Source organism: Streptomyces sp. NPDC088923, assembly GCF_044749745.1.
In the GTDB taxonomy this organism is placed as follows: domain Bacteria; phylum Actinomycetota; class Actinomycetes; order Streptomycetales; family Streptomycetaceae; genus Streptomyces.
Genome location: NZ_JBIVIO010000006.1, coordinates 290,865 through 347,134 on the forward strand (window position 1 = coordinate 290,865; position 56,270 = coordinate 347,134).

Here is a 56,270-nt window from a genome sequence, read left to right on the forward strand (position 1 = left end):
CGGGGGGGGGGCCCAACCCCGGGGGGGCGCGCGGCCCGGTTGGGTCACCGTGGGGCCGCCCGGGGGGGGGGGGGGGGGGGTAAAGCGGGGCGGGGGGGGGGGGGGGGGGGGGCCATTCCCCGCCCCCCCCGCCCCCGCCCGTACCCGTCCCGAACTGGTCATACATCACACCCGCGCCCGGCAGATGATCACACCCATCGGGTTAACATATGAGCGCCGCCTAGCTCGAAAGATGGATCTGTGACTGTCAACGAGGACTCGTTCACCAACTGGAAGACCCGCGAGGAGATCGCGGAATCGATGATTCCCGTCATCGGCAGGCTTCAGCGGCAACGGGACGTCACCGTGCTGCTGCACAGCCGCTCGCTGGTGAACAAGTCGGTGGTCGGGATTCTCAAGACCCACCGCTTCGCCCGGCAGATCGCGGGCGAGGAGTTGTCGGTCACCGAGACGATGCCGTTCCTCCAGGCGCTCACGACGCTCGACCTCGGCCCCTCGCAGATCGACATCGGCATGCTCGCCGCGACGTACAAGAGCGACGACCGGGGCCTGAGCGTCGCCGAGTTCACCGCGCGGGCCGTCGAGGGCGCGACCGGCGAGCGGAAGATCGAGCGCGGCGCCCCGCGCGACGTCGTCCTCTACGGCTTCGGGCGGATCGGGCGGCTCCTCGCCCGGCTGCTCATCGAGAAGGCCGGCTCGGGCAACGGCCTGCGCCTGCGCGCCGTCGTGGTCCGCAAGGCCGCCGGTCAGGACCTGGTCAAACGCGCCTCGCTGCTGCGCCGCGACTCCGTGCACGGCCAGTTCCAGGGCACGATCATCGTGGACGAGGAGAACGACACCCTCGTCGCGAACGGCAACGCGATCCGGTTCATCTACTCCGACGACCCGGCGACCGTGGACTACACCGCGTACGGCATCAACGACGCGATCCTCGTGGACAACACGGGCCGCTGGCGCGACCGCGCGGGCCTCTCGCAGCACCTGCGCCCGGGTGTCGCGAAGGTCGTCCTCACCGCGCCGGGCAAGGGCGACGTGCCGAACATCGTGCACGGCGTGAACCACGAGTCGATCAAGCCGGACGAGCGGATCATCTCCTGCGCCTCCTGCACGACGAACGCCATCGTGCCGCCGCTCAAGGCGATGGCCGACGAGTTCGGCGTCGAGCGCGGCCACGTCGAGACGGTGCACTCCTTCACCAACGACCAGAACCTGCTGGACAATTACCACAAGTCCGACCGTCGCGGCAGGTCCGCGCCGCTCAACATGGTCCTCACCGAGACGGGTGCCGCCTCCGCCGTCGCGAAGGCCCTGCCCGACCTCAGGGCGAAGATCAGCGGCAGCTCGATCCGGGTCCCCGTCCCCGACGTCTCGATCGCGATCCTCAACCTCCGGCTGAGCCGCGAGACGAGCCGCGAGGAGGTCCTCACCCACCTGCGCGAGGTCTCCCTCACCTCGCCGCTGCGCCGCCAGATCGACTTCACCACGTCGGCCGACGCCGTCTCCAGCGACTTCGTCGGCTCGCGCCACGCCTCGATCGTCGACGCCGGGGCGACCAAGGTCGACGGCGACAACGCGATCCTCTACCTCTGGTACGACAACGAGTTCGGCTACTCGTGCCAGGTCGTACGCGTCGTCCAGCACGTCTCGGGTGTCGAGTACCCGACCTTCCCGGCACCGCTCGGCTGAGCCCGAGCGCCACGGCGCGCGGCGCCAGGGCTCCGGGGGCCGCCGGCGGGTCTACCACCGGCGGCCCCGCGCCGTGTGCGGCCACGGGGCCCGGCGCCGGGCGTACGGGCCGGGACCCGCTCCGCTCAGCGGGCGTCCTCCAGAAGCGAGGTCAGGACGGCGGCGGGCAGGGCGCCCGCGAGCGGGGGCCGCCCCTCGACGACGAAGGCGGGCACCCCACCCACGCCGAGCCGCGCGGCGCGCTCCTCGTCCGCGCGGACGTCCTGCGCGTACGCGCCACCGGCGAGCACCCCGGCGGCGGGCCCGGCGTCGAGGCCGGCCTCCTCCGCGAGCGCGAGAAGCGTCGCGTGGTCGCCGACCGAGGCGCCCTCGGCGGTGTACGCGCGCATCAGGCGTTCCTGGAACGGCTCGGCGAGCCCGACGGAGGCGGCGTGGTGGACGAGGCGGTGCGCGTCGAAGGTGTTGCAGGGCCGAGCGCGGTCGAGGTGGTACACGAGTCCCTCGGCCTCGGCCTGCGCGGTGACCCCGGCGAGCAGCCGCTCGGCCTCATGGGGCGGGATGCCCTGACGGCGCAGCATGCGCTCGGGGATGGTCTCGTCCGTGAGGCGGAGGGCGGCGGGGTCGAGTTCGAAGCTCCGCCAGCGCACCCGCACCCGCTCCTTGGCGTCGAAGGCGCCGAGCGCGCGCTCGAAGCGGCGCTTCCCGATGTAGCACCAGGGACAGACGACGTCCGTCCAGATGTCGACAGTGATCTCGTTCACGCGGAGGACGGTAGAGCCGCAGGCTGTCCCCGGGTAAGCACAGACCCAGGGGTAAGCCCCACCCCTCGGCGTAGGTGTCCTGACGGAAGGACGGAGACACCGAGGGGGTGTGACACACCTCACCGAGGGCCGCGTCTCAGCCCGTCGGCGTCCCCGCGTCGTGGCGCCGCCGCGCCGTCACGATGTCCGGCGTGCGCGCGGCGATCCGGTCCAGGAGGCTCTGCACGGGGTGGGCGAGTTCCGCGCCGAGCGGGGTGAGGGTGTAGCTGACCCTGGGCGGCACGGCCGGCTCCACCTCGCGGTGGACGAGGCCGTCCCTGACGAGGAGGCGCAGGTTCTGCGAGAGCATCTTCTCGCTGATGCCCCCGATGCGGTCGCGCAGCTCGTGGAAGCGCAACGGTCCCGCACGCAGCGAGGTGAGGACGAGCACGCCCCAGCGGCTCGTCACGTGGTCGAGGACCGTACGCCCCGGGCAGTCGCCGCGAAAGACGTCAGCGTCTCCCCCGCCGGGAAGCGGCCCCCCGCCGGAGGACGGGAGCGCGCCGGAGGACGGGAGCGCGCCGGAGGACGGGAGCGCGCCCGGCCGCGGGGCCGGGACCGCGTTCACCGGTCCGCTGCGAGATCGAGGGCCGGGCCCTGCGTCGGCTCGCCGCCCGGTCGCGCGGCGGGGCCGGTCGCCGCGGCGGACTCCCAGTGCCGGACCAGCGGCAGCGAGACCGCGCGCCACCACGGCTCGGCGGGCAGTTCACCCGCGGGCTCGAAGGGCTGGCCCGGGCGCGGGAAGGCGACGCGGGAGCCGGAGGCGTCGCCGAGGTCCTTCGTCCACTCGGCGGGCTCGGCCCACGGGTGCGGGGCGAGATTGAAGGTGCCCCAGTGGATCGGCAGGAGGACTCCGCCGCCGAGGTCCTCGTGGGCGCGCAGCGCCTCGGCGGGGGTCATGTGGATGTCGGGCCAGTGCTCGCTGTAGGCGCCGAGCTGGATCATCGTCACGTCGAAGGGACCGTGCTCGCGGCCGATCTCGGCGAAGCCGGGGAAGTAGCCGGTGTCCCCGCTGTGGAAGACGCGGTGCTCGGACCCCGCGACGACCCAGGAGGCCCACAGCGTGTGCTGCGTGTTGCGCAGCCCGCGGCCGCAGAAGTGCCGGGCGGGCGTCGCGGTCAGCCGTACCCCCGCCAGTTCCGTCGACTCGTGCCAGTCCAGCTCCCGTACGAGCGCGTCGGGCACGCCCCAGCGCTCCAGGTGGGCGCCGATGCCGAGCGGGACGACGAAGGTGGTGCCGCTCGCCGCGAGCGTGCGGATCGAGGGCAGGTCGAGGTGGTCGTAGTGGTCGTGCGAGATGACCACCGCGTCGACACGGTCGAGCGCGGTGAGCGGGAACGGGGCGGGGTGCAGGCGCTTGGGCCCGGCGAAGGAGAAGGGGGAGCAGCGCTCGCCCCACACCGGGTCGAAGAGGATACGGGCGCCGTCGATCTCGGTGAGCACCGAGGAGTGCCCGGTCCAGGTGACGCGCAGGCCGCCGCGCGAAGGCCGCGCGAGGTCGGCCAGCGTCGTGGGGTGCACGGGGAGGACGCCTGCGGGGGCGCGCCGGGCGCGTTCCTCGGAGCGGAGGTACGTGCGCAGCAGTTCCTTGCGGTCCGGCGTGGGGGCGCCCCCCGCCGTCTCGCCCGCGGGGCCCTCCGGGTTGGTGAAGACGCCCTTGGCCGGGTCGAAGTGCGGGGAGCGGCGGATGCGGGCCATGCGGGCGCCGCGAGGGTCGGCCCCGAAAGCAGGCGGAGTGGGGAGGCGGCGGGTGGGGGGCACGGGTGTCTCCTCGGGTACGGAAGTTCCGGGGCGGTACGTGTCAATACTCGGCCGGTCCGCCTGCTCGGCGCTCGCCGGGGTGGGCCTTGCGGGGGCTCCGCCCCCGGACCCCCGCTCCTCAAACGCCGGAGGGGCCGGTTTTGGTTCCGGCGGAGGGGCTGGTTCTGGTTCCCTCTACAGCGGCAGCAGGTCCGGGCGCTTCGCGTGGGCGTGATCGCCCGAGGACTCGCCGCGCAGGCGGCGGCCGATCCAGGGGACGAGGTACTCGCGCGCCCAGGCGATGTCGTCGCGGCGCTCCTCGAAGGTGCCGCGCGGGCGCAGCGGGGGCCAGGGCTGCTCGGGGTCGGCGGGGACGTCGAGGCCGAGGAGCTGGGCGGCGCGCAGGGCGACGCGGGTGTGGCCCTCGGGGCCGAGGTGGAGGCGGTCGTTGTCCCAGGCGCGGCGGTCGCGGACCGAGCGCAGGGCCCACAGGTCCAGGACGAGGCAGCCGTGGCGGTCGGCGACGGCGCGTACGTGCGCGTTGTACGTGGCGATCTTGCCGCGCAGGTGGCGCAGGACCGGCGTGTCGCGCGTGTCGAAGCCGGTCGCGATCATGACGGTGCCCGCCGCGCCGGAGAGCGTGGCGACCGCCTTCTCGAAGCGCTCGGCGAGGGCGTCCGGGTCGGTGCCGGGGCGCAGTACGTCGTTGCCGCCCGCGACGAGGGAGACGAGGTCGGGGGCGAGTGCCGCGGCGCGGGGGACCTGGTCCTCGGCGATCTGGTGGAGGAGCTTGCCGCGCACGGCGAGGTTGGCGTAGCGGAAGGCGGAGCGCTCGGGGAGGCGGTCGGCGAGCTGGACGGCGAGGCGGTCGGCCCAGCCGGTGAGGAGCCCGTCGGGCCCGGGGTCGCCGACGCCCTCCGTGAAGCTGTCGCCCACGGCCACGTAGGACGTCACGGTGCCCCCGGCGGGGAGGGCCTTGCTGCTGGGGATGATCCTCGCTTCTCGTGCCACCTCGGCATCCTTCACCTTTACGCCAGACTTACGCCACCGTAGGGAGGGGGTGACGCGGAGTGAGAAAGGCCACCGGTCAAGAAAGCCCCAACCCCGGAATAAACGAGACCCCTTGGCGGTCGTGTCCCGAAACGGCCGTGGCGGCCCGCCCCTTGCGGGGAACGGGCCGCCACGGTTCTCGGAGGTACGGCGCTCAGGCGTTGACGCCGTGCTGCGCGAGGAAGGTGATCGGGTTGACGTCGCTCCCGTACGCGGGGCCCGTGCGGACCTCGAAGTGCAGGTGCGGCCCGGTCACGTTGCCGGTCGCGCCGGAGAGGGCGATCTGCTGGCCCTCGGTGACGCTCTGCCCGGCCGAGACCTTGAAGGCCGAGAGGTGGGCGTACTGGCTGTAGTGGCCGTCCGCGTGCTTGATGACGATCTGGTTGCCGTAGGCGCCGCCCCAGCCCGCGGTGACGACCGTGCCGGCCGCGACGGACTTGACCGGGGTGCCGGTGTTGACCGGGAAGTCGGCGCCGGTGTGGCCGTGCGACCACAGGCTGCCGTTGCGGCCGTAGCCGCTGCCCTTGACGCCGTCGACGGGCGCGGTCCAGCCGGTGCCCGTGGCGGCCTTCTTGGCGGCGGGGGCCGGGGTCGCGGCCTTCTTCACGACGAGCTTCGAACCGGGCTTGATGATGCCGGGGTTGGCGCCGATGGTGCCCTTGTTCTGCTCGTAGAGCTTCTTCCAGCCGCCGGAGACCTTCTCCTTCTTGGCGATCTTGATGAGCGTGTCACCGGCCTTGACGGTGTACGTCGAGTCCTTCGCGGGGCTCGCGGCGTGGGCGCCGCCGATGGCGGTGAGCGGGAGCGCCACGACGGCGGCACCGGTGGTGCCGAGCAGCGCGAGGCGACGGGTGAACGAGCGGCGGTTGGCCGTGGCGGACATGCGGATTCCTTCTCCGTCGCCTGCGGGGTGAGCTGTCGGGTTCGGGCTGGAGCTGCCCGGCCACCGGCGCGGTGCGCGCGGCGACTTCACCCCGAGCCGTCCCGGAGGGACCGGGCACGGCGTGGTGCGTGTGGGTCCCCCGCTCCTGCCGGTACGGGTGTGAGTGAGCGTGAGAGTCCGGGGCGGCGGCAGGATTCGGCGTTCCGGCCGGACTGCTGGTGACCGTAAAGGCATCTCGACACGCCGGACAAGCAGCCTTTTTGCGTCAGGAATCACATTTCGTGATCCATTCCGAAGATTTCCGTCACTCTCCGTGGAAACCGCTCGATACGGGCAGAACCGGACGTACGTCGTGTGCAGCGAAAACGGTCCGCCCGGCCCCGGGCCTGCCTCCGGCACCGTCCGTCACCGCTATGACGCTGCTCACCTCGGGGTTCTCCCGTGCTCCGGTACCTTGCCCGGCCTCGCGGTCCGTGCCAGTCTCGGCCTCGCGCCACCGTCGGCGAGCCGCGCCGGCGGTCCACCGGAAGGAGTCCCGTGACGCAGCCGCCCCCGGGGATCGCGCCCGAGCCCGTCGTCGTCGCTTCGGCAGGGCCGGAAGAGCCCGCGCTGAGCGCGGTCCGCAACTTCCGCGACGTGGGCGGACTGCCCACGCGCGACGGCCGCCGTACCCGTACCGGCGTGCTCTTCCGCAGCGGCCACCTCGCGCACGCCACCGAGGCCGACGCCGCCTACCTCGCCGCGCTCGGCCTCCACTCCGTCTTCGACTTCCGCAACGCCGCCGACCGGGCCCTCGAAGGCCCCGACGTCGACCTGCCCGGCGTGCGCAATGTGCACCTGCCGCTCAACGACCCGGCGGACGGCGCGGAGTTCTGGCGGATCGTGCGGGACGGGGAGGTGGAGCAGCTGCGGGCCGCGCTCGGCGAGGGGCGCGCCGAGGCCCGTATGGAGGCCAGTTACCGGCAGCTGATCAAGGAGCGCACCGCCGAGCACGGGCGGCTGCTGCGGGCGATCGCCGAGGACAGCGTGCCCGCGTTGCTGCACTGCGCGGCGGGCAAGGACCGGGCGGGCACCTCCATCGCGCTCGTGCTGCTCGCCGTGGGCGTGGAGGAGGAGGCGATCGAGGAGGACTACCTCAAGTCGAACGCGCGCCACCGCCGCTACCGCGTCTCGCGCGGTAAGGACGCGACCCCGCCCACGGCCCCCGAGATCGCCGAACTCCTCGACCCGCTCTTCGCCGCGCGGGCGAGCTACCTGCGGGCCGCGCTGGAGACGATCGACACGCACTGGGGTGGCCGGGAGCGGTACTTCGGGGAGGTCCTGGGGATGGACGGGGCGCTGCGCGAGCGGTTGAGGGACCGGCTCGTGGAGTGACCCCCCTGCGGGGGCGCCGCCCCCACACCCCCGCTCCCAATCGCCGGAGGGGCTGACATGGTGCGGGTGGAGGGGCTGATTTCCGCTACTGGTTCTTCGCTCCCAGCACGAAGAGCAGGTAGAGGAAGGCGGCGACGCCGTGCGCGGCGACGACGTAGACGAAGACACGGACCCACAACCCGGTCGGGATCTTGTCCTCGACGAAGCGGCGGATGGTCCCGTTCTCCTCCGGCGCGACCCGCCCGCCGCTCTCCCCCGGTGCGACCTGCCCGCCGTCCTTCTCCGGCCTGATCCCGCTGTCGTGCTCGGGCATTACGCGCCTCCTGGGTGGACGTCGCCGAGGCAGAGCGCGCCGAGCGGGCTCTGCAAGAGCGTGTGGACGAAGAGCAGCACCGCGCCGTCCGGGTCCGCGGCGGCGATGCGGTGCGGGGTGAGCGAGTCGAAGTGGGCGCTGTCGCCGGGAGCGAGCAGGTGCGCGCTGTCACCGAGGCGCAGTCGCAGGCGCCCGGTCAGGACGTGCAGCCACTCCTCCCCCGGGTGCACGCGCACGATGTCGCCCTGGCTGCCGTACGGGACCCGTACGCGCAGGGCCTGCATCGCGCGCCCCGGGCCGCCGGCCTGCCAGTACGTCCAGCCGCCCGCCTCGGTGGGTTCCATCGCGCCGGCGCGGACGACCGAGCCCGGTCCGGCGGGGGTCTCGCCGAGGAGTTCGGAGACCGTCGTACCGTAGGTACGGGCCAGGGCGAGGAGCATCGGCAGGCTCGGCTGCCTGCGGCCCGTCTCCAGCCTGGAGAGGTGGGCCGGGGAGAGGCTCGCGGCCTTCGCGGCGGCCTCCAGCGTGAGGCCCGCGCGGCGGCGCAGTTCCCGCAGGTGCGGGGCGACGGCGACGGCAAGTTCTTCGGGAGGGCCGCCTTCGGGCGGGCCGCTCCCGGGCTCGGTGCTCATGCCCTCAATTCAGCCACCGCCGTGCCTCTCGGGCAAATTTATTGCCCGAGAGGCAAAATCGCGGCGGGCTCAGCGGTGGGCGACCGCCTGCTTCACGATGTTCTTCGCGAAGTCGCCCATGAGGCCGCCGTTGTGCGCGTCGTCCATGACCGCCGTGAAGGCGTCGACGAAGCGGTCGGCGTCCTTCTCGTCGATGACGAGCGGCGGGATGAGCTTGATGACCTCGAGGTGGTCCCCGGAGACCTGGGTGAGGATGCGGTGCTTCTGGAGCAGCGGCACCACCACCATCTGCGCGAACAGGCCCTTGCGCGCGGCCTGGAGCATCGCCCAGCGGCTGCGCAGCTTGAGCGAGTCGGGGCGGCCGAACTCGATGCCGATCATGAGGCCGCGCCCGCGGACGTCGGCGAGCATCTCGTACTTCGGGATCAGGTCCGTCAGCCGCTGCTTGAGGTAGCCGCCCGTGCGGCGCGCGTTCGCGACGATGTTCTCGTCCTCCATGACGTGCAGCACCGCGAGCCCCGCGGCCATCGCCTGCGCGTTGGCGCCGAAGCTCGCCGAGTGGACGAGGACGCGGTCCATCGAGGAGTAGACCTTCTTGAAGATCCACTCCTTGCCGAGCGTCGCGCTCACCGGCACGTAGCCGCCCGAGAGCGACTTCGCGACGCACACGAGGTCCGGCTCGACGCCCTCCTCGTGCTGGTAGGCGTAGAAGTCCCCGGTGCGCCCGAGCCCCGTCTGCACCTCGTCGGCGATGAGCAGCGCCTTGTGCTTGCGCAGCAGGTCCTGTGCGGCCTTGAGGTAGCCGGGCGGCGTCTCGGTGACGCCCTTGCCCTGGATCGGCTCGACGATGAGCCCGGCCACGTCGCCCTTGCGCAGCTCCCGCTCCAGCGCGGAGAGGTCCCCGACGGGGAGCGCGGTGTCGGGGAGCAGCGGCGCGAAGCCGTCGCGGAAGCCCTTCTCGCCGTTCACCGAGAGGGAGCCCGTGGTGAGGCCGTGGAAGGCGTGGTCGTAGTAGAGGACCCGCTTCCGCCCGGTCGCGAAGCGCGCGAACTTGAGCGCCGTCTCCACGGCCTCGGTGCCGCTGTTGCCGAAGAAGACCCGGTCCAGGTGCGGGCTGTGGGAGAGCAGCTTCTCGGCGAGCAGTCCGGGCAGCGGCTGGCAGTCGAAGCGCGTGAGGTCGGCGAGCTGGGCGTCGAGCACGTCGTGGAGCGCCTGGCGGACGACCGGGTGGTGGCGGCCGAGCCCCATGACGCCGAAGCCCGCGAGCATGTCGAGGTAGTCCTGCCCCTGGTCGTCCCAGAAGTGGGCGCCCTCGCCGCGCTCGTAGTACTTGTCGAAGCCGATCGTGTGGAGCATGCGCGGCAGTTGGTGGTTGAGGTGCTTGGTGTGCAGCTCGTAGCGCTCGCGGCCGCGCGCGGCGAGCAGTGCGTTGAGATCGAAACCCTTGCCCTGCGTGCCCTCGCCCCCGGGAGCCGCTGCGTCCGTCGTGCCGGTGGTCATCCTTGCGTCTTCTCCTTACGGGCCAGGTGGGCCCCGATGCTCCCGGCGATCTCCACCGGGGTGAGGCCGAGGTCGGCGAGCAGTTCCCCTCGCTTGGCGTGCGGCAGGAACTGCTCGGGGATGCCGAAGTGGCGTACGGGAACGTCGACCTCGGCGTCGGCGAGGGCCACAGAGACGGCGGCGCCGACCCCGGAGGTACGGCTGTTGTCCTCGACGACCGCGACCACCCGGTGCCGCGCGGCGAGCGGGGCGAGGGCGGGGTCGACGGGCTTGACCCAGCGCGGGTCCACGACGGTCGAGCGGATGCCGCGCTCGCGCAGGAGGGCGGCGGCGGCGAGGCACACGGGCGCCATGACACCGACCGAGACGAAGAGGACGTCGGCCTCCTCCTCTTCCCCGGCGTCCTCCGCGAGCACGTCGAGCCCGCCCTCGCGGCGCAGCGCGGGCAGGTCCGCGCCCACCGTCTCCTTGGGGAAGCGCACGAGGGTCGGCGCGTCGTCCACGGCGACCGCCTCGCGCAACTGGGCGCGCAGCTCGCTCGCGTCGCGCGGCGCCGCGATGCGCAGCCCCGGCACCACCTGGAGCACCGACATGTCCCACATGCCGTTGTGCGAGGCGCCGTCGGTCCCGGTGACCCCGGCCCGGTCCAGGACGAAGGTGACCCCGCACCTGTGCAGGGCGACGTCCATGAGGAGCTGGTCGAAGGCGCGGTTGAGGAAGGTCGCGTACACGGCGACGACGGGGTGCAGTCCGCCGGTCGCGAGCCCGGCGGCCGAGACGGCCGCGTGCTGCTCCGCGATCCCGACGTCCCAGATCCGCTCGGGGAAGCGCGCGGCGAAGGGCGTGAGGCCGACGGGGTCGAGCATCGCGGCGGTGAGCGCGACGACGTCGTGCCGCTCCTCGGCGATTCGTACCAGCTCCTCGCCGAAGACCGCCGTCCAGGAGGGCCCGGCGGCGGGCGTGAGCGCCTCGGCGGTGAGCGGGTCGATCGCGCCCACGGTGTGGAAGCGGTCCGCCTCGTTGGCGAGGGCGGGCTCGTAGCCGCGGCCCTTCTCGGTGATGACGTGCACGATGACGGGGCCGCCGAAGCGCTTGGCGGTCGCGAACGCCGACTCCAGGGCCGCGATGTCGTGGCCGTCGACGGGGCCGACGTATTTGAGGCCGAGGTCCTCGAAGAGGCCCTGCGGGGCGAAGGCGTCCTTGAAGCCCTTCTTCGCGCCGTGCAGCGACTCGTAGAGCGGCTTGCCGACGACGGGGGTGCGGTCGAGCACCTCCTTGCCCCAGGCGAGGACCTTCTCGTAGCCGTCGGTGGTGCGCAGCGCGGCGAGGTGGTGGGCGAGGCCGCCGATGGTCGGGGCGTAGGAGCGCTCGTTGTCGTTGACGACGAGGACGAGGGGGCGGTCCTTGGCGGCGGCGATGTTGTTGAGCGCCTCCCAGGCCATGCCCCCGGTGAGCGCCCCGTCCCCGGTGACGGCCACGACGTGGGTGTCCTCGCCGCGCAGGTCGCGCGCCTTGGCGAGGCCGTCGGCCCAGCCGAGCACGGTCGAGGCGTGGCTGTTCTCGATGACGTCGTGCGGGGACTCGGCGCGCGAGGGATAGCCGGAGAGGCCGCCCTTGGAGCGCAGCTTGGAGAAGTCCTGCCGCCCGGTGAGGAGCTTGTGCACGTACGCCTGGTGCCCGGTGTCCCACAGGACGCGGTCGTGCGGCGAGTCGAAGACCCGGTGCAGGGCGATGGTCAGCTCGACGACCCCGAGGTTGGGGCCGAGGTGGCCGCCGGTCCTGGCGACCGCCTGGATCAGGAACTCCCGGATCTCCGCGGCCAGTTCGGGCAGCCGGTCGCTGCCAAGGGCCTTGAGGTCGCGCGGCCCCCGGATGCTTTCGAGCAATGTCACGTTCGGGCCCTCTCTCTTCGGACGTCCGGCCCGGTCGGGTCGGCGGGATACGTGAGCGGGGCCACGCCGCGCATCGGAGCGGCAGGCACGGGGCCCCGGCCTCGCAGGGGTGCGAGGCCGGGGCCGCGTGGGGGCCGGTCGGGACGGGCGCGGCCCGTCACGGTCAGGAGCGGTTGCCCGCGATCGTCTCGCGGGCGGCGCGCAGCGAGGCCTGGAGGGAGCCCATGGTGGCCATGACGGCGGTCGGTTCGTAACCGCAGTGCGCCATGCAGTTGTCGCAGCGCTCGTCCTTGCCGCGCCCGTACTTGTCCCAGTCGGTCTCCTCGATGAGCTGCCGGTACGTGGGCACGTAGCCGTCGCTCATGAGGTAGCAGGGGCGCTGCCAGCCGAAGAGGGAGTAGTTGGGGATCGCCCAGGCGGTGCAGTCGAAGTCCTGCTTGCCTTCCAGGAAGTCGAGGAAGAGCGGCGAGTGGTTGAGGCGCCACCGCTGCCTGTTGCCGCCGGCGAACGCCTTCTTGAACAGCTCGCGGGTCTGCGTCACGCCGAGGAAGTGCTCCTGGTCGGGGGCCTTCTCGTAGGCGTAGGCGGGCGAGATCATCATCTCGTCGACCTGGAGTTCGTCATTGAGGAAGTCGAGCACCTCGATGACGGTCTGCGGGGTGTCGGTGTTGAAGAAGGTCGAGTTGGTGGTGACCCGGAAGCCGCGGCGCTTGGCCTCCTTGATCGCCGCGACCGCCTCGTCGAAGACGCCTTCCTTGGCGACCGACTCGTCGTGCCGCTCCTTGAGGCCGTCGATGTGCACGGCGAAGGCGAAGTAGGGCGAAGGGGTGAACTTCTCGATCTTCTTGCGGAGCAGCATGGCGTTGGTGCAGAGGAAGACGTACTTCCGCTTGGCCACCAACTGGCGCACGATCTCGTCGATCTGCGGGTGCATGAGGGGCTCACCACCCGCGATGGAGACCATCGGGGCGCCGGACTCCAGGACAGCGCCGACGGCCTGGGCGACCGGCATGCGCTGCTTGAGGACTCCCGCAGGGTGCTGGATCTTGCCGCAGCCCTCGCACTTCAGGTTGCACGCGAAGAGCGGTTCAAGCTCGACGATGAGCGGGAACTTCTCCCGCTTGCGGAGCTTCTGTTCCATCAGATACGTCCCGATCCTGATGGTCTGGCGAAGCGGCATGGCCATCTGGCTCACCTCCTGGGGAGCAGAAAAGTACGGTGCCATTCAGAGAAAGCAGGCAGGACGGCACGGAGTACGCGGAAGGCAGATATTCCCCCGCTGACCGTGCCGATACGGACGAGTTCGTGTTCCGGTGCGTCCACCACCACCCGGACGGCGGCCACCGGACGGGTGGCGGTGGTGGACTGCGCGCGGGCCGTGCGCAGGGTCGCGGCGGACTCCATGTCCACCGCGACGGCGCCCGTCTCGCGCAGCGTCGCCCGCTCGGGGCCGCGCACCACGTGGTCCGATCCGGCGAGCACCCCGGTGTGCACGGTGCGGCCGGGGATCGTACGGGCGAGCGCGGCGGCGAGCGCGGCGGTGGCGGAACACGAGGTCGAGCCGGCCGCGTCCTCGGTGCGTTCGGCGACCACGAGGTCGCCGGGATGCATCCCGGGGACGAGCCCGGCGCAGAACCCGGTGGCGAGGACGGCGGTCGTGGGGGGTACGGCCCGCAGCGCACGCGCGAGGGCGCGCTCGGCGGCCTTCGGCCCCATGCCCGTGCGCAGCACGGACACCGCGCCGCCGGCCTGCCGCAGGGTGCGGCCCCCGCCGCTGCGCAGCGCGAAGTGCTCGATGCCGAGCGCGCAGGCGACGAGCAGCGGTGCTGAGCCGGGATCGGTCCCGGTTCCGGGGGCCTGTTCCATCAGTTCTCCCCCGGCCCGGTGCCGTTGAGATAACGGCCGAGCGCCGTCACGGGGAACACCTGCCGGTACAGGTGGTAGTTGATGGTGAAGTCCCAGGGGAAGCCGGTCCCGGTGAACCAGGGTTCGTCCCAGGTCCCGTCCTCGGTCTGGGTCTCGACGAGGTACGCGATACCGCGGCGCACCTGTTCCGAGTCCCGCTCACCGGCCGCGAGCAGCGCGAGCAGCGCCCAGGCGGTCTGCGAGGCGGTGGAGTGGCCGCGGCCGTGCCAGGCGCTGTCCCGGTACGAGCGCAGGTCCTCGCCCCAGCCGCCGTCCTCGTTCTGCACCTGGCCGAGCCAGGTGACGGAGCGGCGGATCGCCGGGTGCGAGGCGGGGAGGCCGGCCGCGACGAGCGCGGGGACGACGGCCCCGGTCCCGTACACGTAGTTGACGCCCCAGCGGCCGAACCAGGAGCCGTTCGCCTCCTGGTTCTTCAGCAGCCACTCGATGCCGCGCCGGGTGCGGGGGTGGTGGGCGAGGCCCTCCTCGGCGAGCATCTCGACGACGTGCGCGGTGACGTCGGCCGAGGGCGGGTCGATGACCTCGCCGAAGTCGCTGAACGGCAGCCGGTTGGGGAACGGGCTGGTGTTGTCGGCGTCGAAGGCGCCCCAGGCCCCGTTCTTCGACTGCATCCCCGCGTTCCAGTCGACGGCGCGGCGTACGGCCTTGTCGACCCGCGTCGCGTCGGGGTGGGCGACGCGGCGCAGCGCGAGGACCACCTCGGCGGTGTCGTCGATGTCGGGGTAGTTGTCGTTGTGGAACTCGAAGGCCCAGCCCCCGGGCGGCAGGTCGGGGCGGCGCACGACCCAGTCGCCCGGGCGCACGATCTGCTCGGCGAGCATCCAGTCGGCGGCCTTGATCATCTGCGGGTGGTCGGCCGGGACGCCCGCGTCGGCGAGCGCGACGGTGGCCAGGCAGGTGTCCCAGACCGGGGACTGGCACGCCTCGATCATGCGGGCGCCGTCCTCGCGCCGGACCGCGAAGCGGTCGAGCGATTCGAGCCCGGCGCGCAGCACGGGGTGGTCGAGGTCGTAGCCGAGCAGGTGCAGGGCGATGATCGAGTACACGGCGGGGGGCTGGATGCCGCCCCAGCAGCCGTCGTTCTCCTGGCGCTCGACGATCCAGGTGGCGGCGGCGCGCATCGCGGCCTCGCGCACGCGGCGCGGGGCGACCTTGCGGTAGCCGTGGAGCATCTTGTCGAGCTTGTGGAAGACGTTGTCCCAGCTGGCCACCGGCGGTGCCGGCTGGGCCGGGTTGGGGTCGGCCGGGTCGGTGTGCAGCTCTTCGAGCGCGAAGGGCGCGGGCCGCACCGGACGCTGGGCGCACACGACGGTGAGCGGCACGATCGTCTGGCGGGCCCAGCAGCCGAAGTCGTAGATGTTGAGCGGGGCCCACTTGGGGAAGAACATCAGCTCCGGAGGCATCTCCGGCAGGTCCTCCCACTTCCACCAGCCGAAGAGGGCGAGCCAGATCCGCGTGAAGACCCGGGCGCGGGCGACCCCGCCCTGGGCGCGGACGAAGGCGGACGCCTTGCGCATGTGCGGCGCCTCGGGGCTGTCCCCGGCGAGGCGCAGCGCGACGTACCCCTCGATGGTGGCCGACAGGTCCCCGGGCCCGCCGTAGAAGGTGTTCCAGGTGCCGTCCTCCTGCTGCTCCCCCCGGATGAAGAGCGCGGCGGCCTGGGTCGTTGCCTCGTCCCTGATGCCGAGGAACTGCCGCAGCAGGAGGTCCTCGGCGTCCATGGTGACGTTGGTGGCGAGGTCGCCCTTCCACCAGCCCTCGTCGCTCTGCCGGTCGAGGAGGAAATCCACGGCTCGCCGGGTGGCGCGGGCGGTGGCCTCGTGGGCTTCACTCGCCTCGGGGCTGAGGTGCAAAGGAGCACTGGCCGTGGTAGCCGGGGGCGTCGCCGCCCCGGTGCTTCCATCGGTCGTCGCTGTCATGGCTTCCCCTTCGTGCAGTCTCGATCATCTGCTGTGGGTCCGCCGTCGGCCGGGGCCGCGGCCCGCCCGGTGTCCGCCGGCAGGGGGCGGGGACGTCGGGCGGGCCGCACCGGTCGGCGACTGCGCGTCATCGCTGGCATGTCCGTCTGATGGTGATCATCTCTTTCGTACGACGACGAAGTCCGCGAGCGCCACGAAGGACGCCCGCACGTGTGGGGGCATCGGGACGCTGTCGAGGGCCCCGATGGCGATGTCGAACTGCCGGCGTGCCTCCCGCGAGGTCCACTCGCGGCCCCCGGCCTCCTCGATGAGGGCGGCGCGGGCGGCGAACTCCTCCTCGGAGAACTCCTCCTGCGGCACGGAGTCGGGGCCGGTGGCGGCGGCGTCGGCGGCGAGGAGCTGGGCGAGCTTGTCGGAGGCCGCCCCGCCCGCCGCGAGCGCGGCGACGACGGGCAGCGACTTCTTGCGCTGGCGCAGGTCGCTCCAGGTCTGCTTGCCGGTGGACTCGGGATCGCCCCAGATGCCGAGGAGGTCGTCCACGGCCTGGAAGGCGAGCCCGAGGTGGTAGCCGTAGCGCTCCAGGGTGTCGGCGGTGGCCTCGTCGGCTCCGCCGAGCACGGCGCCGATGGAGGCGGCGCAGGCGAGCAGGGCCCCGGTCTTGTTGCCCTCCATCTCCAGGCACTCCTCGACCGTGACCCGGTCGCGGTGCTCGTAGGAGATGTCCTGGGCCTGACCGTCGATCAGGGCGCGCGTGGCGCGCGTGAGGCGACGGGTGGCGCGGCCGGCCTCGGGGGTGCCGAGTTCGAGGAGGATCTCGTTGGCGAGGGCGAAGAGCGCGTCGCCGACGAGGATCGCCTGCGCGGGGCCGTGGACCTTCCAGACGGTGTCGCGGTGGCGGCGCTGCTCGTCGCCGTCCATGAGGTCGTCGTGCAGCAGGGAGAAGTTGTGCACGAGTTCCACGGCGACGGCGCCGGGCACGCCGGTCTCGGCGTTCGCCCCGGTGACCTCGGCGGAGATGAGCGCGAGGGCGGGGCGCACGGCCTTGCCCCCGTCGCCCGCCACGGGCCTGCCCTCGGCGTCGGTCCAGCCGAAGTGGTAGGCGGACACCGAGTCCATGGGCGGCGCGAGCCGGTCCACGGCGGACCGCAGCACCGGCGTGACGAGGGCACGGCTGCGCTCGACGAGCGCGGTCACGTCCGGGGCGTCGGCGGCGGCTTCGGCCGAGGGCACAGTCGGCACGTTCTTCTCTCCTCTGTTCGCGGTGCTGGTCTTGGGGGTGCTGAGCGGCACCCGGTCGGCCCGGGCCTCGGTGCTCATGCCGCCTCCTGGAAGTGGAAGAGGTGCGCGCCGGTGCGGCCGAGGTTCGCGAGCGCGGCGCGGGCCGCGTCGCTGCCGCTGCGCACGGCGCCCTCCATCGTGGCGGGCCACCCGGTGTCGGTCCACGCCCCGGCGAGGTAGAGCCCTGGGGCGCGGGTGGTGTTTCCGGGCCGCAGCCGCCTGCCGCCGGGGGCCGGGTCAAAGGTCGCCGTGCGTTCCCTGGTGACGAAGAAGTCGCGGATTCCGGCGCCGCGCGCGGCGGGCAGGAGTCGCTCCAGTTCGGGCAGGTAGCGCGCGCGCAGGGTGCTGACGGGCGCGTCGATCTCCTCGCCGACGGCGGACTGCGAGACCGCCAGGTACTGGCCCGGCCCGGTGAGCCCGGAGGGCGCGGTGCGGTCGAAGACCCATTGCACCGGGCTGCCGAGCGCGGCGAAGAAGGGCCGGCGCAGCACCTTGCGGTCGTAGACGACGTGGACGTTGAGGATGGGTGAGGTGCCGAGCGCGGTGAGGCGCTCGGGGTGGTCGAGTGCCCCCGCCGGCAGCAGTGGGTGGGCCTCCTGCTGGGCCACCGCGAGCACGACGGTGTCCGCGTCGAGCACGCCGTCCTCGGTGCGTACCCGCCAGCCGCCTCCCGCGGCCTCGACGGCGCTCACCCGGGCGCGCAGCCGGGTGGTGACACCTGCTTTGTCGAGGGCGCGGCGGGCGAGGGTGTCGTGGAGTTCGCCGAGCGGCACGTGGGCCCAGCCGATGTCGGCGGCCCCGGGCTCGGTGAGCAGCCCGGTCTTGAAGACCTTGGCGGCGAGGGCCAGTGAGGAGTCGTCGGCGCGGGCGTTGAGTGTCGCGACGCCGACGAGGTCCCACAGGGCCGCGACGGTACGGGGGCTCTGCCCTTGTTCGCGCAGCCAGCTGCCGAAGTCGCGCCGGTCGAGCGCGGGGTCGGCGGGGTCGAGCCGGCGCAGCGCGAGGGCGGCGCGTGCCACGGACGCGCGTTCGCGCAGGCTCAGGTGGGGGTACGTGGCGAGGCCGCCGGCGAGGTGCAGGGGCACCGGGGCCTGGGTGCGCCGCAGCCGGCCCAGGCGCCAGGTGTCGGCGTCGAGCACGGGTACGTCGAGCCGGTCCTGCACGGGGGCGAGGTGGGCGGCGTCGATGCGGTGCAGGAACTGCTGGTAGGCGGTGCAGCAGCGCAGGTAGACGTGCTGGCCGTTGTCGACGGTGAGGTCGCCGCGCCGGAAGGAGAAGGCGAGGCCGCCGAGACGGGGTCTGCCCTCCAGAAGGCTTACGCGCACGCCCGCGTCGGCGAGGCCGAGCGCGGCGGTCACTCCGGCGAGTCCGCCGCCGATGACGACGGCATGTCCCGCGCCGCCGGTGGGGGTGGTGGCTGAATCGGCCTGTTCGGTCATGCGTCCTCCCTGCCCGCCTCCGGGGTGGTGGCGTGCGCAGTGAGGGACGCGGACCTCAGCCCGGAGGTTGCCCGGTCGTGACCGGATACGGGCGCTTTCGCGCGGCCCTGCCGCGGGGCCCTGCGTGTCATGGTTGTTCCCCGGCTCTCTGACGGGCCGCCGCCTTGGCATCGACCCCGGCGAGGCCGCGCACGGCGACGTACGCCTTCTCTCCGGCCGAGAGCGCCACCCGGCCGCGCAGGACGGCGTCGGGGTCCTGCTCGATGCGGTCCAGGAGGCGGTGGTAGATCCCCGCCATGGCCGAGACGCAGGCGCCGCCGCGCCGGTCGAGCATGGGAAGCAGCTGGTAGCCCTCGTCGAAGAGCGCGCGGGCGCGGCGCACCTCGAAGTGGACGAGGCCCGGGAAGTCCGCGCCCTCGGGCAGCGTCGCCGAGCCGAAGCCCGCGGAGCAACCGAATTTGTCGAGGTCCTCGGCGGGCAGGTAGGTGCGGCCGTTCGCGGCGTCCTCGCGGACGTCGCGCAGGATGTTCGTGAGCTGGAGGGCGAGGCCGAGCGTGTTGGCGTACTCGGGGGCGCGTACGCGGTCGCGCGCGCCGGGCCGTACGCCGAAGATGCCGAGCGAGAGCCGTCCGATCGCCCCGGCGACGCAGCGGCAGTAGTCGGCGAGTTCCTCCCAGGTGCGGTAAGCGCGGCCCTGTACGTCCATCAGGACGCCGTCGATCAGCTCGTCCAGGGCGCCGAGCGGCACCGGGAAGCGCCGCGCGGTGTCCGCGAGGGCGACGGCGACCGGGTCGGTGTCGTCCTCGGCGACGTCCTTGGCCCGTACCCGCTCCAGGAGTTCGCGGCACTCGTTCAGCCGGCGCGTCTTCTCCTCCGGCGCCAGGGTGCCGTCGCCGATGTCGTCCACGCGGCGTGAGAAGGCGTAGACGGCCGACATGGCGCGGCGCTTGTCGCCGGGCAGCAGGCGGATGCCGTAGGCGAAGTTCTTCGCCTCGGCCCCCGTGACGGTCTCGCAGTAGCCGTAGGCGGCGCTCACGGCCGCGGGCAGTACGCCCTGCTCCTTCATCGTCGGACTCACCCCTCTCCTCGCAGTACTGCTCCCATCTCGCGCAGCAGCCGGGCCTTGGTGGGCTTCGGCGTGGTGGCGAGTACGTCGTTGCCCGCCTCGGCGATCGCGGCGAGGGCCGCGCGGCCCCCTGCGACGAAGCCGGCGAGCAGGAGCCGCAGCCGGCCGCGCACGCTCGCGACGAGGGGCAGTCCCTCGTCGAGCAGGGCGCGGGCGCGGTCGGCCTCGAAGGCGATGAGGGCGCGGACCTGGGCACTCGCGCGCGGGGCCGCGAGGTCCGCCTCGGTGACGTGAAAGCGCGTCATGTCCTCGGCGGGCAGGTAGATACGGTCGCGTCGCAGGTCCTCGGCGACGTCCTGGAGGTGCTCGACGAGCTGGAGCCCGGTGCAGACGGCGTCCGAGCGGCGCAGGCGCTCGTCGCTCTCGGTCCCCGTGAGGCCGAGGACGAGGTGGCCCACCGGGTTCGCGGACAGCTCGCAGTAAGCGGCCAGTTCGTCCCAGGTGGCGTAGCGGCCGACCTTCTGGTCCTGCCGGTTGGCGCCGATGAGCGCCTCGAACGGGTCGGGGACGAGGCCGCGGCGGCGCACGGTGGGCCGCAGGGCGCGCAGCAGGGGGTGGTGCGGCGTCCCGGTGGAGCGGAAGACGCGGGCGAGGTCGGTTTCGAGCGCGTCGAGGAGAGCGAGGCGGTCGCCGGCCTGGTCCTCGGGTACGTCGAGGTAGCGGGCGTCGGCGCCGCCGGGGGCGAGGTCGCCGTCACCGATGTCGTCGACGAGGCGGGCGAAGCCGTAGACGGCCATGAGGTCGGCGCGCCAGGATTTGGGCACGAAGAAGGGCGCCACCGGGAAGTTCTCCGCTCCGGCCTTGCCGAGCGTGGCGTTCTCCGTCGCGGTGGCGTGCGCCGTCCCGGTGCCGGGTGCCGCGGGGCGGGGGGCGCTCATCGGCGACCGCCCGTCGCGGGGACGGCGGGTACAGCGTGGAGGCGGAGGTCGTCCGTAGCCAATGCCGTCACATCTCCCGTTCTACACTGCGCACACAAAACTCACTATTTCGGACACGCCGCCCGGCCGCCGCCCGGGCGTTTCGGTGCAGCATGTCCCCCTGTGCGGTATCGCACCACTCGTCGCGATTCGGCACCGGCACAGCTTACGTTGTACAACTCAACCGCTCACGGCGGGGTGTTCAGCACGTCACAAGAACACACCGATTGCCGTCAACCTTCCCGACCTGCGACTTAGTTGACTGATCTTTGACCCGCTCGGCCGCGCGCGGGGAATAAACGGCACCCTCCGGCGTGACACGACGGAACCCCTGCCGGATTTGTCCGGCAGGGGTTCCGCTTTCGTTCCTGATGCCGCGAAGAGGAGACGAAAAGCCCTCTTACGGCATTTCAGCTATTTACTTACTGGTGAACTTCTCGTACTCCTTCATCACCTCGGCCGTGGGCCCGTCCATCCGCAGCTCCCCGTGCTCCAGCCACAGCACGCGGTCGCACGTGTCACGGATCGACTTGTTGTTGTGGCTCACGAGGAAGACGGTCCCGGCCTCCTTGCGCAGCTCCCTGATCCGCGCCTCGGAGCGCTTCTGGAAGGAGCGGTCGCCCGTCGCGAGGGCCTCGTCGATCATGAGGACGTCGTGGTCCTTGGCCGCCGCGATGGAGAAGCGGAGCCTGGCCGCCATGCCGGAGGAGTAGGTCCGCATCGGCAGCGAGATGAAGTCGCCCTTCTCGTTGATCCCCGAGAAGTCCACGATCTCCTGGTAGCGGGCCTTGACCTCCTCGCGGCTCATCCCCATCGCGAGCCCGCCGAGGATCACGTTGCGCTCGCCCGTGAGGTCGTTCATGAGGGCGGCGTTGACGCCGAGCAGCGAGGGCTGCCCGTCCGTGTAGACCTTGCCGCTCTCGGCGGGCAGCAGTCCGGCGATGGCGCGGAGCAGCGTCGACTTGCCCGAGCCGTTGGAGCCGATGAGGCCGATGGCCTGTCCCCGGTACGCGGTGAAGGAGACCCCGCGCACGGCGTGCACCTTGCGCACCCCGGGCGAGTCGCCGCGCTTGACGATGCGGTTGAGCGCCGCCGTGGCGCTGCCCTTGCCGCCCTTGGCCCCGTGCACCCGGTAGACGATGTGCAACTCGTCCGCGATCACCGTGGGCATGTGCTCCCGGCCCGCGTTGCGTCCCTCAGCCACGGCCATACCGCTCTTCCGCCTTCCAGAAGTACACGAACCCCAGGACCCCGATCAGGACCGCCCAGCCCAGCGCGAAGGCCCACACGTGCGGCGGCAGGTAGCCGCTGCCGTAGCCGTCGATGAGCGCGAACCGCACGAGGTCCATGTAGACGGCCGCCGGGTTCCACTGGAGCACGTCGCCCACCCAGCCGGGCACGTCCTTGTCCGCGAGCATCGCCGGAAGGCTGAACATGACGCCCGAGGCGTACATCCACGTGCGCATCACGAAGGGCATGAGCTGCGCGAGGTCGGGCGTCTTCGCCCCGGCGCGCGCGAGGATCAGCGCCAGCCCGGTGTTGAACACGAACTGGAGCACGAGCGCCGGGAGGACGAGCGGCCAGCGCATGTTCGGCCAGCAGCCGGTCGCGAAGAGCACCACGACCAGCACGATCATCGAGTACAGGAGCTGCTGGAGCTGCTGGAGCGAGAAGGAGACGGGCAGCGAGGCGCGCGGGAAGTGCAGGGCGCGGACCAGCCCCAGGTTGCCCGAGATGGCCCGTACACCCGCCTGCACCGAGGACTGTGTGAAGGAGAAGATGAAGACGCCGGTGACGAGGAAGGGGACGTAGATGTCCTTGTCGATGCCCTTCCGCGCCCCGAGCAGCAGCCCGAAGATGAAGAAGTAGACGAGCGCGTTGAGCAGGGGCGTCGCGACCTGCCACAGCTGGCCGAGCTTCGCCTGGCTGTACTGGGCGGTGAGCTTCGCCCGCGAGAACGCCAGGATGAAGTGGCGGCGGCCCCACAGCTCACGGATGTACGCGAGCAGCCCGGGCCGGGCACCGCTCACCGTCAGCCCGTACTTCGCCGCCAGCTCGGGGCGGCTGAGCCCTTCGTCGGGCGAGGGCGGGAGCGTGGGTGTGCTCACCGTGGCGCCCTTCTCCTGCGTTGTGTCACTCACGGGGGAACCTTCGTCTGCGGGGGCTGCGGGAACTGCGGGATCGCGGTCTGCCGGTGCCCCGGGCGCGCTCGCACCCGGGGCACCGGCACCGCCGCGGTACGGCGTGCTGCGGGACAGCGTGTCAGATGATCGGCGGGCGGCCCAGCCGGGTGAGCCGCCACACCGTGCGCCAGCGCATCGGGCGGCGCGGACCGCAGCCCTTCGACCAGCCCTCGCGGAAACCGCCGAACCAGGCCCGCAGCGCGGCACCGTTCGGCCGCCGCGCGAGGGTGAGCAGGAGCCACACGCCGAGGTAGACGGGGACCAGGAGCAGCGGCAGGTTGCGGCGCGCGAGCCAGACCCGGTTGCGGGCCACCATGCGGTGGTAGACCGCGTGCCGCGAGGGGGCCGTCGTGGGGTGCAGGAGCACCATGTCGGCCCGGTAGTCGATCGACCAGCCGGCGTCCAGGGCACGCCAGGCGAGGTCGGTCTCCTCGTGCGCGTAGAAGAAGTCCCCCGGCAACAGCCCGGCCTCGGTGAAGACCTGGGTACGGACCGCGTTGGCACCGCCGAGGAACGTCGTGACCTCGGAGGAGCGCATCGGGTCCGAGGCCCGCAGGCGCGGGACGTGGCGGCGCTGCGTCACACCGGTCTCGGGGTCGGCGATGCGGAAGCTGATGATGCCGAGCCTCTCGTTCGCGAGGAACGCCTCGCGGCACAGCTCCGCGGTGTCGGTCCGCTCCAGGAGCCCGTCGTCGTCGAGGAAGAGAAGGATGTCGACGTCGCGTCCGCCCGGGCCGAACGCCTCGATCCCCACGTTGCGGCCCCCGGGGATGCCGAGGTTCTCGGGCAGCTCGACGGTGCGGACGCCCTCGGGCACCTCGGGCACCGGGGAGCCGTTGCCGACGACGACGACCTGGACGGGCTCGCCCTCCTGCTTGGCGACCGAGTCGAGGAGCAGTCGCAGCTCCTCGGGCCGGTTGCCCATGGTGATGATGACGGCGCCCACCGTCGGCGCGGACTGACTCATGCCTGCTTCCTCTTCCTTCTTGCGCCCCGGAGCCCGGGGGAACCCGGTGCCCGGAACGCGGCGCTCATATCGCTCGTCGCACGTGTTCGTCCGTCACGGACCGCTTCACTTCAGCCGGCTGGAGGCGAGGATCGACACGAGGTGCAGCAGCGTCTGCACGAGGGCGATAGCGGCGAGAACGGCGATCCCGAGACGGGTGAAGAAGAGGTCGCCGCGGATCTGGTCGATCACCGCGAGCACGATGATGAGCAGCGAGGCCTCGATGCCGAGGATCAGCCGGTGGAACTGGAGGGCGGCGGCGGCCCGGCGGGCGAGCGCCATCCCGGAGGAGCGCGGCTCGGCGGCGGCGTCCTTGACGACGGGCAGCCCGGCCTGGTGGCGGGCGACGCCGACCAGGTCGGTCTCGGACTTGATGAGGATCGCCCCGAGCGCGGCGAGCGTGCCGAGGAAGGCCCACAGCCAGTCGATGCGGCCGCTGCCGAAGAGGTCGGCGCCGCGCAGCCCGAAGCCGACGAGGACGGCCGCGTCGGCGAGGTAGGCACCGACCCTGTCGAGCCAGACGCCCTGGAGCGAGTACTGCTTCTTCCAGCGGGCCAGTTCGCCGTCCACGCAGTCGAAGAGCAGGTAGAGCTGGGCCATGACGGCCCCGAGCACGGCCCCGGGAACGCCCGGCCACAGCAGTGCCGGGCAGGCGAGGACACCGAAGATCGTCATCAGGTAGGTCAGCTGATTGGGCGTGACCTTGGTGTTCACCAGGTACCGGTCTATGCGCAGCGAGATCTCGCGCATGTAGAGCCGGCCGGCCCAGTGCTCGCCGCTGCGTCGGTCCTTGACCCCGGCGGGGTGGACGACGGGGCGGAGTTCAGCTACCGATGGCCTTGGCATAGTCGGCGTACGCGTCCTTGATCTGGTCTGTCGACAGGTTGAGGTGTTCGAGGATCGTGTAGCGGCCCGGGCGGGTCTGCGGGGCGAACTCGACGGCCTGGACGAACTCGTCCACCGAGAAGCCGATGTCGCCGGGCAGCACGGGCTGGTGGTGGCGGCGCAGGACCTCGGCCATGTAGCCGGCCTGCTCGCCCGCGCCGCGCAGGTGCATCGCGAAGACCGCGCCCATTCCGCACTGCTCGCCGTGGCTCGCGGCGCGCTTGGGGAAGAGCAGGTCGAAGGCGTGGTTGATCTCGTGGCAGGCACCGGACGCGGGGCGCGAGTCCCCGGCGACCGACATCGAGATGCCCGTCATGACGAGGCCCTCGGCGAGCGTCTGGAGGAAGTCGTCCTGGCTCACGTCGCCCGGGTGGCGCAGGATCGCCTCGCCCGCCTGGCGGGCCATCGCGGCGGCGAGTCCGTCGATCGACTCCCCGGTGACGCGGTGGGACAGCTCCCAGTCGGCGACGGCGGAGATGTTGGAGATCACGTCGCCGATGCCGGAGCGCACGTACCGGGCCGGGGCCTCGCGGATGACGTCGAGGTCGATGACGACGGCGATCGGGTTGGGCACCCCGTAGGAACCGCGGCCCGCGTCGTTGTCGAGGGTCGCGACCGGGGAGCAGAGCCCGTCGTGCGAGAGGTTCGTGGCGACGGCGACGAGCGGCAGCCCGATGCGCGCGGCGGCGTACTTGGCGCAGTCGATGATCTTGCCGCCGCCGAGGCCCACGACGGCGTCGTAGTGCCCCGACTTCATCGCGTCGGCGAGCCGGATCGCGTCGTCGAGGGTGCCGCCGCCCACCTCGTACCAGCTCGCGCCCGGCAGGGCCGGGGCCAGCCGCTCGCGCAGCCTGGCCCCGGAACCGCCGCTGATCGCGATGGCGAGCTTGCCCGACGCCGAGATGCGCTGGTCGCACAGGACGGTCGAAAGATCGTCCAGGGCGCCGGGGCGGATGTCGACGGCGAGCGGCGAGGGAATCAGCCGCGTCAGTACCGGCACGCGATCTCCCGCCCCTTGGCCAGGTCCTCGTGGTTGTCGATCTCGACCCAGCTGACCTCGCCGATGGGGGCGACATCGATGGTGAAGCCGCGGTTGACGAGCTCCTGGTAGCCGTCCTCGTAGTAGAGCTGCGGGTCGCGCTCGTACGTGGTCTTCAGCGCGTCCGCGAGCTGCTCGGCGGCCTCGCCCTCGATGAGGGTCACGCCGATGTACTCGCCGGTCGCCTCGGCCGGGTCCATGAGCTTGGTGATCCTGCGGACGCCCTTGCCGGGCTCCACGACGACCTTCATCTCCTCGTCGGCGAGCTTCTTCACCGTGTCGAGGGCGAGGATGATCCTCTTGCCCTCGCCGCGCGCGGCGAGCAGCGTCTTCTCGACGGAGACGGGGTGGACGGTGTCGCCGTTGGCGAGGATCACCGAGTGCTTGATCGCGTCACGACCGCACCACAGGGAGTAGGCGTTGTTCCACTCCTCGGCCTTGTCGTTGTCGATCAGCGTGATCTTCAGGCCGTACTTGGCCTCCAGGGCCTCCCGGCGCTCGTAGACGGCCTCCTTGCGGTAGCCGACGATGACCGCGACCTCGGTGAGGCCGATCTCGGCGAAGTTGCCGAGGGTCAGGTCCAGGACCGTGAGGCTCTCCTCCTGGCCTTCGGGCCCGACCGGCACCAGCGCCTTGGGCAGGGTGTCGGTGTACGGGCGCAGACGCCTTCCGGCGCCGGCCGCGAGCACGAGGCCGATCATGCGGGTTCTCCTTCGTCGTGTACGGCGGGTGCCCCTGCGGACACCCAGAAGCGGATGCTCTCGAAGAGCACCACGAGGGCCACGAGCACGGCCAGGACCGTGAGCGCGGTGGCGAAGCCGCTCCCGCCGAGAACCGCCGCGAGGAGGGCGACCAGCAGGGTCCTGCCCTCGTGTCCGGCGATGGCCTGGGTGAGCCAGCGGGGCGGAGCGCCGGTGCCACCGCGGATGCGGTACACCGTGTCGTAGTGATGGTAGGCGACCGCCGCCACGAGCCCGAAGGCCGCGGGAAGCGCGCCGTGCGTGTCACTGCGCGCCGCGAGCAGCAGGATCGTGCCGTACTCGGCGGCACGCAGGAAGGGCGGTACGAGCCAGTCGAGGGCGCCCTTGAGGGGGCGCGCGACGGCGAGCGCGGAGAACAGCGCGTAGACGGCGGCGCCGATCACGGGCCAGGCGGAGCCGTAGGAGGTGAACGCGGCGCTCGCGGTGACGGCGGCGGCCCCGAGCAGCGCGAGCAGCGGCACGGCGATCCGCGGCAGGGCGCGGCCGAGCGGGCGGAGCGCGCGGGCGAAGAGGCGGGCGAGGGGGCCGGAGTCGGCGAGGTCGGCGAGGGCCTGGGCGGCGCGGTCCGTGCGGGTGGCCCTGCGGGTCACCGAGCGCAGCAGGCGTCCCGCGGTCGTATAGCAGGCGGCGAGGCCGCAGCCGATGAGCAGGACGACGAAGGTGACGCGGGGCGTGGTGCACGCGGTGAGCACGGCGATCATCGCCCAGCGCTCGCCGATGGGCAGCACGATCATGCGGCGCAGCCACACCGTCCAGCCGACCGAGTCGAGCTTGCCGGAGAGCGCCGCCGTCGGGCTCGTGTTCGCGGCGGCGTCGTGGTTGGCCTCGTTGAAGGAGAAGTCGATCACGTGGCGGCAGGTCTGGAGGACCATCGCGCCGAGGGCGAGCGCCCACACGTCGTCCCCGCCGCGCGCCGCGCCGAGGGCGAGCCCCGCGTAGTAGGCGTACTCCTTGGCGCGGTCGAAGGTCGCGTCGAGCCAGGCGCCGAGCGTCGAGTACTGGAGCGAGTAGCGGGCGAGCTGGCCGTCGGTGCAGTCAAGGACGAACGAGGCGAGCAGGAGCGCGCCGGCCGCGACGTACCCGGACCGCGTCCCCGTGGCCGCGCAGGCCGCGGCGATGAGCGCGGTGAGCAGCGAGGCGGTCGTGACCTGGTTGGGGGTGAGGCCGCGGCGCGCGCACCAGCGGGCGATGTAGCGCGAGTACGGGCTGATGAAGTGCGTGGTGAAGAAGCCGTCGCGGGCCTTGACCGCCGAGCGCAGCCGGACCGCCTCCTCGTCGACGGCCTCGACGGACTGCCGCGCCTCGTTGCGCTCCTGCGGGCTCGCGGGGACGGCGGCGACGAGCGAGCCGAGGTCGGGGCGGTGCACGGCGGTGCCGTCCGCGTCGAGGAGCCCCGCGAGCCGGTCGGGCAGCGGGCCGCCGCCGGTGTCCGTCTGGGGCAGCACCTCGGTGCCGGGCGCGCCGCCCTCGGCGGGCATCGGCTGACGCAGGGGGTGCGCGGCGGGCGCGAGGGGGGCGCCGCGGCCGGCCGGGGCGGCGCCGCGTACGGCGGTGTCGAGCGCGTGCGCGAGGGCGGGGCGGGCCTCGGGCCGCACGGTGACCGCGCCGGGGACGGCGGCGGCGGGGAACCGGGGGTCGGTGAGTCCGAGTCGCAGGGAATGCGCGTGGCCCACGAACCGGGAGTCGACGAGCGCGACGCGTTCCCCGGCGGGGACACTCGCGAGGACGCTCGGGGTCTGCGACGGCTCGGTGACGACCCGCACCCCGAAGCCGAGCGCCCGCAGCTCGCCCTCCAGGGGCGAGCCGGGCACCGGCGGACCGGTGAGGATGGCGGTCGACAGAGGAACTCACTCCTTGGGGGCCGGCCCGGCGAGGGCCGGGCAGCGAAGGGGGTGACCAGCACCGCGGACCACACCGGGGGGAGCGTGATGGGCGGGCGTCGGCTGAGGTTATCGGATGCCGTGTACCGGGGGTTCACCACCCGTTCACGGCCCGGGAAACCGCCGAAGCGCGTGATCATCATGCGCGATCGGTGGGCGGGTTCCCAAACGCGCGGGGGCGTATCCGGACGAACGGGATTCCCTCGATCGAGCCCCTCCCTCGCTCGTGAAACGGAGTGCGGGACAGCGCCCCGCGAAAGCCGCTGCTCAGCGCAATGACAACGGTGTTCAGCCTCGTGTTGCCTCACTCCGGCGGCTAAGGGTTCACTTACCGCGAGAAGGGGAGGCATCCATGGGCCACGACCATTCGCACGGCACCGCGACGCACGCGCACCGCGGCCGGCTCCGCCTCGCCCTCGCGCTGACCCTCGGCGTGATGGTCGTCGAGATCGTGGGCGGCCTCCTCTCGCACTCGCTCGCGCTCGTCGCCGACGCCGCGCACATGGCGACGGACGCGCTCGGTCTCGGCATGGCGCTGCTCGCGGTGCACGTCGCGGCGCGCCCGCCGAGCGACACGGCGACGTTCGGGTACGCGCGGGCCGAGATCCTGGCGGCGCTCGCGAACTGTCTGCTGCTGCTCGGGGTGGGCGGGTACGTCGTCTACGAGGCGGTGCGGCGGTTCATGGAGCCGGCGCAGACGGACGGCTCCCTCGCCCTCGTGGTGGGTGTCGTGGGTCTCGTCGCGAACTGCGTCTCACTCGGCCTGCTGCTGCGCGGCCAGGAGGAGAGCCTCAACGTGCGCGGGGCCTTCCTGGAGGTCATGGCCGACGCGCTCGGCTCGCTCGCCGTGATCGTCTCGGCGCTCCTCGTGTGGCTCACCGGCTGGCCGTACGCGGACACGATCGCCTCGCTGCTGATCGGGCTGATGATCGTGCCGCGCACGTGGCGGCTGCTGCGGGACACGCTCAACGTGCTCCTGGAGGCCGCGCCGCGCGGGGTCGATCTCGCGGAGGTACGGGCGCACATCCTGGGCACGCCGGGGGTACGGGCGGTGCACGACCTGCACGCGTGGACGATCACCTCGGGGATGCCGGTGCTCTCGGCGCACGTCGTCGTCGACTCGGCCGTACTCGACTCGGTCGGCCACGAGAAGATGCTCCACGAGCTCCAGGGCTGCCTCGGGCACCACTTCGACGTGGAGCACTGCACCTTCCAGCTGGAGCCCGCCGGGCACGCGGAGCACGAGGCCGGTAGCTGCCTGTAGACGGGTCCCGGCCCTCCTGGGAGGCAGCGGGGGCGGCCACGACGCGTGGGCGGCCGGTTGCGGGAGGCGCGTGCGGCGTACGGCAGACTTGGGGCAAGCCAGAAGCGAAGGATGCGCATGCCGATCTCATCAGCCACCGCGGCCGACAAGTCCTCCCCCTCCGCCAGCACCGAGGAGATCCTCCTGGAGCTGGTGGACGAGAACGGGACCACCATCGGTACGGCGGAGAAGCTCGCCGCTCACCAGCCCCCGGGCCAGTTGCACCGCGCCTTCTCCGTCTTCCTCTTCGACCGCGAGGGGCGGCTGCTGCTCCAGCGCCGCGCGCTCGGCAAGTACCACTCCCCCGGCGTCTGGTCGAACACGTGCTGCGGCCACCCCTACCCGGGCGAGGCCCCCTTCGCCGCCGCCGCCCGCCGCACCTTCGAGGAGCTGGGCATCGCTCCCACGCTGCTCGCCGAGGCCGGCACGGTCCGCTACAACCACCCCGACCCGCTCTCCGGACTCGTGGAGCAGGAGTACAACCACCTCTTCGTCGGGCTCGCGCCGAGCGAGCCGGTCCCGGACCCGGAGGAGATCGCCGAGACCGTCTTCGTGACGCCCCGGGAACTGGCCGAGCGGCACGCGCGGGACACCTTCTCGACGTGGTTCCCGACCGTGCTCGACGCGGTGCGGCCCGCGGTGCGGGAGCTGACGGGCGGTACGGCGGGCTGGTGAGCCGCCCCCGCGGCGGCGGCTCCCGCTGCCGCGGGGCGCACGCCGACGGCCCTCACGCGCGCGGGGAGAGCGGCAGCGCCGCCCAGCAGACCTTTCCGCCCCCCGCGGTGTGCTCCACGTCGCAGGCACCGCTCTCCTCGCGGACGATCTCCCTGACGAGGAGCAGCCCACGTCCACCGGTCTGTCCCGCGTCGGCCTCCAGGGCGGTCGGCCGGTAGGGGTGGCCGTCCTCGACGGCGACGCGTACCCAGTCCGCTCCCGCGGCGACCTCGACGGCGAGTTCGGGCGAGACGACGGCCGCGTGCCGGACCGCGTTGGTGACGAGTTCGGAGACGATGAGCAGCAGGCCCTGGGCGAGGTCGGGGGCGAGCGGGACGCCCTGGCGGCGCAGCAGGTCCCGTACCGCGTGCCTGGCCTGCGGCACGGAGACGTCGACGGCGGGGGCGGTGAAGCGCCACACCCCTTCCCAGGGCTTCGGCCCGGCACCCCCGTCGTTCCCGTCGCTGTCCATGCCCGGTTCGTCGTCGTCGCGTTCGGTAGTCACCACGCGCCCGAGTGTCGGGACCTCGCAGGTCCGTACCACCCCACTGACCGCAAATGGCCGGAGATCGACAGACTTCGACCGCGTTCGGTCATGCGCTGAACGACAGGTGCCGCAGACTGCACGGTCCGGATCGCACGGCCACGTTTCCCACCGCCCCGGCCGGGCCGCCCGCCCCGCGATATCGGGACCCGCCCCCGGCCACCGCCAGCGCCACCACGTACCTACCAGTAGGTAACGTACGGGTATGAGCGAACCGACCCGTACCTCGCTGCCCGAGCGCGCCGCGCGCCGCTGTCACAACGCCGTCAATCCGCTGCACTCCTTCCACTACTTCTCGCCCGAACTCACCGCCGAGATGGGCGGGATCGGGCTCGGCGACTCCTCCGCCGTGTATCTCGCGACGCGCGCCGCCGCCTTCGGACGGGTGGGGGCGGGGGCCGTGACGGCGAGCTTCTACAACTTCTCGCCGGAACTCGTCGCCCGCCACCTGCCCGCCGTGTGGGACACGGCCGCTCCCGACGTCGTGCTCCGGGCGCGCCTGCGCACGGTCGACCGCTCGCTGCGGCGGCTGCTCGGGGACGCCGCCGTGGAGTCGGCGGAGATGAAGGACGCCGCGCGGCTCGCGCTGAGGGCCGCCGAGGCGTGCCGCCCCGAGGGGCGCCCGCTCTACGCGGCGCACGCCGAGCTCCCCGTACCGGAGGAACCGCACCTCGCGTACTGGCACGCGGCGACGCTGCTGCGCGAGCACCGGGGCGACGCGCACGTGCACGTCCTGCTCCGGGCCGGGCTCGACCCGGTCGAGGCGCTCGTGACGCACACCGCCACGGGGCGCGGCATGGTGCCGCGCTTCGTCCTCGCGAGCCGGGGCTGGCACCGCGCGGACTGGGAGGCGGCGGTCGCCCGGCTGCGGGAGCGCGGGCTGCTCGACGCGGAGGGCGAACTGACCGAGGCGGGGCAGGCCCTGCGCGCCCGCGTCGAGGCGGAGACGGACGCGCTCGACGAGGCCCCGTACGCGCACCTCGGCGCCGAGGACGTCGCCCGCCTCACCGAACTCGCGCGCGGCTTCACGCGCGCGGGCATCGCGGCGGGAGCCTTCCCGGCCGGGATCTTCGGCAAGGACTGAGCCCCGGCCGGACGCGCGGCGCCGCTGTTCACGGCGGGTTTAGGCGTACGGCGCGGGGCAATACGCCCGGTACGCCGGAAAGGGAACTCCCCCGGCGACACCCCCGGAAGGAGAACACCATGTTCCGCGCCATCGCCGACGTCCTGCGACAGATCGGCTCCGCGATCGCCACCGTCGTCACGCTGCCCTTCCGCGCCGTCGCACGGCTCTTCGGCGGTGCCTCCAGCACCGCCCACCGCGCCTGAGCGCGCCGACCCTGCCCCGCCGCCCGGGCGCCGCCTGCCAGAATGGGCCCCAAGCTTCGCAAGTCAGAAGGCGGTACGGGAACGTGACGACAGCCCGCACGGGGTCCACCGAATCAGCGTCCATCGAGGGACGCATTGCCGAGGAACTCGGAGTTCAGGAGCGGCAGGTGAGGTCGGCCGTCGAGCTGCTTGACGGCGGCTCGACGGTGCCCTTCATCGCGCGCTACCGCAAGGAGGTCACGGGCACCCTCGACGACGCCCAGCTGCGCACCCTGGAGGAGCGGCTGCGCTACCTGCGGGAGCTGGAGGAGCGGCGTACCGCGGTGCTCGAATCCGTACGGGAGCAGGGCAAGCTCACGGCGGAGGTCGAGGCCCGTATCCTCGGCGCGGACACGAAGGCGCGCCTGGAGGACGTCTACCTCCCCTTCAAGCCCAAGCGCCGCACCAAGGCGCAGATCGCCCGCGAGGCAGGGCTCGAACCGCTCGCGGAAGGGCTGCTCGCCGATCCCTCCGGGGAGCCGGCCGAGGCGGCCGCCGCCTACGTCGACGCGGACAAGGGCGTCGCCGACGCGCAGTCCGCCCTCGACGGGGCCCGCGCGATCCTCTCGGAACGCTTCGCTGAGGACGCCGATCTCATCGGTGAGCTGCGCGAGCGCATGTGGACGCGCGGCAGCCTCTCCTCGAAGGTCCGTGAGGGCAAGGAGGAGGCGGGCGCGAAGTTCTCCGACTACTTCGACTTCTCCGAGCCCTTCGCCAAGCTCCCCTCGCACCGCGTCCTCGCGCTCCTGCGCGGCGAGAAGGAAGAGGTCCTGGACCTCACCCTGGAGCCCGAGGAGCCGCCCGCCGAGCCGGGCACGCCCTCCTCCTACGAGGGGGTCATCGCGCACCGCTTCGGGATCGCGGACCGAGGACGCCCCGGGGACGCGTGGCTGCGCGAGACGGTCCGCTGGGCCTGGCGCACCCGCGTCCTCGTGCACCTCGGCATCGACCTGCGGCTGCGGCTGCGCACGACGGCCGAGGACGAGGCGGTCACGGTCTTCGCCGCGAACCTGCGCGACCTGCTGCTCGCCGCGCCCGCGGGGACCCGCGCGACACTCGGGCTCGACCCGGGCCTGCGTACCGGCGTGAAGGTCGCCGTCGTGGACGCGACGGGCAAGGTCGTCGCGACCGACACGATCTACCCGCACGCCCCGCGCAACCGCTGGGACGACTCGCTCGCGACGCTCGCGCGGCTCGCGGAGCGGCACCACGTCGACCTCATCGCGATCGGCAACGGCACCGCCTCGCGCGAGACCGACAAGCTCGCGGGCGAACTCATCGCCGCGCACCCGGAGCTGAAGCTCACCAAGGTCGTCGTCTCGGAGGCGGGCGCCTCGGTCTACTCGGCCTCCGCCTTCGCCTCGCAGGAACTGCCCGAGCTGGACGTCTCGCTGCGCGGCGCGGTCTCCATCGCGCGCCGCCTGCAGGACCCGCTCGCCGAACTGGTCAAGATCGACCCGAAGTCGATCGGGGTCGGCCAGTACCAGCACGACCTGTCCGAGGTGAAGCTCTCGCGCTCGCTCGACGCGGTCGTCGAGGACTGTGTCAACGGCGTCGGCGTCGACGTCAACACCGCCTCCACGCCGCTGCTCTCGCGGGTGTCCGGGGTGAGCGCGACGCTCGCCGAGAACATCGTGCGGCACCGCGACGAGAACGGGCCCTTCGGCTCCCGTACCGACCTCAAGAAGGTCGCGCGGCTCGGCCCGAAGGCGTACGAGCAGTGTGCGGGCTTCCTGCGCATCCGGGGCGGCGACGACCCGCTCGACGCCTCCAGCGTGCACCCCGAGGCGTACCCGGTGGTGCGCAGGATCGCGAAGGCGACGGGCGGCGACGTGGCCGCGCTCGTCGGCGACACGGGAACGCTGCGCTCGCTGCGCCCGGACGACTTCGTGGACGGGACGTTCGGCCTCCCGACCGTCACCGACATCCTGCGCGAGCTGGAGAAGCCGGGGCGCGACCCGCGGCCCGCCTTCCGCACGGCGACCTTCAAGGAGGGCGTGGAGAAGCTCTCCGACCTGGAGCCGGGCATGGTCCTGGAGGGCGTCGTGACGAACGTCGCGGCCTTCGGGGCCTTCGTGGACATCGGCGTGCACCAGGACGGTCTCGTCCATGTCTCGGCGCTCTCCCGGGAGTTCGTGAAGGACCCGCGCGAGGTCGTCAAGCCGGGCGACATCGTGAAGGTCAAGGTCCTCGACGTGGACCTGCCGCGCAAGCGGATCTCGCTGACGCTGCGGCTCGACGACGAGATCGGCGCGGAGCGCGGCGCGCGGCGCGGCGGCGGCCGCCAGGAGCGCGGGCCGCGCGCTCCGCAGGGCCAGGAAGGCAGCGGCAACGGCGGCGAGCGGCGCGGGGGCGGCCAGCGACCGCCGCGTCAGCGCGGTGGCGGTGGCGGCGCGGGTGGCGCGGGGCGTTCCGGCGGTGGTGGCCGTTCCGGCGGCGCGGGCGGGCCCGCACCCGTCAACTCGGCGATGGCGGACGCGCTGCGGCGCGCGGGCCTCACCGATGGCGGCCAGAACGGCGGCCAGGGCGGTCAGCGGCGCGGCGGTCGCTTGGGGCGCTGAGTCCCGTTACCGCGGTGAAAGGGGGCGGCTCCCGTACGAGCCGCCCCCGTCCCCTGCCCCGCGTATTGCCCTCAACGGCCCGAGTAGTCGGCCGTGTTCGGACGGAACGAGCCCGCAGGGAGCACTCACCCGCACCGGAGGGGCCGTCACGGGCGAAGAGCACCCTGTCACCGGCGAAGAGCCCATGAGGACCGACACGACCACGGAGTGGGACGAGGGCGGCGCCCCGGCGCTCGACGTACCGCGCGGCGGGCCCTGCACGGGGGTGGGACGGGTGCGCTGAGCGCCCGGCGGTACGGTCGGGGCCATGACCTCACCCTCTGTCGCCGCCTCCGCTCCGGTCCGCGTCCTCGGCTCCGGGGTGATCGGGCTCAGTACGGCACTTGAGCTGCGCGCCGCCGGGCACGAGGTCGAGGTGTGGGCGCGGCGGCCCGCCGCGCGCGCCACCTCGGCCGTCGCGGGCGGCCTGTGGTGGCCGTACCACATCGAGCCCGAGGAGCGGGTCGGCGCCTGGGCGCTTCAGACGCTCGCGGTGTACGAGGAGTGGGCGGCCGAACCGGCGCGGACGGGGGTGCGGCTCGTCGAAGGGGTGCACACGGAGACGTCGTTCGACACGCTGGGGCCGTGGGCCGGTTCCGTACGGGGCCTGCGCACGGCGACGGCGGCGGAGTCCCCGCACTCCCCGGGGCTCTTCGGGCGGCTGCCCGTGATCGACATGCCGCACCACCTGGCCTGGCTGGAGGAGCGGCTGCGCGCGGCGGCCGTCCCCGTCGTGCCCCGTACCGCCGCCTCGCTGGCCGAAGCGGCCGAGGGCGCCCGCGCGGTCGTCAACTGCACGGGCCTGGGCGCGCGTTCCCTCGTACCCGACGAGGCGGTCCACCCGGTGCGCGGTCAGCTCGTCCTCGTCGAGAATCCCGGCGTGACGACGTGGTTCACGTCAACGGCGGGCGAGGGAGAACGCTCGGTCTACTACATCCCGCAGCCGTACGGTCTCCTCCTCGGCGGCACGGCGCAGGAGCACGACTACCGCGAGACCCCGGACCCGGCCACGGCGGAGGCGATCATCCGCGACTGCGCCGCGCTCCGCCCGGAGATAGCCGGCGCCCGTGTCCTCGCCCACCGCGTCGGCCTCCGCCCCGCCCGCACCGGCGGCGTCCGCCTCGCGCCGGAGCGCCTGCCGGACGGCACGCCTCTCGTGCACAACTACGGGCACGGCGGGGCGGGCGTGACGGTCGCGTGGGGGTGTGCGCGGGAGGCGGCGCGGGCGGTGGCGGAGGCGCTGGGGAGCTGAGGGGGGAACGCTCGGTTCAGGCGCGACGCCGCCTGGCCTCCGCGCGGGCGCGGCGCGCGGAGGGGAAGTAGCGGAGGCGTTCGGGCAGGGCGGGGACCACGAGGCGGAACGCCGTCGCGAGGCGGCGCAGTCGGCGTTCCTGGGCGGGGGTCCAGTCCAGGCCGAGGGCGGCGCGGGCGTCGGCGGGGAGGAAGCCGATCGTCAGGAAGCGGCGGGCACGCAGGGCCGGGGGCAAAAGGAGCGGCCACAGGGCGCGCAGCGTCAGGCGCAGGGCGAGGGGGCCGCGATCCGGGGCGGGGACCTTTGTGTCCGTGGCGAGGAGTTCGCGCACGACCGCGTTCGTCTCCACCTCCGTGGCGAGCATCCGGCGGTAGTACGGCCAGAACTCCTCGGGTGTCGCGGGCATGTCCCGCTCGCGCAGGCCGAGCAGCCGCCCGACCCGCAGCCACTCCGCGTACAGGGCGCGGTCCTGGGCCGGGGTGAGGGGGCGGACCAGGAGGGCGAGGCCGCGCCGGTTGACCGGGTAGCCGGTCGCGTGCACCCAGGCGTACGTCTCCGGGCGCAGCGCGTGGTAGGCGCGGCCCCGGGTGTCGGTGCCGCTGATGTCGCGGTGCAGCCGGCGCAGCCTGCGGCCCTCGGCGCGGGCCGCCTCACCCCCGTACACCCACAGCAGGAGCGAGTCGAGGGAGCGCGCGGCCCGGCCCCAGGGGTCGGTGCGGAAGACCGAGTGCGCATCCACGCCCGCGCCGACGGCCGGGTGCGCGACCTGGAGGAGCAGCGCGGAGGGGAGCATGAGCAGCATCCGCACGTCCCCGGCGAGACTCCACAGCACCCCGCCGGGCGGGGGCGGCTCGGGCGGCGGCGCGCTGGGCGGCACGGGGCACCTCTCCTTGGGGTGGTCGGATACCTCCAGTATGCGCGGGGTGCGGGTGAGGCGCGTCAGGGGCGGTGGGGAGCCTGGGCAGTATGGGCGGGGGGGGGGACGGGTGGGGCTCAGGCGCCCCGGGCCGCGAGGAGGGCCGCGAGTTCGGAGGCGCGGTCGCGCAGTTCGGCCTCGGCGCGGACTCTGGCCGCCTCGCGGCGGGCCTGGTCGGTGTGGCGCGGGCCGCCGGGTGGGGGCAGCGGGCCCGGTGCGGCGACCACGATGCCCGCGAGCGGGGCGGCGGGTGCCACCGTGTCACCCGCGCCCCAGCGCCCGCGCCTGCGGACGGAGAGTGCGCGGGCGAGGAGCAGGGCCGAGGCGATCAGGAGCGATCCCGCGAGGAGCAGGTGCATGTCCAAGGGCTACCCGGTCCGGGCGGGTGCGCAACCCTCGGTGACGGCCCCGATCTTCACAACATCGGTGAGACAGCAATAGTGTTCCACCGCACAGACGCACCGCAGCCCCCGGGGAGAAGGATCGTGGCAGTCACCCGCACCGCGCGCACACCCGCGACGCCGGGCGCCCCCGAGCCGGAGGAGCAGCGCACGTACACGGTGGACGAACTGGCGGCCCGCGCGGGGCTCACGGTCCGTACGGTGCGCTTCTACGCGACGCGCGGACTGCTCCCGCCGCCCCGGATCGGGCCGCGCCGCGTGGGGCTCTACGGGCCGGGCCACCTCGCCCGCCTGGCGCTCGTCGACGACCTGCGGCGGCAGGGCCTCACGCTCGCCGCGATCGAGCGGTACGTGGCACGACTGCCCGAGGAGACGACGGCGTACGAGCTGGCCATCCACCGCGCGATGGTCGCCTCCTGGCTCCCCGACGCGGCCGTGGAGTGCGGGCGCGCGGAGGCGGAGGAGCGGATCGGGCGGCGCCTCGGGGCCGACGAGCTGGAGCGGCTCGCGGCGATGGGGGTGCTCACGCCGGTGCCGGGGGCCGGGGAGCGGTACGTGCTCGACACCGTCCTCGTCGGGCTCGCCGTGCGCCTCCTGGACCTGCCGATGTCGCGCGAGGCGATCGCGGCGGCGCGCGAGGTGCTGCTGCGCAACGCGGCGCGGACGGCGCACGAGCTGAGCGAGGTGTTCCGGGGCGAGGTGGGCGTACGGGAGGCGGGCGAGGCGCGGTCGCTGTCGGCGCACATGCAGCCGCTCGTGCTCCAGGCGCTGCTCACCGCCTTCCAGCGCTCGCTCAACGAGGAGCTGCGCGGGGCGTTCCCGGCGGGCGGTACCACGCGCGAAGGGGAGCGCGAAGGGGAGCCGGACGCGGGCTGACCGGCTCCCCCGTACGGCCTCAGTCCTCGTCGGTGTACGGCTCCCCGCGCTCCGCCCGGGTCACGAGCGAGGCCGGGGGCTCGAAGCGCGCGCCGTAGCGGGCGGCGAGTTCGCGGGCGCGGGCCACGAAACCGGGCAGGCCGCCCTCGTAGCCGTTGATGTACTGGAGGACGCCGCCGGTCCAGCCGGGGAAGCCGATGCCGAGGATCGAGCCGATGTTGGCCTCGGCGACGGAGCCGAGGACGTGCTCGTCGTCCAGGAGCCGCACGGTGTCGAGCGCTTCGGAGAAGAGCATCCGCTCCCGCATGTCGCGGAAGGGGATCTCGGTGCCGGGTTTCGTGAAGTGCTCGCGCAGCCCGGGCCACAGCCGTCCGCGCCTGCCGTCCTCGTACTCGTAGAAGCCCGCGCCGCCCGCGCGTCCGGGGCGCCGGAACTCGTCCACCATGCGGTCCATGACGGTGTCGGCCGGGTGCCCCGCCCACGTGCCGCCCGCCGCCTCGACGGCCGTGCGGCTCTCGTCGCGGATCTTGCGCGGCAGGGTGAGGGTGAGTTCGTCGACGAGCGAGAGGACCTTCGCGGGGTAGCCGGCCTGCGCCGCGGCCTGTTCCACGGAGGCGGGCTCGATGCCCTCGGCGACCATCGCGACGCCCTCCTGGATGAACTGGCCGATGACCCGGGAGGTGAAGAAGCCGCGCGAGTCGGCGACGACGATCGGGGTCTTGTTGATCTGCCGCACAAGGTCGATCGCGCGGGCGAGGGCCTCGTCCCCGGTACGTTCGCCCTTGATGATCTCCACGAGCGGCATGCGGTCGACGGGTGAGAAGAAGTGCAGCCCGATGAAGTCGGCCTGGCGTTCGACGCCTTCGGCGAGGGTCGTGATGGGGAGCGTGGAGGTGTTGGAGCACAGGAGCGCGTCGGGCGCGACGACGTCCTGGATCTCCTGGAAGACCTGGTGCTTGAGCGCGGTGTTCTCGAAGACGGCCTCGATGACGGTGTCGCAACCCGCGAGGTCCTTCGCCTCGGCGGTGGGTGTGATGCGGGCGAGGAATTCCGCCTTCTCGGCCTCCGTCCTGCGGCCCTTCGCGACGGCCTTCGCGAGGAGCTTCTCGGAGTACGCCTTGCCGCGCGCCGCCGCCTCGGGGTCGACGTCCTTGAGGACGACCTCGATGCCCGCGCGGGCGCACGCGTAGGCGATGCCCGCGCCCATCATCCCGGCGCCGAGCACGGCGACCTTCGCGGCCTTCCGGCGCGGGACGTGGGCGGGGCGCGCGGCACCGGAGTTGACCTTCTGGAGGTCGAAGAAGAACGCCTGGATCATGTTCTTCGCGGTCTGCCCGGTGACGAGGCCGGTGAAGTAGCGGGCCTCGATGGTCTGCGCGGTCTCGAAGCCGACCTGGGAGCCCTCGACGGCGGCGGCCATGATGGCGCGCGGCGCCGGGTAGGGGGCGCCGCCGGTCTGCTTGCGGAGGTTGGCGGGGAAGGCGGGGAGGTTCGCGGCGAACTTCGGCTGGGCGGGGGTGCCGCCGGGGATGCGGTGGCCGGGGCGGTCCCAGGGCTGGGCGGACTCGGGGTGCGCGTCGATGAAGGCGCGGGCCTTGGCGAGCAAGTCGTCGCGGTCGGTGGCGAGTTCGTCGATCAGGCCCTTCTCCAGGGCGCGGCGCGGGGTGTGCTGGGTGCCCTGGAGGAGGAGGGTGAGGAGCGCGTCGGCGATGCCGAGGAGGCGTACGGAGCGGGTGACGCCGCCTCCGCCGGGGAGGAGGCCGAGGGTGACCTCGGGGAGGCCGATGCGGTAGCCGGGCGCGTCGAGCGCGATGCGGTGGTGGCTCGCGAGGGCGAGTTCGTAACCGCCGCCGAGTGCCGCGCCGTTGATCGCGGCGACGACGGGTTTGCCGAGGGTCTCGATTCGGCGCAGGGCGCCCTTGAGCGCGAGGGAGTCGGCGAGGACGCGCTCGGCATCCTCGGGGCGGGCGGCACGCAGGTCGCGGAGGTCGCCGCCCGCGAAGAAGGTCTTCTTGGCGGAGGTGAGGATGATGCCGCGGACGCTGTCGCGCTCGGCTTCGAGGCGCTCCGCGGTGGCGATGAGCGCGGCGCGGAAGGCGGCGTTCATCGTGTTGGCGGACTGGGCGGGGTCGTCGAGGACGAGGGTGAGGACGCCGGTGTCGTCGCGTTCCCAGCGGATGGGGGTGGGCTCGCTCATGGGTTGGGCTCCTGGGCTCCGTTGCGGACGAATGGGGGCGGGGCGGGGCCCGTCAGAGGCGTTCGACCACGGTGGCGACGCCCATGCCGCCGCCGACGCAGAGCGTGGCGAGGCCGTAGCGCTTGTCCTGGCGTTCGAGTTCGTCGACGAGGGTGCCGAGGAGCATCGCGCCCGTGGCGCCGAGGGGGTGGCCGAGGGCGATCGCGCCGCCGTTGACGTTGACGCGGTCGAGCGGGACGTCCATGTCGCGGGCGAAGCGGAGGACGACGGCGGCGAACGCCTCGTTCATCTCGAAGAGGTCGATGTCGGCCGCGGTGAGACCGGCCTTGGCGAGGGCCTTGCGCGAGGCGGGGGCGGGCCCGGTGAGCATGATCGTGGGGTCGGAGCCGGAGACGGCGGCCGAGAGGATACGGGCGCGGGGGCGCAGCCCGTACCGCCGGCCCACCTCCTCGCTGCCGATCGCGACGAGCGCCGAACCGTCCACGATTCCTGAGGAGTTGCCCGCGTGGTGGACGTGGTCGATCTCCTCGACCCAGTGGTACTTCTGGAGCGCGACGGCGTCGAAGCCGCCGAGTTCGCCGATGTCGGCGAAGGAGGGCTTGAGCTTCGCGAGGCTGTCGGCCGTCGTGCCGGGGCGCAGGTGCTCGTCGCGGTCGAGGACGACGAGGCCGTTGCGGTCGCGGACGGGGACGACGGAGCGGTCGAAGCGGCCCTCCTTCCAGGCGGTCGCGGCGCGTTCCTGCGAGAGCGCCGCGTACTCGTCGACGTCGCGGCGCGAGAAGCCCTCGATGGTCGCGATGAGGTCGGCGCCGATGCCCTGCGGGACGAAACCGGTCTCCAGGTTCGTCATGGGGTCCATCGCCCAGGCCCCGCCGTCCGAGGCCATCGGGACGCGCGACATCGACTCGACGCCGCCCGCGATCACGAGGTCCTCCCAGCCCGAACGGACCTTGGCCGCGGCGAGGTTGACCGCTTCCAGTCCGGAGGCGCAGAACCTGTTCTCCTGCACCCCGGCGACGGTCTCGGGCAGTCCGGCCGCGATCGCCGCGATGCGCGCGATGTCGGAGCCCTGGTCGCCGAGCGGCGAGACGACGCCGAGGACGATGTCGTCGATCGCTGCGGGGTCGAGGTCCGGGAGGCGCTCCTGGAGTGCGTGCAGGAGTCCCACGACGAGGTCGATGGGCTTCGTGCCGTGCAGGGAGCCGGTTGCCTTGCCGCGACCTCGGGGGGTGCGGAGGGCGTCGTAGACGTAGGCTTCGGTGGTCATCTCGGCCTTTCGGGGAGGCGGGGACGGGGTGGGCGGCGGCGAGGGGCGGCCCGAGGGGCGGGGCTCCGCCCCGGGGCCCCGCCCCTCAATCGCCGGAGAGGCTTATGACGGGGGCTCGGTCAGGCCCGGCACACCCCAGTCGGCCGCCACCGCCTCCGTGTCCGCGCCCGGGGTCAGGAGCGGGCCGGGAGCCGGGGCGGGGGTCGCGGAGAAGCGGGGGGCCGGGGCGGGCTGGGGGGTGCCGTCGGGGCCGGGGACGAAGGTGTTCCGGACGGCGAGGTGCGGGTGGTGGGGGGCTTCGCGCAGGGAGAGTACGGGTGCGACGCAGCCGTCCGAGTCGGCGAAGATCTTCGTCCACTCGGCCCTCGTACGGGACTTGAAGGCCACCGCGATACGGGCGCGCAACTCGTCCCAGTGGTCGAAGTCCTCCCGCGCGGGTGCCGTTTCGGCGATGCCGAGGCGTTCGGCGAACTCGTTGTAGAAGCGCTTCTCCAGGGCGCCGACCGCCATGTACTTCTTGTCGGCGGTCTCGTAGCAGCCGTAGAAGGGGCTGCCGCCGTCCAGGAGGTTGCTGCCGCGCCTGTCCTGCCAGCCGCCTGCGGCGAGGAGCCCGTGCAGGAGGGTCGTCAGGTGCGCGGCGCCGTCGACGATCGCGGCGTCCACCACCTGGCCCTCGTCCGTGCGCTCGGCGTGCCGCAGCGCGGCGAGGAGACCGACGACGAGGTAGAGGGAGCCGCCCGCGAAGTCGCCGAGGAGGTTCGCGGGGAAGGTCGGGGGTTCGTCGGGGTTCCCGCCGAGCGCGAGGGCCCCGGTGGGGGCGAGGTAGGTGAGGTCGTGCCCGGCGCGGTGGGCGAGCGGGCCCTCCTGGCCCCAGCCGGTCACGCGCCCGTAGACGAGCCGGGGATTCGCGGCGAGCGCCTGCTCCGGTCCGACGCCGAGGCGTTCGGCGACGCCGGGGCGGAAGCCCTCGACGAGGATGTCGGCGCGCGCCGCGAGCGCGAGGACGGCGGCGGCGCCCTCCTCGGTCTTGAGGTCGAGTTCGACGGAGCGCTTGCCCCGGTTGGTGAAGTCGAGCCCGGGGTCCATGCCGAACATGCCGCCGCGTTCGGGCCGGTCCACCCGTACGACGTCCGCGCCGAGGTCCGCGAGGAGCATCGCGGCGAAGGGCCCGGGGCCGAGCCCCGCCAGTTCCAGGACCCGCACTCCGCCGAGGGGCCCGCCCCGCTCCGCTGTTCCGCTCATCCGCACGACTCCAGGGCTTGTGACACAACTGATGTAACACCGGCGATGCTATGAACGGCACGGTCCCGGCACAAGCCCCGGGAAAGCGAGCGCTCAGAAGTGTCGTACGCGAGGGGCGCCGGGTGCGTACGGTGAGGACGAGGAAAACCGGACCGCGCCTTCCCCGCCCTTGTCAGCGCCTGCCCGCGCGGCGGGGACGGGCACGGCGTGCACGAGGGCGCGGCGTGCACGAGGGCGCGGCGTGCACGAGGCGCGGCCCGGGTCGTGAGGGATCGCCCAACGGGAGGCTCCGGGCACATGAGCGGAGAACCGGCTGTCCGCTGGCGGCGCACGTCGCGCGTCCTGCTCACCGATCCGCGGGGGCGCCTCCTCCTGCTGTGCGCCCGCGACCCGCGCACGCCGGGCGCGGCGTGGTGGTTCACGGTGGGCGGGGGCATCGAGGCGGGCGAGTCGTCCGAGGAGGCGGCGCTGCGCGAAGTGACCGAGGAGACGGGCCTCGTGCTGCGGTCCGACCGGCTCGGCCCCCTGGTGTGGACGCGACGGGCCCTGTTCACGGTGGACGGTGCGCGGATCGACCAGACCGAGGAGTTCCGCGTGGTCCTCCTGGACGCGGTCGAGACCGCCGCCGTACGCGTCGACACGACCGAGGCGACGCACGGCCACCGCTGGTGGAGCCCCGAGGCCCTCGCGACGACGGCGGAGACGGTGCGCCCGCGCGGGATGGCGGCCCGGCTGCCCGTGCTCCTCGCGGCGGGGGCGCGCGGGGAGTGGCCGACGGTGGAACATCTGGGGGACATGGACGAGGACTTGAACGAGTAGCGGGGGTAACGTCATGCGGGGCCGGGGGTCCCGGGGACCGGCACCGGCTTCGGCCTCTCGGCGCGGACGATTCCCCGGCGGAGGGCCACAGCCATGACTGACCTGTTCGAGCGTGCCGTTCCGGACCCGGCCGCTTACCTCGACCGGCTGGCCGCGACCGACGCGGCGCGGTCCTACAAGGGCGTCCTGCTCGCCGCGCTGGACGCCAAGCCCGGTGCGACGGCGCTGGACCTGGGCTGCGGTTCGGGGGCGGATCTCGGCCCGCTCGCCGACGCGGTCGGCCCGACAGGGAAGGTCGTCGGCGTGGAACTCCTCGCCGGCCTGGCCGAGCGGGCGCGCGAGCGCACGAGGGCCACGGCTCATATCGGCGTGGTGGCCGGCGACCTCCACGCCCTGCCGTTCCCGGACGGCTGCGCCGACCTCGCCCGTACCGACCGGGGCCTCCAGCACGTCGTCGAGCCGGCCCGCGCGCTCGCGGAGATCCGGCGTGTCCTGCGTCCCGGCGGCAGGCTCGTGATGGGCGAACCCGACTGGGACTCGCTCGCGATCGACCACCCCGACCTCGGGCTCGCGCGCGCCTACACCCGCCACGTGGCGGACCGGATCGTGCGCAACGGCGTGATCGGGCGGCAACTGCCCCGCCTCGCACGGGAGGCGGGGTTCTCGGTCTCGGACGTCGTCCCGGTCACGTCTGTCTTCCGCGAGGTACGGGCCGCCGACGAGGTTCTCGGCATCCGGCGCACCACCGAGCGTGCCGTGTCCGCCGGATACCTGAGCGCCACCGAGGCCGAGCGGTGGCTCGGCCACCTCGCCACGGAGCCCTTCTGCGCCGCCGTGACTCTTCGCGTCGTCGTCGCGGAGGTCGCCCCGTAGTCCGGGCCGTACCCTCACCGGATGACCGAACTCGCGAGCCTGCCCGCCACCCGTACCGCCTACGACGCCGTCGCGCCCGAGTACGCCCGGTTGTTCAGCGAGTCCTTGCGTGAAGCTCCCCTGGAGCGTGCCTTGTTGAGCGCGTTCGCCGAGCTGGTGCGTGCGGGCGGGGACGGCGCAGTGGGCGACCTCGGCTGCGGGCCCGGTCACGTGACGGCGCACCTGCGCGGGCTGGGCCTGCGCGCCTTCGGCATCGACGCCTCGCCCACGATGATCGGGCTCGCGCGCGCGGCCCACCCGGGGCTGCGTTTCGAGGTCGGCTCGACGGCCGCGCTCGACCTGGCGGACGGCGCGCTCGGCGGCGTCCTGTCGCGGTGGTCGCTCATCCACACCCTTCCGACCGAAGTACCGTCGGTCCTGGACGAGTTCGCCCGCGTCCTTGCCCCTGGCGGGTACCTCCTGCTCTCCCTCGCGGCGACCGACGGGCCCGAGCACGAGACCCAGTCCTACGACCACGCGGTGACCACCGCCTACCGCTGGTCCCCGGACCGCCTCGCCGCGCTCCTCGGCGCGCGCGGGCTCCACGAGTCGGCCCGTACGGTGATCGAGCCGCGGCCCACGGACAAGCGGCAGTTCCAGACGCTCCACCTCCTGGCCCGCAAGGCGTAGACCGGGGCGCGAGGAGCGGTCGGGGCCCGCCGTACGGGCCGTGGTGCGCCGCGACGGCGGGGGCGAGCTGCGAGAGTGGGGGCATGGAGACGAACACCATGCCCGGTCGTCCCCACGAAACCGCCCGGAGGGACCGCGAGTTCGACCTCGTGCTCTACGGCGCGAGCGGCTTCGTCGGCGCGCTGACCGCCGCGTACCTCGCCGCACACGCGCCACCCTCGCTGCGCTGGGCACTCGCGGGGCGCGACGCGGAGAAGCTGGAGCGGACGCGCGCCTCACTGGGACGTGAGGGCGTCCCCGTACTGACCGCCGACGCCGGGGACGCGTCCGCGCTGCGCGAGCTCGCGGCGCGCACCCGCGTGCTCGCGACGACGGTGGGCCCCTATCTGCGGTACGGGGACGCGCTCGTCGGGGCGTGCGCGGACGCGGGCACGGACTACGCGGACCTGGCCGGGGAGCCGGAGTTCATTGACCGGAGCTACTTGCGCCACGAGGCGCGGGCGCGGGCCACGGGGGCGCGGCTCGTGCACGGCTGCGGATTCGACTCGGTGCCCGCCGACCTGGGCGCGCTGTTCACGGTGGGGCGGCTGCCCGAGGGCGTGCCGCTGCGGGTGGACGGCTTCCTGTCGGTGGACGCGGCCCCCTCGGGCGGTACGGTCGACTCGACGCTGACCGCCCTCGCACGCCCGCTCGCGCTTGCCCGCGCGGCCCGCGAACGCGCCGCCGTCGAGGCGCCGCCCGAGCCCGGCCGCCGGGTCACGACGCCGCCGGGACCGCCCCGGTACGTGGGCGAACTCGGCGCCTGGGCGCTGCCTCTGCCCGTACTCGACCCGCTGCTCGTCGCCCGCTCGGCGCGCGCCCTGCCCCGCTACGGACCGGACTTCCGCTACCGCCACCACGTGGCGGTGCGCCGCCTGCCCACCGCGCTCGCGGGCCTGACGGGCGCGGCGGCCCTCCTCGCCGCCGCCCAGGTCCCGCCCCTGCGCCGCGCCCTGTCCGCGCGCCTCGCGCCCGGCACGGGCCCGAGCGAGGAGCGCCGCGCCCGCAGCAGCTTCTCGCTGCGCTTCATCGGCGAGGGCGGCGGCCGGCGCGTGTACACGGAGGTGCGGGGCGGCGACCCGGGCTACGACGAGACCGCCCGCATCCTCGGCGAGTCGGCCCTGAGCCTCGCCCTGGACGACCTCCCCGCCCTGTCGGGCCAGCTGACACCGGCGGTGGCGATGGGAGAGGCACTGACGGAGCGGCTGCGGAGGTCCGGCCTGGTGATCCGGGAGGCGGCCCGGCGGGAGGGGTGAGGGAAGGGGGCGGAGGGCGGTGGCCTCCGAGCGGCCCGTCTCACCCCGCCCCCGCCTCCCTGAGCGCCGCCCTGCACAGCGCGTCCGCGCGGCGTGTCGTCTCCGGGAGGCGGTAGCGCGGAGTCAGGGCGAGGGTGTGGGCGCACGCCGTGTCGAGCGTGACGCGGTGGCCCGCCGAGACGTAGACCGGTTTGACGCCGGTACGGGTCCGCAGCGCCGCGCCGACCTCCTCCGCGCCGTCCAGGAGCGGGGTACGGGCGCCGCGTTCCCCGCCGGGTGCCTCGTAGGTGAACAGGAACGGGTTCTTCGCGACGCCGAAGGCGGGCAGGCCGGTGAGGACGCCGAGGTGGGCGGCGAGCCCGAAGCGGCGCGGGTGGGCGACCCCGTAGCCGTCGCAGACCACGACGCCGGGGGCGACGGGGAGCCGCTCCAGGGCGGCGAGGACCGCGGGGAGTTCGCGGAAGGCGAGGAGCCCGGGCACGTACGGGAACGGGACGCGGCCCACGGCGGTCGCCTGCCCGAGCACGGTGCGGCCCTCGGGGTCGAGGACGACGGCGGCCGCGGCGACGAGGTCGCGGGCGTCGTCGTAGGCGACGTCGACGCCGGTCAGCGGGACCGTTCCGGGCGCGGGCCCCGGCTCCTCGCGTACGAGCCGCGCGCGCAGCGTCTCCTGCGCGGCGCGCGCCTCCGTCTCGGTACGTGGCCAGCCGGGGGGTGTGCGCAAGATCTCCACGCGCCCATCATGGGCCCCGCCACCTGCGGGTACACGGTTCCCGGGAACGCGGTGACGAAGTTCACTGCCCCCGACCGGCCACTGAATGGGGCGTTCCGGCGTCTTTACCTGGTGTACGGCCGCAGGTGCCGCCCGTCGACAACCAGGGGAGCAGGCGTTGTCCCTCACCATCGAACAAGCTGTCAAGGCCCACGTCGTGGCCGCCGCCGCCTTCTTGCCCACCGTCGAGGCCACGTTCCACTACGACGCGCGCGACCCGTTCGCGGTCCGCGTCGACTTCCCCGCCTCCGCCACGCTGGAGGGCACGGAGGTGAGCTGGACCTTCGCGCGCGAGCTCCTGCGGGACGGGCTCACGGGCCCGGCCGGGAACGGTGACGTGCGGGTGCGCCCGCACGGCTGGGAACGGTTGATCGTGGAGTTCCACGCGCCCGAGGGCATGGCCGTCGTGCACCTGCCGAGCGCGGAGGTGCGCGGCTTCCTGGAGCGGACGGCGACGGTCGTTCCGCCGGGCGAGGAGCGGATCACGGTGGACCTGGACCGGTGCCTGGCCGCGCTGATGCGGGAGGGCTGAGGGGACCGGGGACACGGGACGGCCGTACGGACCCGGGCCGGAGCACGCGCGGTACGGGACGGGTTCACGGCGCGGTATCGAGGGCGCGGTACGGGACGGGGCAGGCCCCGCGCCGTGCCGCGCCCTCGGTTCCGCACCCACGCCGACGTGTATCGCACACGCGTTCCCCCCACCGGACGCTTACATCTCATTAACCTACGGTGTCGTAACCTACGGGTCCGTAGGTAGCCGCGCGCCATGCGTCCCGGCCTCGCCCGCGTCCGCTCTTGACCCCTCCCTCCCCAGGAGAATCCGTGAGTCTGGTGTCCCCACGCCGCTCCCCCGACGACCTCGGCAACGGCTGGACCGACCGCCGTCTGCTGCTCGCCCTGGAGGAGGTGGTGGAGCGGGAGCTGAACCGGCACCTCTCGGTGACGAAGGACTGGATGCCGCACCACTACGTCCCCTGGGGCGAGGCGAGGAACTTCCCCGAGTTCTTCGTGGACGGCGAGCCCTGGGCGCCGGAGCAGTCGAAGGTCACCGAGGTCGGCAGGACCGCGCTCGTCGTCAACCTCCTGACCGAGGACAACCTGCCGAGCTACCACCACGAGATCGCCGCGCTCTTCGGCCGCGACGGCGCCTGGGGCACGTGGGTGCACCGCTGGACCGCCGAGGAGGCCCGGCACGGGATCGTGATGCGCGACTACCTCCTCGCGAGCCGCGCCGTCGACCCGGACGCGCTGGAACGCTTCCGCATGGAGCACATGAGCGCGGGCTTCGAGTCCGACAACCGGCACTCGATGCTCCACTCGGTCGCCTACGTGGCCTTCCAGGAACTCGCCACCCGCGTCTCGCACCGCAACACGGGCCACCAGTCGGGCGACCCGGTGTGCGACCGCATGCTCGCGCGCATCGCGACCGACGAGAACCTGCACATGGTCTTCTACCGCAACCTGCTGCGCGCCGCGCTCGACCTCGCCCCCGACCTCGCGCTCAGCGCGATCCGCGACGTCGTCGTCGACTTCCGCATGCCGGGCCACGGCATCCCCAACTTCGGCCGCGCGGCGGCGCAGATGGCGATCGGCGAGGTGTACAACCTGCGCATCCACCACGACGACGTGCTCTCGCCCGTGCTGCGCTACCTCAAGGTCCTCGACCGCGACGGGCTCGGCCCCGAGGGGCTCAAGGCGCAGGAGGAGCTGGGCTACTTCATGGGCGAACTCGACGGCAAGGCGAGCGAGTTCGACGAGAAACTCGCCGCCCGCAAGGCCCGGCTGGCGGCCCGGGCGGCCGCCGAGGACTGAGCGGGCGGTACGGAGGCGTACGGGCGTACGGGTCCGGGGCGGCGGCAGGCCCCTTGGGCCCCGGCCGGCGGGAGCACCGACCCCCGGGCCCCGCCCTCACGCTCTGCGCAGCCTCCGCAGCCGTCCCCGCTCCTTCTCCGAGAGGCCACCCCAGACCCCGTAGCGCTCGTCGCGGGCGAGCGCGTGTTCCAGGCAGGCGCGGCGGCTCGGGCAGGAGCGGCAGACGCGCTTGGCGTCCTGGACCGAACCGCCCGGCTCGGGAAAGAAGAAGTCCGGGCCGATCTGCGCGCACAGGGCCCCTTCCTGCCAGTCCTCGGGCTCCTCGCCCGTGCTCGTGCTGTCCCCGAGATCGTTCATGACGAGCATGGTGCCGTGCCCCCGGAAACAAACGATCGACGAACGATCAACGCGCGTTCAACGCCGAGTCCGGGGCGGCGTGTCGGGGTTGGACACCGTGGCGTCACACCCCCACCGGCAGCGCGGCGAACCCCCGCATCGACCGGGCGGGGGCGGTGTCGTCGAAGGCGGCCGGGGCGAGGGGCGAGGGGCGGCGGCTGGTGAGGGCGTGGCGCCCCTCAGCTGCGCGGGTTCGGCGTCATGACGGCGAAGACCGCGCCGTGCGGGTCGGTGAAGCGCGCCATGCGGCCCACGTCGGGGATGTCGAGCGGCTCCACCTCGGCGCGCGCACCGCCCGCGAGCGCCTTCGCCGCCGTCGCGTCGCAGTCGGAGACGTTGAAGTACGGGAGCCAGTACGAGCCGCGCCCGCTCGTCGCGGGGTCGAGCGGGGCGATCCCGGCGAACATGTCCTCGGGGGTGCCTCCGGCGGGGTGCGGCATGAGGTAGTCGCCGCCCTCCATGTGCATCGTCGTCGTCTCCCAGCCGAAGACACGGCCGTAGAAGGTGACGGCGGCCGGGGGCTCGGGGCTCTCCAGTTCGGCCCAGAAGAAGGCGTTCGTGTCGGTGACGAGGCCGAGGCCCTTGTTGGTGCCCGGCTCCCAGACGGCGAAGGCGGCGCCCTGCGGATCGGTGCAGGCGGCGAGCCTGCCGAGGTCCATGACGTCCGTCGCCGCGGTCGTCACGGTGCCGCCGTTCCGCTCGATGGTCTGCGCGCTCGCCGAGGCGTCGGGGGTCTTGAAGTAGATCGTCCAGGCGGGCGGCACCTTGTCGGCCGGCATCGGCATGACGGCCGCGACCGTCTTGCCGTGCAGCGTGAACAGCCCGTAGTTCCCCATGTCCGGGCCCATGCGCTGGAGGGACCAGCCGAAGAGCCCCGCGTAGAAGTCCTCGGCCCGGTCGAGGTCGGGCGTGGACAGTTCGAGCCAGACGGGCTCGCCGTCGGCGTAGTGTGCGCTGTTGAGCATGGCGGAACTTCCCTCGCTCGCGTCGTGAGCCCGCCGCCACGGGGTACGGGCGCGGCGGACGCCCTCCCTCCGAGTCTGGCACCGGCGTCCGCGAGGCGCGCGACGAGGAGGAGCGGCGAGGCGCGAGGAGGAGCGGTGACGGCGGGGAGGGGCGCTCCCGCGTACACGGCGCCCCATCCCCGTACCCCCTCCGTCACCGCGCCCTCCGGGCAGGCCCGCCCCGCTCAGCCCCCGTGCGCCGCGTGCGCGTGCTCCCCCGCGTCCTTCCCCGAGGTCGGCGCCTCGCCCGTACCGCCGCTCTTCCTCATCGTGTGGCCCTCGTGTCCCGGCACCGTCCCGTCCTCCTTGGCGACCAGGAACATTCCGGCCATCCCCATGTCGGAGTGCGACTGGACGTGGCAGTGGTACATCCACGCCCCGGCGCCGACGCCCTCGCCCGCGATGACCTGGAAGCCGAAGGAGTCGGCGGGTCCGACGATCTTGTTGTCGATGACGGCCGAGGGGTCGTCAGGGCCCGTGAGCAGACCCGTGCGGTTGTCCGCCCAGCGGTGACCGTGCATGTGGAAGGTGTGGTAGTACTCGCCGTGCGTGATCATGACGATCTCGACGCGCTCCCCCACGACGGACTCGAAGTCGGGGCCCTGCTTGAGGTTGTTGATCGTCATGTCGTTGAAGACGATCGTGTACGTGCGGTCGGGGAGCGGATCGCCCTTGCGGCGCACCACCACTCCCCCGTAGAGCCCGTTGCGGATGCCGCCCGTGCCGTGGTCGGTGCCGACGACGTGGTCGTGGTAGTGCCAGTAGCCGGCGCTGCCCGGGCGGTAGGTGCCGTCGGCGCGCTTGCCCGGCTTGTGGGTGCGCCAGGTGTACGTGCGGTGGCCGCCCGGCGGGACGTGACTGCCGCTCATGCGGGTCCCGTCGCTGGTGATCTCGTAGTCCAGGCCGTGGACGTGGAGGCTCGCGTCGACGTCCATCGTGTTCTCGAAGTCGATGTGCAGCGTGTCGCCCTCGTTGAGCTCGATGAGCGGGCCGGGGATGCTCGCCTTGCCCTTCTCCAGGCCATAGCCCATCTGACCGCCCGCCAGGCGCTCCGCGTACATCGTGATGCGGCGCACCTCGCCCCCGGCCGGCGCGGTCGGCGCGGTCACCGCCGCCTGCGCCGTACCGCTCGTCGCACTCGCGCCCACCACGCCGAGACCCGCCGCCGCGGCCGCTCCGCCGAGCAGATAGCGCCGCCCGATGCGCCGCCCTCTCGAGCCCTCGTCCGTCGAAGCCATCACGAACTCCTTTTCCGATGCGTGGACTTGCCGGACCCCATGGGCCCCAGGGACGGGCACACGGTAGCCGGGCGGCCGTCGTTTATCCACGGTGAGGACAAAGTTTGTGCCATTCAGGTCATAGGTATTGGCCTTCCGGGCAAAGGGGTCTAGCTTCGGCGGCGCTGTTGCTGCGACTGACGAGGGTGGAGGACCACATGCGGTTCACACCGCACCACCGGACACCGGCTCAGGTATCCGGCACCGAGAGAACACACTCCGCATCCCCCACGGGAACCACACGGACCGGCGCCACCACGACATCACCCGCCCGCCTCCGGGCCCGCAAGCGGACACGGCTCGCAGGGGCCGCCGTACTTGCCTCGGCCGCGCTCGCGACCGGGCTGCTCACCGGGCCGCCCGCCGGCGCCGCGGGCAAGGCCCAACTCGCCCTGCCCTCGCCGCCCGGCGGGGACGAGGTGAAGGTGCTCGTCTACACCGGGAGCACCGCCCCCGAGTCCCCCGCGGTCGACGCGGGGATCGAGGCCATCGAGAAGATCGGCCAGTCCGGGCCGGCCGGCCAGCGCTTCACGGTCGAGGCGACCGACAAGGCGAAGGTCTTCACCAACGCGACCAAGCTCGGCAAGACCAACGCCGTGGTCTTCCTCACGGGACCCGGCGACGTGCTCAACGCCGATCAGGAAGCGGGGCTGGAGGCGTACATCAAGGCCGGTGGCGGCTTCATCGGCCTGAACGACGCGGCCCGCACGGAGCCGTACTCCGACTGGTACACCGGCCTCATCGGGGCGCGGCCCGTCGAGGGCAGCGGGGCGAAGGTCCAGCGCGCCACCGTCGAGGTCGGCGACCGGCTCAATCCGGCGACGAAGGACCTGCCGCTGGAGTGGAAGCACCCCGACAAGTGGCTCAACTGGCAGACGAATCCGAGCGGCAAGGTGCACACCGTCGCCCGGGTCCGCGAGTCGACGTACAGCCCCGGTGCGGGCGCCAACGGCGCCGACCACCCGGTCTCGTGGTGCCGCGACTACGACGGCGGGCGGTCCTTCTACTCCGCGATGGGCGGTACGGCGGACAGCTTCGCCGAGACCGACTTCCGCGCCCACCTGCGCGGGGCGCTGCTGTGGACGACGCGTCTCGTGCAGGCCGACTGCAAGGCGACGATCGAGTCCAACTACGTCGCCGAGCGGCTCACGCAGCCGAACAAGGCGGGCGAGAACGACCAGATCGGCGAGCCGCACGGCCTCGTCACCGCCCCCGACGGGCGCGTCTTCTACATCGGGCGCGGCGGCAAGGACGCGAGCCAGCCGGTCGTGACCGACTGGAACGACCCCGACGTCGGCAAGGGCGAGGGCGAGATCCACATCTACGACCCGAAGACCAAGCAGGTCACGCTCGCCGGGAAGCTCACCGTCTTCGGCAACAAGGGCGGGGGCGACGAGCTGGTCAAGGTCGAGGAGGGGCTGCTCGGCATCGCGCTGGACCCGCGCTTCGAGGACAACGGCTGGGTGTACCTGCACTACACGCCGCACTCCAAGCTCGACCGCGACAAGCAGATGGCGACCCGCCAGGTCTCGCGCTTCACGCTGGACAGGAAGACCAACAAGCTGGACCTCTCCTCCGAGAAGGTCCTCCTCTCCTGGCCGGTGCAGGTGCACTCCTGCTGCCACGCCGGCGGCGGCATGGCCTGGGACTCCCACGACAACCTGTACATCGCCGTGGGTGACAACAACTCCTCGCAGTTCAGCGACGGTTACTCGGGCAACAACCCGGAGCCCAACTACAAGGGCGTCTCCTTCGCCGATGCGCGCCGCACGGCGGGCAACACCAACAACCTCAACGGGAAGATCCTGCGCATCCACCCGGAGCAGGACGGCACGTACACCCTCCCCGAGGGGAACCTCTTCACCGGCAAGGAGACCGCCGAGGGCGGCGGCAAGACGCGCGGCGAGATCTACGTGATGGGCGTGCGCAACCCGGCGCGCATCTCGATCGACAAGAAGACCGACACCCTCTACGCGGGCTGGGTCGGCCCCGACGCGGGCGCCCCGAGCGAGACGTGGGGCCCGGCCAAGTACGACAGCTTCGCCGTCATCACGAAGGCGAGCAACCGCGGCTGGCCGTACTGCATGGGCAACAAGCAGCCCTACCGCGACCGCAACCTGCCCGACCCGAGCAAGCCGCTGGGCTGGTACGACTGCGACCACCCGAAGAACGAGTCGCCCAACAACGACGGCCTCGTCAACCTCCCGCCCGTCACGGGCAACAACATCTGGTACTCGCCCCAGGGCGGCGGCCCGGACTACCCGCGCAACGCGGCCGGGGTGCCCTCGTACAAGGAGAGCGAGGCCACGTACAAGCTGCCGTGGCTCAAGGGCGGCGGCCAGGCCGCGATGGACGGCCCGGTCTACCGGTACGACGAGAACAGCGCCAGCACGGTCAAGTGGCCCCAGTACTGGGACGGCAAGTGGTTCGTCGGCGACCTCTACGACGACACGCAGCCCCGGCACGCGGTGCTCATGGACCCGAAGACGCAAGGGGACGGCGGACTGCCGATCCACGCCGAGTCGCTGAAGAAGATCATCCCGGTCGGTGAGAACGGCATCCGCAACCTCATGGACTGGAAGTTCGGCGACGACGGCTCGCTCTACGTCCTCGACTACGGGCGCGGGTTCTTCACCTCGGACAAGTATTCCGCGCTGTGGCGCGTGACCTACAAGGGCGGGGGCCCCACCCCCGCCGCCGACCAGCTCGTGAGGAGGTAAGCGGTGCGACCACGACGGCGTACGAGAGCGCGGCACCGGGCTCCCCGGCTGCTGCTGACCCTGCTCGCCGCGTTCGGGCTCGTCCTCGGACTGAGCGCGACGAGCGCGACGAGTGACACGGGGGCCAGGACCACGGCCGCCCACAAGAGCGCGAAGCCGGAGAAGGACGTCGCGCCCAAGGCGGCCCAGGTGCTCACCTGGACCGCGGGCGACGACATCACGCACTACGTCTCCGCGCCCGAGAAGGCGGTCGCGGGACCCGCCACGATCGTCTTCGAGAACAGCAAGGACACCGGCAACACCTCCGGGATGCCGCACACGCTGACCTTCGACGTCTCCGACCCGAAGTACAACAACGACGTCAACGTCAACATCCTCGCCAACCCCTCGGACGCCGAGGGCGGCAAGCACAGCGTCGACGTCGTGCTCACCCCCGGCACGTACCACTACCACTGCACGATCCCGGGGCACATCTCCATGGAGGGCACCCTCGTGGTGACCGACGGCGGGGGCGGCGAGGACACCACCGCGCCCACCACCTCGGCGAAGGTGAGCGGCGACCAGAACGCCGACGGCGCCTACGTCGGCTCCGCGTCCGTCGCGATCGAGGCGAGCGACGAGGGCGCGGGCGTCGACACCGTCGAGTACGCGATCGGTGCGGACGGCGCCTGGCAGCCGTACACCGCGCCGGTCGTGATCGACCAGGTCGGCGAGCACGTCGTGCGCTACCGCGCGACCGACAAGGCGGGCAACGCGGCGGAGGAGAAGACCGTCTCCTTCACCGTCGCGGGGCCGCCGACCGACGACCAGGACGCGCCGGAGACCTCGGCGACCGTCACGGGCGACAAGGACGAGAACGGCGCCTACCTCGGCATGGCGACCGTCACCGTCACCGCGTCCGACACCGGTTCGGGCGTCAACAAGATCGAGTACGCGCTCGGCGCCGACGGCGCCTGGCAGGAGTACACCGGGCCGGTCATGGTCCACGAGACCGGCGAGCAGGTGGTGCGCTACCGGGCCACCGACAAGGCGGGCAACGCGGCGGCCGAGAAGACCGTCTCCTTCACCGTCGTCGAACCGCCCGCCCAGGACACCACGGCCCCCGTGGTCGGCGCGGAGGTGACCGGTTCGAAGAACTCGGACGGCGCCTACCTCGCCTCGGCGAAGCTCACCCTGAACGCGACCGACGAGGAGTCGGGCGTCGACAAGGTCGAGTACTCGCTCGACGCGGGGCCCTACCTCGCCTACAGCAAGCCGGTCGTGGTCGACCGCGTCGGCCGGCACACCGTCGACTACCGCGCGAGCGACAAGGCGGGCAACACCTCCGAGGCGCGGCAGGTGGCCTTCACGGTCGCGGCCGGGGGCGGCGTCCCCGCGCCGGGCTGCGCCGAGTTCGACGAGCGCAAGACCGTCTTCGTCGGGACGGTCGACACCGGGGTGCCCAACCGCATCACGGAGAACCGCTGCCGGATCAACGAGCGCATCGAGGACGAGAAGGACTGGACCTCGAACGCCCTGTTCCTCAAGCACGTCACGAAGGTGCTCGACGAGCTGAGTGCCGAGAACGTGATCGACAAGCGCGAGCGCAAGGCCATCAACCAGGCCGCCAAGGCGTCCGGGATCGGCAAGCCGGGGCAGACGACCGGCTACAAGGACCTCATGGACGGCTCGAAGGCCCAGTTCGACAAGTGGGAGCAGGTCGGCGGCGGCAAGTTCGAGCT

50 protein-coding genes and 1 riboswitch (1 of these 51 only partly in view) are annotated in these 56,270 nt (G+C 72.9%); of the genes, 17 read left to right on the forward strand and 33 right to left on the reverse strand.

The genetic code is table 11. The features are described 5' to 3' along the window. The first annotated feature begins 240 nt into the window (after positions 1-240). Positions 241-1,686 (forward strand): glyceraldehyde-3-phosphate dehydrogenase, encoded by a 1,446-nt coding sequence (locus tag ACIP4O_RS23415; RefSeq protein WP_401577179.1) that lies wholly within the window; start codon positions 241-243, stop codon positions 1,684-1,686. Between the two features lie 125 nt (positions 1,687-1,811). Here ACIP4O_RS23415 and ACIP4O_RS23420 read toward each other — a convergent pair whose 3' ends face one another. From ACIP4O_RS23420 to ACIP4O_RS23440, 5 genes are all read right to left on the reverse strand, one after another. Beyond that, positions 1,812-2,447 (reverse strand): DsbA family oxidoreductase, encoded by a 636-nt coding sequence (locus ACIP4O_RS23420; RefSeq protein WP_401577181.1) that lies wholly within the window; start codon positions 2,445-2,447, stop codon positions 1,812-1,814. A 136-nt stretch (positions 2,448-2,583) separates the two neighbouring features. Continuing rightward, positions 2,584-2,895 carry a winged helix-turn-helix transcriptional regulator gene (locus ACIP4O_RS23425; protein WP_401577183.1) on the reverse strand — a complete coding sequence of 104 codons (312 nt, stop codon included), beginning with the start codon at positions 2,893-2,895 and terminating at the stop codon, positions 2,584-2,586. A 155-nt stretch (positions 2,896-3,050) separates the two neighbouring features. Next, a complete protein-coding gene (locus ACIP4O_RS23430; RefSeq protein ID WP_401577304.1) occupies positions 3,051-4,184 on the reverse strand; it encodes an MBL fold metallo-hydrolase in 1,134 nt (377 codons plus the stop codon). 237 nt (positions 4,185-4,421) lie between these two features. Further along, complete coding sequence (locus ACIP4O_RS23435; protein ID WP_401577185.1) at positions 4,422-5,237, reverse strand: SGNH/GDSL hydrolase family protein; 816 nt, start codon at positions 5,235-5,237, stop codon at positions 4,422-4,424. 193 nt (positions 5,238-5,430) lie between these two features. Then, positions 5,431-6,159: a LysM peptidoglycan-binding domain-containing M23 family metallopeptidase gene (locus ACIP4O_RS23440; protein ID WP_361321103.1), complete on the reverse strand. Its 729-nt coding sequence runs from the start codon at positions 6,157-6,159 to the stop codon at positions 5,431-5,433. Positions 6,160-6,161: 2 nt separating this feature from the next. Further along, positions 6,162-6,339: riboswitch (cyclic di-AMP (ydaO/yuaA leader) on the reverse strand. A gap of 357 nt (positions 6,340-6,696) precedes the next feature. Between ACIP4O_RS23440 and ACIP4O_RS23445 the strand changes: the two genes are divergently transcribed. Then, positions 6,697-7,533, forward strand: coding sequence for a tyrosine-protein phosphatase (locus ACIP4O_RS23445; protein ID WP_401577187.1), 837 nt, complete (start codon positions 6,697-6,699; stop codon positions 7,531-7,533). Between the two features lie 85 nt (positions 7,534-7,618). Here the strand turns inward: ACIP4O_RS23445 and ACIP4O_RS23450 are convergent, their stop codons facing one another. The 18 genes from ACIP4O_RS23450 to ACIP4O_RS23535 all read right to left on the reverse strand — a co-directional run bounded on the left by ACIP4O_RS23450 (position 7,619) and on the right by ACIP4O_RS23535 (position 28,190). Continuing rightward, entirely contained in the window at positions 7,619-7,846 is a 228-nt protein-coding gene (locus tag ACIP4O_RS23450; protein ID WP_401577189.1) for a DUF6126 family protein, read from the reverse strand. Continuing rightward, positions 7,846-8,478, reverse strand: a complete 633-nt coding sequence (locus ACIP4O_RS23455; protein WP_361321107.1) for an XRE family transcriptional regulator — start codon at positions 8,476-8,478, stop codon at positions 7,846-7,848. The genes ACIP4O_RS23450 and ACIP4O_RS23455 overlap by 1 nt, the downstream gene beginning before the upstream one ends. A gap of 69 nt (positions 8,479-8,547) precedes the next feature. Next, positions 8,548-9,978 carry an aspartate aminotransferase family protein gene (locus ACIP4O_RS23460; RefSeq protein WP_401577191.1) on the reverse strand — a complete coding sequence of 477 codons (1,431 nt, stop codon included), beginning with the start codon at positions 9,976-9,978 and terminating at the stop codon, positions 8,548-8,550. Further along, positions 9,975-11,870, reverse strand: coding sequence for a 1-deoxy-D-xylulose-5-phosphate synthase (gene dxs, locus ACIP4O_RS23465; RefSeq protein ID WP_401577193.1), 1,896 nt, complete (start codon positions 11,868-11,870; stop codon positions 9,975-9,977). The genes ACIP4O_RS23460 and dxs overlap by 4 nt, the downstream gene beginning before the upstream one ends. Positions 11,871-12,033: 163 nt before the next feature. Beyond that, positions 12,034-13,056 (reverse strand): adenosyl-hopene transferase HpnH, encoded by a 1,023-nt coding sequence (gene hpnH, locus ACIP4O_RS23470; protein WP_007819823.1) that lies wholly within the window; start codon positions 13,054-13,056, stop codon positions 12,034-12,036. Positions 13,057-13,061: 5 nt separating this feature from the next. Next, on the reverse strand, positions 13,062-13,736 hold the full coding sequence (locus ACIP4O_RS23475) for a 1-hydroxy-2-methyl-2-butenyl 4-diphosphate reductase (protein WP_401577194.1): 675 nt from the start codon (positions 13,734-13,736) through the stop codon (positions 13,062-13,064). Beyond that, positions 13,736-15,715: a squalene--hopene cyclase gene (shc, locus tag ACIP4O_RS23480; protein ID WP_401577195.1), complete on the reverse strand. Its 1,980-nt coding sequence runs from the start codon at positions 15,713-15,715 to the stop codon at positions 13,736-13,738. The genes ACIP4O_RS23475 and shc overlap by 1 nt, the downstream gene beginning before the upstream one ends. 156 nt (positions 15,716-15,871) lie before the next feature. Next, the gene (locus ACIP4O_RS23485) at positions 15,872-17,032 is read right to left on the reverse strand and encodes a polyprenyl synthetase family protein (protein ID WP_401577197.1); all 1,161 of its coding nucleotides are present in this window, start codon (positions 17,030-17,032) and stop codon (positions 15,872-15,874) included. Then, positions 17,029-18,432: a hydroxysqualene dehydroxylase HpnE gene (gene hpnE, locus ACIP4O_RS23490; protein ID WP_401577199.1), complete on the reverse strand. Its 1,404-nt coding sequence runs from the start codon at positions 18,430-18,432 to the stop codon at positions 17,029-17,031. The genes ACIP4O_RS23485 and hpnE overlap by 4 nt, the downstream gene beginning before the upstream one ends. Positions 18,433-18,559: 127 nt before the next feature. Then, complete coding sequence (hpnD, locus tag ACIP4O_RS23495; protein WP_401577306.1) at positions 18,560-19,498, reverse strand: presqualene diphosphate synthase HpnD; 939 nt, start codon at positions 19,496-19,498, stop codon at positions 18,560-18,562. Positions 19,499-19,506: 8 nt separating this feature from the next. Then, positions 19,507-20,436: a squalene synthase HpnC gene (gene hpnC, locus ACIP4O_RS23500; RefSeq protein WP_401577201.1), complete on the reverse strand. Its 930-nt coding sequence runs from the start codon at positions 20,434-20,436 to the stop codon at positions 19,507-19,509. A 457-nt stretch (positions 20,437-20,893) separates the two neighbouring features. Continuing rightward, positions 20,894-21,685: an ABC transporter ATP-binding protein gene (locus ACIP4O_RS23505; protein ID WP_010266784.1), complete on the reverse strand. Its 792-nt coding sequence runs from the start codon at positions 21,683-21,685 to the stop codon at positions 20,894-20,896. Further along, positions 21,672-22,616: an ABC transporter permease gene (locus ACIP4O_RS23510; RefSeq protein ID WP_401577203.1), complete on the reverse strand. Its 945-nt coding sequence runs from the start codon at positions 22,614-22,616 to the stop codon at positions 21,672-21,674. The genes ACIP4O_RS23505 and ACIP4O_RS23510 overlap by 14 nt, the downstream gene beginning before the upstream one ends. Positions 22,617-22,737: 121 nt before the next feature. Beyond that, positions 22,738-23,625, reverse strand: coding sequence for a glycosyltransferase family 2 protein (locus ACIP4O_RS23515; protein WP_401577205.1), 888 nt, complete (start codon positions 23,623-23,625; stop codon positions 22,738-22,740). 105 nt (positions 23,626-23,730) lie between these two features. Then, complete coding sequence (locus ACIP4O_RS23520; protein WP_401577207.1) at positions 23,731-24,510, reverse strand: CDP-alcohol phosphatidyltransferase family protein; 780 nt, start codon at positions 24,508-24,510, stop codon at positions 23,731-23,733. Continuing rightward, a complete protein-coding gene (locus ACIP4O_RS23525; RefSeq protein WP_361321130.1) occupies positions 24,488-25,549 on the reverse strand; it encodes an iron-containing alcohol dehydrogenase family protein in 1,062 nt (353 codons plus the stop codon). The genes ACIP4O_RS23520 and ACIP4O_RS23525 overlap by 23 nt, the downstream gene beginning before the upstream one ends. Then, on the reverse strand, positions 25,537-26,289 hold the full coding sequence (locus tag ACIP4O_RS23530) for a phosphocholine cytidylyltransferase family protein (RefSeq protein ID WP_361321132.1): 753 nt from the start codon (positions 26,287-26,289) through the stop codon (positions 25,537-25,539). Before ACIP4O_RS23530 ends, ACIP4O_RS23525 begins: the two co-directional genes overlap by 13 nt. Further along, a complete protein-coding gene (locus ACIP4O_RS23535; protein WP_401577308.1) occupies positions 26,286-28,190 on the reverse strand; it encodes a DUF5941 domain-containing protein in 1,905 nt (634 codons plus the stop codon). The genes ACIP4O_RS23530 and ACIP4O_RS23535 overlap by 4 nt, the downstream gene beginning before the upstream one ends. 391 nt (positions 28,191-28,581) lie before the next feature. On the opposite strand from ACIP4O_RS23535, the gene ACIP4O_RS23540 reads away from it, so the two are divergent. Beyond that, positions 28,582-29,493 (forward strand): cation diffusion facilitator family transporter, encoded by a 912-nt coding sequence (locus ACIP4O_RS23540; protein ID WP_401577209.1) that lies wholly within the window; start codon positions 28,582-28,584, stop codon positions 29,491-29,493. A 117-nt stretch (positions 29,494-29,610) separates the two neighbouring features. Further along, positions 29,611-30,207 carry an isopentenyl-diphosphate Delta-isomerase gene (gene idi, locus ACIP4O_RS23545; RefSeq protein WP_401577211.1) on the forward strand — a complete coding sequence of 199 codons (597 nt, stop codon included), beginning with the start codon at positions 29,611-29,613 and terminating at the stop codon, positions 30,205-30,207. Between the two features lie 52 nt (positions 30,208-30,259). Here idi and ACIP4O_RS23550 read toward each other — a convergent pair whose 3' ends face one another. Continuing rightward, positions 30,260-30,718 carry an ATP-binding protein gene (locus ACIP4O_RS23550; protein ID WP_401577310.1) on the reverse strand — a complete coding sequence of 153 codons (459 nt, stop codon included), beginning with the start codon at positions 30,716-30,718 and terminating at the stop codon, positions 30,260-30,262. A gap of 277 nt (positions 30,719-30,995) precedes the next feature. On the opposite strand from ACIP4O_RS23550, the gene ACIP4O_RS23555 reads away from it, so the two are divergent. The 4 genes from ACIP4O_RS23555 (at position 30,996) to ACIP4O_RS23570 (ending at position 36,010) form a co-directional block, all read left to right on the forward strand. Continuing rightward, positions 30,996-31,874 (forward strand): hypothetical protein, encoded by an 879-nt coding sequence (locus tag ACIP4O_RS23555; RefSeq protein ID WP_401577213.1) that lies wholly within the window; start codon positions 30,996-30,998, stop codon positions 31,872-31,874. A gap of 119 nt (positions 31,875-31,993) precedes the next feature. Then, on the forward strand, positions 31,994-32,119 hold the full coding sequence (locus ACIP4O_RS23560; protein WP_010266821.1) for an LPFR motif small protein: 126 nt from the start codon (positions 31,994-31,996) through the stop codon (positions 32,117-32,119). Positions 32,120-32,202: 83 nt separating this feature from the next. Continuing rightward, the gene (locus tag ACIP4O_RS23565; RefSeq protein ID WP_401577215.1) at positions 32,203-34,719 is read left to right on the forward strand and encodes a Tex family protein; all 2,517 of its coding nucleotides are present in this window, start codon (positions 32,203-32,205) and stop codon (positions 34,717-34,719) included. Positions 34,720-35,026: 307 nt separating this feature from the next. After that, positions 35,027-36,010 (forward strand): FAD-dependent oxidoreductase, encoded by a 984-nt coding sequence (locus tag ACIP4O_RS23570; protein WP_401577216.1) that lies wholly within the window; start codon positions 35,027-35,029, stop codon positions 36,008-36,010. Positions 36,011-36,026: 16 nt separating this feature from the next. Here the strand turns inward: ACIP4O_RS23570 and ACIP4O_RS23575 are convergent, their stop codons facing one another. Next, entirely contained in the window at positions 36,027-36,887 is an 861-nt protein-coding gene (locus ACIP4O_RS23575; RefSeq protein WP_401577218.1) for an oxygenase MpaB family protein, read from the reverse strand. 116 nt (positions 36,888-37,003) lie between these two features. Further along, positions 37,004-37,285, reverse strand: coding sequence for a hypothetical protein (locus ACIP4O_RS23580; protein WP_361321146.1), 282 nt, complete (start codon positions 37,283-37,285; stop codon positions 37,004-37,006). 126 nt (positions 37,286-37,411) lie between these two features. On the opposite strand from ACIP4O_RS23580, the gene ACIP4O_RS23585 reads away from it, so the two are divergent. Next, positions 37,412-38,203 carry a MerR family transcriptional regulator gene (locus ACIP4O_RS23585; RefSeq protein ID WP_401577220.1) on the forward strand — a complete coding sequence of 264 codons (792 nt, stop codon included), beginning with the start codon at positions 37,412-37,414 and terminating at the stop codon, positions 38,201-38,203. A 19-nt stretch (positions 38,204-38,222) separates the two neighbouring features. Here the strand turns inward: ACIP4O_RS23585 and ACIP4O_RS23590 are convergent, their stop codons facing one another. The 3 genes from ACIP4O_RS23590 to ACIP4O_RS23600 all read right to left on the reverse strand — a co-directional run bounded on the left by ACIP4O_RS23590 (position 38,223) and on the right by ACIP4O_RS23600 (position 42,909). Continuing rightward, positions 38,223-40,400 (reverse strand): 3-hydroxyacyl-CoA dehydrogenase NAD-binding domain-containing protein, encoded by a 2,178-nt coding sequence (locus ACIP4O_RS23590; RefSeq protein ID WP_401577222.1) that lies wholly within the window; start codon positions 40,398-40,400, stop codon positions 38,223-38,225. A gap of 52 nt (positions 40,401-40,452) precedes the next feature. After that, positions 40,453-41,667, reverse strand: coding sequence for an acetyl-CoA C-acetyltransferase (locus tag ACIP4O_RS23595; RefSeq protein WP_401577224.1), 1,215 nt, complete (start codon positions 41,665-41,667; stop codon positions 40,453-40,455). 102 nt (positions 41,668-41,769) lie between these two features. Then, entirely contained in the window at positions 41,770-42,909 is a 1,140-nt protein-coding gene (locus ACIP4O_RS23600; protein ID WP_401577226.1) for a CaiB/BaiF CoA transferase family protein, read from the reverse strand. A gap of 297 nt (positions 42,910-43,206) precedes the next feature. Between ACIP4O_RS23600 and ACIP4O_RS23605 the strand changes: the two genes are divergently transcribed. The 4 genes from ACIP4O_RS23605 to ACIP4O_RS23620 all read left to right on the forward strand — a co-directional run bounded on the left by ACIP4O_RS23605 (position 43,207) and on the right by ACIP4O_RS23620 (position 46,565). Further along, positions 43,207-43,728, forward strand: a complete 522-nt coding sequence (locus tag ACIP4O_RS23605) for an NUDIX hydrolase (RefSeq protein WP_401577227.1) — start codon at positions 43,207-43,209, stop codon at positions 43,726-43,728. A gap of 93 nt (positions 43,729-43,821) precedes the next feature. Next, positions 43,822-44,601 carry a methyltransferase domain-containing protein gene (locus ACIP4O_RS23610; protein WP_401577229.1) on the forward strand — a complete coding sequence of 260 codons (780 nt, stop codon included), beginning with the start codon at positions 43,822-43,824 and terminating at the stop codon, positions 44,599-44,601. Between the two features lie 21 nt (positions 44,602-44,622). After that, on the forward strand, positions 44,623-45,270 hold the full coding sequence (locus ACIP4O_RS23615) for a class I SAM-dependent DNA methyltransferase (protein WP_401577230.1): 648 nt from the start codon (positions 44,623-44,625) through the stop codon (positions 45,268-45,270). A gap of 83 nt (positions 45,271-45,353) precedes the next feature. Continuing rightward, positions 45,354-46,565, forward strand: coding sequence for a saccharopine dehydrogenase family protein (locus tag ACIP4O_RS23620; protein WP_401577232.1), 1,212 nt, complete (start codon positions 45,354-45,356; stop codon positions 46,563-46,565). A 40-nt stretch (positions 46,566-46,605) separates the two neighbouring features. Here the strand turns inward: ACIP4O_RS23620 and ACIP4O_RS23625 are convergent, their stop codons facing one another. Then, positions 46,606-47,298, reverse strand: coding sequence for an endonuclease V (locus ACIP4O_RS23625; protein WP_401577234.1), 693 nt, complete (start codon positions 47,296-47,298; stop codon positions 46,606-46,608). A gap of 157 nt (positions 47,299-47,455) precedes the next feature. Here ACIP4O_RS23625 and ACIP4O_RS23630 point away from each other — a divergent pair, with 157 nt between their 5' ends. After that, a complete protein-coding gene (locus tag ACIP4O_RS23630; protein ID WP_401577235.1) occupies positions 47,456-47,869 on the forward strand; it encodes an SsgA family sporulation/cell division regulator in 414 nt (137 codons plus the stop codon). A 302-nt stretch (positions 47,870-48,171) separates the two neighbouring features. Next, a complete protein-coding gene (locus ACIP4O_RS23635) occupies positions 48,172-49,152 on the forward strand; it encodes an acyl-ACP desaturase (RefSeq protein WP_401577312.1) in 981 nt (326 codons plus the stop codon). A 96-nt stretch (positions 49,153-49,248) separates the two neighbouring features. Here the strand turns inward: ACIP4O_RS23635 and ACIP4O_RS23640 are convergent, their stop codons facing one another. From ACIP4O_RS23640 to ACIP4O_RS23650, 3 genes are all read right to left on the reverse strand, one after another. After that, positions 49,249-49,518, reverse strand: a complete 270-nt coding sequence (locus ACIP4O_RS23640; protein ID WP_361321168.1) for a WhiB family transcriptional regulator — start codon at positions 49,516-49,518, stop codon at positions 49,249-49,251. 209 nt (positions 49,519-49,727) lie between these two features. After that, positions 49,728-50,513, reverse strand: a complete 786-nt coding sequence (locus tag ACIP4O_RS23645; protein ID WP_401577237.1) for a VOC family protein — start codon at positions 50,511-50,513, stop codon at positions 49,728-49,730. Positions 50,514-50,737: 224 nt separating this feature from the next. Beyond that, positions 50,738-51,790, reverse strand: coding sequence for a multicopper oxidase domain-containing protein (locus ACIP4O_RS23650; protein ID WP_401577239.1), 1,053 nt, complete (start codon positions 51,788-51,790; stop codon positions 50,738-50,740). A gap of 197 nt (positions 51,791-51,987) precedes the next feature. On the opposite strand from ACIP4O_RS23650, the gene ACIP4O_RS23655 reads away from it, so the two are divergent. Continuing rightward, the gene (locus tag ACIP4O_RS23655) at positions 51,988-54,549 is read left to right on the forward strand and encodes a ThuA domain-containing protein (RefSeq protein WP_401577241.1); all 2,562 of its coding nucleotides are present in this window, start codon (positions 51,988-51,990) and stop codon (positions 54,547-54,549) included. Positions 54,550-54,552: 3 nt separating this feature from the next. After that, on the forward strand, positions 54,553-56,270 hold the 5' portion of the coding sequence (locus ACIP4O_RS23660) for an OmpL47-type beta-barrel domain-containing protein (RefSeq protein ID WP_401577243.1). The gene runs 553 nt beyond the window's last position; the window shows 1,718 of its 2,271 coding nt (coding positions 1-1,718); the start codon lies at positions 54,553-54,555; its stop codon lies beyond the right edge, outside the window.

Bases quoted from the DNA above. Each gene is read 5' to 3' on its own strand.
- hpnC (WP_401577201.1), bottom strand. From the start codon at position 20,436: ATGAGCGCCCCCCGCCCCGCGGCACCCGGCACCGGGACGGCGCACGCC.
- ACIP4O_RS23590 (WP_401577222.1), bottom strand. From the start codon at position 40,400: ATGAGCGAGCCCACCCCCATCCGCTGGGAACGCGACGACACCGGCGTC.
- ACIP4O_RS23560 (WP_010266821.1), top strand. From the start codon at position 31,994: ATGTTCCGCGCCATCGCCGACGTCCTGCGACAGATCGGCTCCGCGATC.
- ACIP4O_RS23555 (WP_401577213.1), top strand. From the start codon at position 30,996: ATGAGCGAACCGACCCGTACCTCGCTGCCCGAGCGCGCCGCGCGCCGC.
- ACIP4O_RS23530 (WP_361321132.1), bottom strand. From the start codon at position 26,289: ATGATCGGCCTCGTGCTCGCGGCCGGCGCCGGAAGGCGTCTGCGCCCG.
- ACIP4O_RS23550 (WP_401577310.1), bottom strand. From the start codon at position 30,718: ATGGACAGCGACGGGAACGACGGGGGTGCCGGGCCGAAGCCCTGGGAA.
- ACIP4O_RS23600 (WP_401577226.1), bottom strand. From the start codon at position 42,909: ATGAGCGGAACAGCGGAGCGGGGCGGGCCCCTCGGCGGAGTGCGGGTC.
- ACIP4O_RS23640 (WP_361321168.1), bottom strand. From the start codon at position 49,518: ATGCTCGTCATGAACGATCTCGGGGACAGCACGAGCACGGGCGAGGAG.
- ACIP4O_RS23455 (WP_361321107.1), bottom strand. From the start codon at position 8,478: ATGAGCACCGAGCCCGGGAGCGGCCCGCCCGAAGGCGGCCCTCCCGAA.
- ACIP4O_RS23650 (WP_401577239.1), bottom strand. From the start codon at position 51,790: ATGGCTTCGACGGACGAGGGCTCGAGAGGGCGGCGCATCGGGCGGCGC.
- hpnE (WP_401577199.1), bottom strand. From the start codon at position 18,432: ATGACCGAACAGGCCGATTCAGCCACCACCCCCACCGGCGGCGCGGGA.
- ACIP4O_RS23605 (WP_401577227.1), top strand. From the start codon at position 43,207: ATGAGCGGAGAACCGGCTGTCCGCTGGCGGCGCACGTCGCGCGTCCTG.
- idi (WP_401577211.1), top strand. From the start codon at position 29,611: ATGCCGATCTCATCAGCCACCGCGGCCGACAAGTCCTCCCCCTCCGCC.
- ACIP4O_RS23520 (WP_401577207.1), bottom strand. From the start codon at position 24,510: ATGCCAAGGCCATCGGTAGCTGAACTCCGCCCCGTCGTCCACCCCGCC.
- shc (WP_401577195.1), bottom strand. From the start codon at position 15,715: ATGACAGCGACGACCGATGGAAGCACCGGGGCGGCGACGCCCCCGGCT.
- ACIP4O_RS23595 (WP_401577224.1), bottom strand. From the start codon at position 41,667: ATGACCACCGAAGCCTACGTCTACGACGCCCTCCGCACCCCCCGAGGT.
- ACIP4O_RS23505 (WP_010266784.1), bottom strand. From the start codon at position 21,685: ATGGCCGTGGCTGAGGGACGCAACGCGGGCCGGGAGCACATGCCCACG.
- ACIP4O_RS23540 (WP_401577209.1), top strand. From the start codon at position 28,582: ATGGGCCACGACCATTCGCACGGCACCGCGACGCACGCGCACCGCGGC.
- ACIP4O_RS23620 (WP_401577232.1), top strand. From the start codon at position 45,354: ATGGAGACGAACACCATGCCCGGTCGTCCCCACGAAACCGCCCGGAGG.
- ACIP4O_RS23430 (WP_401577304.1), bottom strand. From the start codon at position 4,184: ATGGCCCGCATCCGCCGCTCCCCGCACTTCGACCCGGCCAAGGGCGTC.
- ACIP4O_RS23475 (WP_401577194.1), bottom strand. From the start codon at position 13,736: ATGGAACAGGCCCCCGGAACCGGGACCGATCCCGGCTCAGCACCGCTG.
- ACIP4O_RS23485 (WP_401577197.1), bottom strand. From the start codon at position 17,032: ATGAGCACCGAGGCCCGGGCCGACCGGGTGCCGCTCAGCACCCCCAAG.
- hpnH (WP_007819823.1), bottom strand. From the start codon at position 13,056: ATGGCCATGCCGCTTCGCCAGACCATCAGGATCGGGACGTATCTGATG.
- ACIP4O_RS23610 (WP_401577229.1), top strand. From the start codon at position 43,822: ATGACTGACCTGTTCGAGCGTGCCGTTCCGGACCCGGCCGCTTACCTC.
- ACIP4O_RS23570 (WP_401577216.1), top strand. From the start codon at position 35,027: ATGACCTCACCCTCTGTCGCCGCCTCCGCTCCGGTCCGCGTCCTCGGC.
- ACIP4O_RS23615 (WP_401577230.1), top strand. From the start codon at position 44,623: ATGACCGAACTCGCGAGCCTGCCCGCCACCCGTACCGCCTACGACGCC.
- ACIP4O_RS23440 (WP_361321103.1), bottom strand. From the start codon at position 6,159: ATGTCCGCCACGGCCAACCGCCGCTCGTTCACCCGTCGCCTCGCGCTG.
- ACIP4O_RS23450 (WP_401577189.1), bottom strand. From the start codon at position 7,846: ATGCCCGAGCACGACAGCGGGATCAGGCCGGAGAAGGACGGCGGGCAG.
- hpnD (WP_401577306.1), bottom strand. From the start codon at position 19,498: ATGAAGGAGCAGGGCGTACTGCCCGCGGCCGTGAGCGCCGCCTACGGC.
- ACIP4O_RS23515 (WP_401577205.1), bottom strand. From the start codon at position 23,625: ATGAGTCAGTCCGCGCCGACGGTGGGCGCCGTCATCATCACCATGGGC.
- ACIP4O_RS23645 (WP_401577237.1), bottom strand. From the start codon at position 50,513: ATGCTCAACAGCGCACACTACGCCGACGGCGAGCCCGTCTGGCTCGAA.
- ACIP4O_RS23655 (WP_401577241.1), top strand. From the start codon at position 51,988: ATGCGGTTCACACCGCACCACCGGACACCGGCTCAGGTATCCGGCACC.
- ACIP4O_RS23460 (WP_401577191.1), bottom strand. From the start codon at position 9,978: ATGACCACCGGCACGACGGACGCAGCGGCTCCCGGGGGCGAGGGCACG.
- ACIP4O_RS23580 (WP_361321146.1), bottom strand. From the start codon at position 37,285: ATGCACCTGCTCCTCGCGGGATCGCTCCTGATCGCCTCGGCCCTGCTC.